This is a genomic window from Cognatishimia sp. F0-27 (assembly GCF_020667845.1).
Classification (GTDB): Bacteria; Pseudomonadota; Alphaproteobacteria; order Rhodobacterales; family Rhodobacteraceae; genus JAFMPQ01.
The window spans coordinates 1-57099 of record NZ_JAFMPQ010000025.1 but is presented as its reverse complement, the minus strand read 5'-3'; the positions used below and the strand labels follow the sequence as shown (position 1 = coordinate 57099).

56 protein-coding genes and 1 tRNA gene (1 of these 57 only partly in view) are annotated in these 57099 nt (G+C 63.0%); 41 read left to right on the top strand and 16 right to left on the bottom strand.

The genetic code is table 11. The features are described 5' to 3' along the window. Positions 1-17, top strand: partial view of an alkaline phosphatase D family protein gene (locus J1C49_RS14145; RefSeq protein WP_227446483.1) — the end only. The gene continues 1426 nt to the left of window position 1, outside the view; only the last 17 of its 1443 coding nucleotides appear in the window; its start codon lies off the left edge, out of view; it ends in the stop codon at positions 15-17. Between the two features lie 129 nt (positions 18-146). Further along, positions 147-1340 carry an MFS transporter gene (locus J1C49_RS14140; RefSeq protein ID WP_227446494.1) on the top strand — a complete coding sequence of 398 codons (1194 nt, stop codon included), beginning with the start codon at positions 147-149 and terminating at the stop codon, positions 1338-1340. A gap of 122 nt (positions 1341-1462) precedes the next feature. On the opposite strand, the gene J1C49_RS14135 is transcribed toward J1C49_RS14140, so the two are convergent. Beyond that, positions 1463-3082 (bottom strand): cyclic nucleotide-binding domain-containing thioredoxin-disulfide reductase, encoded by a 1620-nt coding sequence (locus J1C49_RS14135; RefSeq protein WP_227446482.1) that lies wholly within the window; start codon positions 3080-3082, stop codon positions 1463-1465. A 694-nt stretch (positions 3083-3776) separates the two neighbouring features. Between J1C49_RS14135 and J1C49_RS14130 the strand changes: the two genes are divergently transcribed. Together J1C49_RS14130 and J1C49_RS14125 are read left to right on the top strand one after the other, a co-directional pair. Beyond that, a complete protein-coding gene (locus J1C49_RS14130) occupies positions 3777-4412 on the top strand; it encodes a rhomboid family intramembrane serine protease (RefSeq protein WP_227446481.1) in 636 nt (211 codons plus the stop codon). A gap of 155 nt (positions 4413-4567) precedes the next feature. Next, complete coding sequence (locus J1C49_RS14125) at positions 4568-4966, top strand: DUF4149 domain-containing protein (protein ID WP_227446480.1); 399 nt, start codon at positions 4568-4570, stop codon at positions 4964-4966. A 268-nt stretch (positions 4967-5234) separates the two neighbouring features. On the opposite strand, the gene J1C49_RS14120 is transcribed toward J1C49_RS14125, so the two are convergent. The 4 genes from J1C49_RS14120 to J1C49_RS14105 form a co-directional block, all read right to left on the bottom strand. After that, positions 5235-5948, bottom strand: coding sequence for a ZIP family metal transporter (locus tag J1C49_RS14120; protein ID WP_227446479.1), 714 nt, complete (start codon positions 5946-5948; stop codon positions 5235-5237). 246 nt (positions 5949-6194) lie between these two features. Then, on the bottom strand, positions 6195-7409 hold the full coding sequence (locus J1C49_RS21970) for a VWA-like domain-containing protein (protein WP_227446478.1): 1215 nt from the start codon (positions 7407-7409) through the stop codon (positions 6195-6197). Positions 7410-7412: 3 nt separating this feature from the next. Then, on the bottom strand, positions 7413-8531 hold the full coding sequence (locus tag J1C49_RS14110; RefSeq protein WP_227446477.1) for an AAA family ATPase: 1119 nt from the start codon (positions 8529-8531) through the stop codon (positions 7413-7415). Further along, positions 8528-9244: a hypothetical protein gene (locus J1C49_RS14105; protein WP_227446476.1), complete on the bottom strand. Its 717-nt coding sequence runs from the start codon at positions 9242-9244 to the stop codon at positions 8528-8530. The genes J1C49_RS14110 and J1C49_RS14105 overlap by 4 nt, the downstream gene beginning before the upstream one ends. 753 nt (positions 9245-9997) lie before the next feature. Between J1C49_RS14105 and J1C49_RS14100 the strand changes: the two genes are divergently transcribed. Both J1C49_RS14100 and J1C49_RS14095 read left to right on the top strand, forming a co-directional pair. Beyond that, on the top strand, positions 9998-11008 hold the full coding sequence (locus J1C49_RS14100) for a L,D-transpeptidase family protein (RefSeq protein ID WP_227446475.1): 1011 nt from the start codon (positions 9998-10000) through the stop codon (positions 11006-11008). Next, positions 11005-11646, top strand: a complete 642-nt coding sequence (locus J1C49_RS14095; RefSeq protein WP_227446474.1) for an SH3 domain-containing protein — start codon at positions 11005-11007, stop codon at positions 11644-11646. Before J1C49_RS14100 ends, J1C49_RS14095 begins: the two co-directional genes overlap by 4 nt. Positions 11647-11901: 255 nt before the next feature. Here the strand turns inward: J1C49_RS14095 and J1C49_RS14090 are convergent, their stop codons facing one another. Beyond that, a complete protein-coding gene (locus J1C49_RS14090; protein WP_227446473.1) occupies positions 11902-12615 on the bottom strand; it encodes a FadR/GntR family transcriptional regulator in 714 nt (237 codons plus the stop codon). 140 nt (positions 12616-12755) lie between these two features. Here J1C49_RS14090 and J1C49_RS14085 point away from each other — a divergent pair, with 140 nt between their 5' ends. The 5 genes from J1C49_RS14085 (at position 12756) to J1C49_RS14065 (ending at position 17468) form a co-directional block, all read left to right on the top strand. After that, entirely contained in the window at positions 12756-13643 is an 888-nt protein-coding gene (locus tag J1C49_RS14085) for a fumarylacetoacetate hydrolase family protein (RefSeq protein ID WP_227446472.1), read from the top strand. Positions 13644-13704: 61 nt separating this feature from the next. After that, positions 13705-14733: an ABC transporter substrate-binding protein gene (locus tag J1C49_RS14080; RefSeq protein ID WP_227446471.1), complete on the top strand. Its 1029-nt coding sequence runs from the start codon at positions 13705-13707 to the stop codon at positions 14731-14733. Next, complete coding sequence (locus tag J1C49_RS14075) at positions 14730-15539, top strand: ABC transporter ATP-binding protein (protein WP_227446470.1); 810 nt, start codon at positions 14730-14732, stop codon at positions 15537-15539. The genes J1C49_RS14080 and J1C49_RS14075 overlap by 4 nt, the downstream gene beginning before the upstream one ends. Next, positions 15536-16402, top strand: a complete 867-nt coding sequence (locus J1C49_RS14070) for an ABC transporter permease (protein WP_227446469.1) — start codon at positions 15536-15538, stop codon at positions 16400-16402. Before J1C49_RS14075 ends, J1C49_RS14070 begins: the two co-directional genes overlap by 4 nt. Continuing rightward, positions 16395-17468 (top strand): Ldh family oxidoreductase, encoded by a 1074-nt coding sequence (locus J1C49_RS14065; RefSeq protein ID WP_227446468.1) that lies wholly within the window; start codon positions 16395-16397, stop codon positions 17466-17468. The genes J1C49_RS14070 and J1C49_RS14065 overlap by 8 nt, the downstream gene beginning before the upstream one ends. Before the next feature lie 498 nt (positions 17469-17966). On the opposite strand, the gene J1C49_RS14060 is transcribed toward J1C49_RS14065, so the two are convergent. Further along, a complete protein-coding gene (locus tag J1C49_RS14060) occupies positions 17967-18794 on the bottom strand; it encodes a sulfite exporter TauE/SafE family protein (RefSeq protein ID WP_227446467.1) in 828 nt (275 codons plus the stop codon). Between the two features lie 142 nt (positions 18795-18936). Further along, on the bottom strand, positions 18937-19623 hold the full coding sequence (locus J1C49_RS14055) for a fumarylacetoacetate hydrolase family protein (protein ID WP_227446466.1): 687 nt from the start codon (positions 19621-19623) through the stop codon (positions 18937-18939). 179 nt (positions 19624-19802) lie between these two features. Here J1C49_RS14055 and J1C49_RS14050 point away from each other — a divergent pair, with 179 nt between their 5' ends. From J1C49_RS14050 to J1C49_RS14000, 11 genes are all read left to right on the top strand, one after another. Next, a complete protein-coding gene (locus J1C49_RS14050; protein WP_227446465.1) occupies positions 19803-20492 on the top strand; it encodes a FadR/GntR family transcriptional regulator in 690 nt (229 codons plus the stop codon). Positions 20493-20686: 194 nt separating this feature from the next. Further along, complete coding sequence (locus J1C49_RS14045; protein ID WP_227446464.1) at positions 20687-21679, top strand: 4,5-dihydroxyphthalate decarboxylase; 993 nt, start codon at positions 20687-20689, stop codon at positions 21677-21679. Position 21680: 1 nt separating this feature from the next. Next, a complete protein-coding gene (locus J1C49_RS14040; protein ID WP_227446463.1) occupies positions 21681-22466 on the top strand; it encodes a sulfite exporter TauE/SafE family protein in 786 nt (261 codons plus the stop codon). Positions 22467-22549: 83 nt separating this feature from the next. Then, positions 22550-23545 carry a tripartite tricarboxylate transporter substrate-binding protein gene (locus J1C49_RS14035; protein WP_227446462.1) on the top strand — a complete coding sequence of 332 codons (996 nt, stop codon included), beginning with the start codon at positions 22550-22552 and terminating at the stop codon, positions 23543-23545. Positions 23546-23620: 75 nt separating this feature from the next. After that, positions 23621-24133: a tripartite tricarboxylate transporter TctB family protein gene (locus J1C49_RS14030; protein WP_227446461.1), complete on the top strand. Its 513-nt coding sequence runs from the start codon at positions 23621-23623 to the stop codon at positions 24131-24133. After that, positions 24126-25640 (top strand): tripartite tricarboxylate transporter permease, encoded by a 1515-nt coding sequence (locus J1C49_RS14025; RefSeq protein ID WP_227446460.1) that lies wholly within the window; start codon positions 24126-24128, stop codon positions 25638-25640. The genes J1C49_RS14030 and J1C49_RS14025 overlap by 8 nt, the downstream gene beginning before the upstream one ends. Further along, positions 25637-26896, top strand: coding sequence for an LVIVD repeat-containing protein (locus tag J1C49_RS14020; RefSeq protein WP_227446459.1), 1260 nt, complete (start codon positions 25637-25639; stop codon positions 26894-26896). Before J1C49_RS14025 ends, J1C49_RS14020 begins: the two co-directional genes overlap by 4 nt. Continuing rightward, positions 26893-27372, top strand: coding sequence for an OsmC family protein (locus J1C49_RS14015; protein ID WP_227446458.1), 480 nt, complete (start codon positions 26893-26895; stop codon positions 27370-27372). The genes J1C49_RS14020 and J1C49_RS14015 overlap by 4 nt, the downstream gene beginning before the upstream one ends. Further along, a complete protein-coding gene (locus J1C49_RS14010; RefSeq protein WP_227446457.1) occupies positions 27369-27824 on the top strand; it encodes a (2Fe-2S)-binding protein in 456 nt (151 codons plus the stop codon). The genes J1C49_RS14015 and J1C49_RS14010 overlap by 4 nt, the downstream gene beginning before the upstream one ends. Next, positions 27821-29929, top strand: a complete 2109-nt coding sequence (locus J1C49_RS14005; protein ID WP_227446456.1) for a molybdopterin cofactor-binding domain-containing protein — start codon at positions 27821-27823, stop codon at positions 29927-29929. The genes J1C49_RS14010 and J1C49_RS14005 overlap by 4 nt, the downstream gene beginning before the upstream one ends. 1120 nt (positions 29930-31049) lie before the next feature. Then, the gene (locus J1C49_RS14000; protein WP_227446455.1) at positions 31050-32231 is read left to right on the top strand and encodes a cation:proton antiporter; all 1182 of its coding nucleotides are present in this window, start codon (positions 31050-31052) and stop codon (positions 32229-32231) included. 159 nt (positions 32232-32390) lie between these two features. Here J1C49_RS14000 and J1C49_RS13995 read toward each other — a convergent pair whose 3' ends face one another. Continuing rightward, positions 32391-33572, bottom strand: coding sequence for a cytochrome c3 family protein (locus J1C49_RS13995; RefSeq protein WP_227446454.1), 1182 nt, complete (start codon positions 33570-33572; stop codon positions 32391-32393). A gap of 194 nt (positions 33573-33766) precedes the next feature. On the opposite strand from J1C49_RS13995, the gene J1C49_RS13990 reads away from it, so the two are divergent. Genes J1C49_RS13990 through J1C49_RS13950 form a run of 9 tightly spaced genes read left to right on the top strand, consistent with a single transcriptional unit; the run spans position 33767 to position 40571 of the window. Then, positions 33767-34957: a Na(+)-translocating NADH-quinone reductase subunit A gene (locus J1C49_RS13990; protein WP_227446453.1), complete on the top strand. Its 1191-nt coding sequence runs from the start codon at positions 33767-33769 to the stop codon at positions 34955-34957. Further along, entirely contained in the window at positions 34954-35736 is a 783-nt protein-coding gene (locus J1C49_RS13985; RefSeq protein ID WP_227446452.1) for an RnfABCDGE type electron transport complex subunit D, read from the top strand. Before J1C49_RS13990 ends, J1C49_RS13985 begins: the two co-directional genes overlap by 4 nt. Continuing rightward, complete coding sequence (locus tag J1C49_RS13980; protein WP_227446451.1) at positions 35723-36517, top strand: FMN-binding protein; 795 nt, start codon at positions 35723-35725, stop codon at positions 36515-36517. Before J1C49_RS13985 ends, J1C49_RS13980 begins: the two co-directional genes overlap by 14 nt. Positions 36518-36520: 3 nt before the next feature. After that, positions 36521-37186, top strand: a complete 666-nt coding sequence (locus J1C49_RS13975; protein ID WP_227446450.1) for an NADH:ubiquinone reductase (Na(+)-transporting) subunit D — start codon at positions 36521-36523, stop codon at positions 37184-37186. Then, positions 37183-37797, top strand: a complete 615-nt coding sequence (gene nqrE, locus J1C49_RS13970; RefSeq protein ID WP_227446449.1) for an NADH:ubiquinone reductase (Na(+)-transporting) subunit E — start codon at positions 37183-37185, stop codon at positions 37795-37797. Before J1C49_RS13975 ends, nqrE begins: the two co-directional genes overlap by 4 nt. Beyond that, complete coding sequence (nqrF, locus tag J1C49_RS13965; protein WP_227446448.1) at positions 37794-39017, top strand: NADH:ubiquinone reductase (Na(+)-transporting) subunit F; 1224 nt, start codon at positions 37794-37796, stop codon at positions 39015-39017. Before nqrE ends, nqrF begins: the two co-directional genes overlap by 4 nt. A gap of 3 nt (positions 39018-39020) precedes the next feature. Next, positions 39021-39989, top strand: coding sequence for an FAD:protein FMN transferase (locus J1C49_RS13960; RefSeq protein ID WP_227446447.1), 969 nt, complete (start codon positions 39021-39023; stop codon positions 39987-39989). A 13-nt stretch (positions 39990-40002) separates the two neighbouring features. Further along, positions 40003-40182, top strand: coding sequence for a hypothetical protein (locus tag J1C49_RS13955; RefSeq protein ID WP_227446446.1), 180 nt, complete (start codon positions 40003-40005; stop codon positions 40180-40182). Then, positions 40179-40571, top strand: a complete 393-nt coding sequence (locus J1C49_RS13950) for a CBS domain-containing protein (RefSeq protein ID WP_227446445.1) — start codon at positions 40179-40181, stop codon at positions 40569-40571. Before J1C49_RS13955 ends, J1C49_RS13950 begins: the two co-directional genes overlap by 4 nt. A 996-nt stretch (positions 40572-41567) precedes the next feature. Here the strand turns inward: J1C49_RS13950 and J1C49_RS13945 are convergent. The 3 genes from J1C49_RS13945 to J1C49_RS13935 form a co-directional block, all read right to left on the bottom strand. Then, the gene (locus J1C49_RS13945; protein ID WP_227446444.1) at positions 41568-43196 is read right to left on the bottom strand and encodes a methyl-accepting chemotaxis protein; all 1629 of its coding nucleotides are present in this window, start codon (positions 43194-43196) and stop codon (positions 41568-41570) included. After that, positions 43193-43522 (bottom strand): hypothetical protein, encoded by a 330-nt coding sequence (locus J1C49_RS13940; protein WP_227446443.1) that lies wholly within the window; start codon positions 43520-43522, stop codon positions 43193-43195. Before J1C49_RS13940 ends, J1C49_RS13945 begins: the two co-directional genes overlap by 4 nt. Positions 43523-43965: 443 nt before the next feature. Further along, entirely contained in the window at positions 43966-45810 is a 1845-nt protein-coding gene (locus J1C49_RS13935; RefSeq protein ID WP_227446442.1) for a calcium-binding protein, read from the bottom strand. Positions 45811-46102: 292 nt separating this feature from the next. On the opposite strand from J1C49_RS13935, the gene J1C49_RS13930 reads away from it, so the two are divergent. The 8 genes from J1C49_RS13930 (at position 46103) to J1C49_RS13895 (ending at position 52828) form a co-directional block, all read left to right on the top strand. Then, on the top strand, positions 46103-46273 hold the full coding sequence (locus J1C49_RS13930; RefSeq protein ID WP_227446441.1) for a hypothetical protein: 171 nt from the start codon (positions 46103-46105) through the stop codon (positions 46271-46273). A gap of 592 nt (positions 46274-46865) precedes the next feature. Continuing rightward, a complete protein-coding gene (locus tag J1C49_RS13925) occupies positions 46866-48062 on the top strand; it encodes a site-specific integrase (protein ID WP_227446440.1) in 1197 nt (398 codons plus the stop codon). Positions 48063-48298: 236 nt separating this feature from the next. Further along, positions 48299-48811, top strand: a complete 513-nt coding sequence (locus J1C49_RS13920; protein WP_227446439.1) for a hypothetical protein — start codon at positions 48299-48301, stop codon at positions 48809-48811. Positions 48812-48886: 75 nt separating this feature from the next. After that, on the top strand, positions 48887-49069 hold the full coding sequence (locus J1C49_RS13915) for an AlpA family transcriptional regulator (RefSeq protein WP_227446438.1): 183 nt from the start codon (positions 48887-48889) through the stop codon (positions 49067-49069). A gap of 1 nt (position 49070) precedes the next feature. Continuing rightward, the gene (locus J1C49_RS13910) at positions 49071-49475 is read left to right on the top strand and encodes a hypothetical protein (protein WP_227446437.1); all 405 of its coding nucleotides are present in this window, start codon (positions 49071-49073) and stop codon (positions 49473-49475) included. Between the two features lie 94 nt (positions 49476-49569). Beyond that, complete coding sequence (locus J1C49_RS13905) at positions 49570-50457, top strand: toprim domain-containing protein (RefSeq protein ID WP_227446436.1); 888 nt, start codon at positions 49570-49572, stop codon at positions 50455-50457. Further along, the gene (locus J1C49_RS13900; RefSeq protein ID WP_227446435.1) at positions 50454-51950 is read left to right on the top strand and encodes a YfjI family protein; all 1497 of its coding nucleotides are present in this window, start codon (positions 50454-50456) and stop codon (positions 51948-51950) included. The genes J1C49_RS13905 and J1C49_RS13900 overlap by 4 nt, the downstream gene beginning before the upstream one ends. A gap of 326 nt (positions 51951-52276) precedes the next feature. Beyond that, positions 52277-52828: a hypothetical protein gene (locus tag J1C49_RS13895; protein ID WP_227446434.1), complete on the top strand. Its 552-nt coding sequence runs from the start codon at positions 52277-52279 to the stop codon at positions 52826-52828. 662 nt (positions 52829-53490) lie between these two features. Here the strand turns inward: J1C49_RS13895 and J1C49_RS13890 are convergent. Further along, positions 53491-53576: transfer RNA gene (locus J1C49_RS13890), tRNA-Leu, on the bottom strand. Positions 53577-53725: 149 nt separating this feature from the next. Between J1C49_RS13890 and J1C49_RS13885 the strand changes: the two genes are divergently transcribed. Beyond that, a complete protein-coding gene (locus J1C49_RS13885; RefSeq protein ID WP_227446433.1) occupies positions 53726-54706 on the top strand; it encodes a complex I NDUFA9 subunit family protein in 981 nt (326 codons plus the stop codon). A gap of 243 nt (positions 54707-54949) precedes the next feature. On the opposite strand, the gene J1C49_RS13880 is transcribed toward J1C49_RS13885, so the two are convergent. The 3 genes from J1C49_RS13880 to J1C49_RS13870 form a co-directional block, all read right to left on the bottom strand. Next, positions 54950-55246: a DUF6455 family protein gene (locus J1C49_RS13880; protein WP_227446432.1), complete on the bottom strand. Its 297-nt coding sequence runs from the start codon at positions 55244-55246 to the stop codon at positions 54950-54952. After that, entirely contained in the window at positions 55239-55496 is a 258-nt protein-coding gene (locus J1C49_RS13875) for a DUF6455 family protein (RefSeq protein WP_227446431.1), read from the bottom strand. The genes J1C49_RS13880 and J1C49_RS13875 overlap by 8 nt, the downstream gene beginning before the upstream one ends. 93 nt (positions 55497-55589) lie before the next feature. Beyond that, complete coding sequence (locus J1C49_RS13870; RefSeq protein ID WP_227446430.1) at positions 55590-56321, bottom strand: M48 family metallopeptidase; 732 nt, start codon at positions 56319-56321, stop codon at positions 55590-55592. A 144-nt stretch (positions 56322-56465) separates the two neighbouring features. Here J1C49_RS13870 and J1C49_RS13865 point away from each other — a divergent pair, with 144 nt between their 5' ends. After that, the gene (locus tag J1C49_RS13865; protein ID WP_227446429.1) at positions 56466-56852 is read left to right on the top strand and encodes a thiol-disulfide oxidoreductase DCC family protein; all 387 of its coding nucleotides are present in this window, start codon (positions 56466-56468) and stop codon (positions 56850-56852) included. Positions 56853-57099: the final 247 nt, after the last annotated feature.

Sequence of the window (57099 nt, the reverse complement as noted above, 5' to 3'; positions counted from 1 at the left end):
AGCTTCTGCTCGTCTGATCCGTAGCCCCCCTCTGCGGGATTGCTGGGACACGCGAGCCTTTGGATCGGCACCGGCTCCGAGACGAAGAACCGGCTGTTCCAGCTTTGGCGCTTGTCAGGCCGGACAAACCCGTGTCGGGTACCGATATGAAACTCACCGGCCCTTTCCTGTTTATTCTTGCCACTCTCATGATCGACGCGATCGGGGTCGGTATCGTCTTTCCGATCATGCCGGATCTCATGGATCGCGTGGGCGCCACCAGCACCGCGGAAGGTGCGTTCTGGGGTGGTGTCATGATGTCGGCCTATGCCGCGGCAATGTTTCTGTTCGGTCCCGTGATTGGCAGTCTGTCGGACGCATATGGACGTCGGCCGGTGCTGATTGCGGCGCTTGTGACCTTGACGCTCGATTACGTCATCATGGCGCTGGCAGAGACCTATTGGCTGCTTCTGGTCGGACGCATTCTCGCGGGCATGGCGGGCGCGACCTATATCACCGCAACCGCCTATATCGCCGACATTGCAAAGCCAGAGGAGCGCGGCGCCGCCTTTGGCATGATCGGGGCCGCCTTTGGCATCGGCTTCGTGCTTGGCCCGGCGCTCGGCGGGCTGGCGTCCGGCTGGCATATTTCCGCGCCGTTCTGGATTGCCGCGGTGCTGTCGGCGATCAATGTGGCCTTCGGCCTGTTCATCCTGCCGGAGAGCCTGCGGCCGGAAAACCGCCGCCCGTTCGGCAAGCGCGATCTCAACCCGTTCGGCACGATCATCCGGGCCTTTGCGATACCGGGGCTTGCGGTGCCGCTGATCTGCATCTTCGTGTTCGAGTTCGCCAATATGGTCTACCCCACGCTGTGGGCGTTCTGGGGCCGTGAGGTGTTTGAATGGGACGGGTTCACGATCGGGCTGACCCTGTCCGCTTACGGCGTTCTGATCGCGGTGGTTCAAGCCGGAATTCTACCCCAGCTCACCCGGCGTTTCGGCGATTACCGCACCTTGTTCGTGGCGACACTGGCGGCAATCATCGGCATGATCGGCTTCGGCTTTGCGGGCGCGGTCTGGGCGGTGGTGGTGTTCCTGCCCATCGCAGCCCTGTCTGACATGGCCCCACCGCTGATGACGGCTTTTGCGGCGAACCGGGTCGGCGAGGACCAACAGGGGCTGGTGCAAGGGGTGATTGCCTCGTTGTCATCGGTCGCCGCGGTGCTCGCCCCCATCGGTCTGACCGAGGTGTTCCGCAGCTCTGTTGATCCGCTCGGCCCCTACCTGCCGGGCGCGCCGTTTCTGGCGGGGGCCGTGATGATCCTCGCGATCGTGCCGCTGATCCTGCGGCTGCGCGCATAAGCATGAGCATAAGCATGAGCCGGGTTGCGCGGCATCACCGTGTCCAAATCGTCGCTTGAACGCTGGATCACCGCGCATGCCGGCACGGGCGCGCCACGCCGCCACCGGATGCCGGCACATGGTCAGGCGCGCAGGTAGTCCCAAACCCGGCTGATCACCACGGACCCTTCGCCCACCGCGCTCGCGACCCGTTTGACGGATCCCGCGCGCACGTCACCCACCGCGAAAATCCCCGGATGCGAGGTCTCATAGGCCGAAGCCATCCCGGCGGCCTCTCCGGTCAGCACAAATCCCTTGCCATCCAGCGCCACATGACCCGACAGCCATCCGGTGTTCGGCGCGGCCCCTACCATGATGAATACGGCCCGCGTGTTGAGCCGCCAATCCTGTCCTGCCTGCTTGTCCCGGACGGTGATCGCGTCAAGCTGATCCGCGCCATGCAACGCGGTCATTTCCGTTCGGTAATGGATGGTGATGCGGGGATGCGCATCAAGCCGGGCACTCAAGTAAGAGGACATGGACGCCGCGAGGCTTGTGCCGCGCACAAGCACATGCACATGTCTTGCGGTCCGAGCAAGAAACATCGCCGCCTGCCCAGCCGAATTGCCGCCGCCGATGACCGCCACCTCATCGTCGCGGCAATAGCGCGCTTCCACATCGGTCGCGGCATAATACAGCCCGGCGCTCTCGAAATGCTCCAGCCGCTCGATCGGGAGCTTGCGGTATTGGACGCCGGTGGCGACGACGATGGCGCGGGCACAGATCTCTTGAGCGTCCTCGAGCGTGACGCAAAAGGCGCCATCGTCCCGGACGGCCAGATCAACGGCCCGGCGTGGCATGGCAAAACGGGTGCCGAATTTCATCGCCTGGATCTCGCCGCGCCAGCAAAGGTCCGCGCCCGAGATCCCCGTCGGAAAGCCCATGTAGTTCTCGATCCGGCTCGAGGTGCCAGCCTGGCCACCGATAGCCATGTCTTCAAGCACCAGCGCATCCATGCCCTCCGATCCCGCATAGACCGCCGCCGCAACCCCTGCCGGCCCACCACCGACGATCAGCAACTCGACCTCGGTTTCACCGCTGATCGCCAGATCGAGCCCGAGCCAGCGCGCGATGGCTTTGGGGGTCGGATTCTCGACCACATCGGTCTTGCCAAAAATGGCCGCAGGTTTTCCGGGTTCGATGGCGCATTGATGGGCCAGAACCTCTGCTGCATGCTCGTCAAGCGTCATGGCGTTGAACGGGATGCGGTTCCGCCCGGCGAAACCGGCAATGGCACGGATATTGCGGTCCACTTCGGCCCCGATCAGGGTCAGCGCCGCCTGATCGCTTTCGAGCAGAGCGCGCCGCCTTGCGGCCAGCACGGTGATGATGATGTCGGACATCTCGGGGTTGCGTGCCATGAGGTCGAGCATCACGCCACGCTCGACACACAAAAGCTGCGTGTCGGTCACGGCGCGCGCGCCCATCTGAAGCCGCGCGCCTGAAAGAAAGGAAATTTCGCCAAAAAATTGCGTTGGTCCGAGCGTCGCGCCATCTCCGTAGCGCCCGCCCGTGCGCGGATCGACGGCCTCCACCTCGCCCGAAAGGACGTAGCAAAAGCGGTCCATCACATCGCCGGGCTCGAACAGCACGGTGCCCGCAGCGAGGTTTTCAAGACGTCCAACCCGGTGCATGGCTGCAACATGCGCCGCGTCGAGCGGCGTGCGCACCATTGTCCTGAGATCGGCGGCAAGCGTTTCCATGGTCTGATCCTCACGGCGAAATGACAAAGCCGGGCGCATCGCCGCAAAGCGACAAAACTGACCGTAAGCGACCGGGCACCCCGAGCGTTCCCCACAAGCGGGCAAATGTCAAAACACATGCACCCGGTTTCGACGACGACACAGCCGTGACACGCCCATGGTCCCGGAATTGCGGCAAAAAGCCTCTCCGTTTTCAATGACCGCGGGTTTTGCCCCACCCTTCGCGTCGGTGTCGTGGCCGATGCATCACACAGAGCCTTGCCGCTGGGCTGAGAGACGGCGCGAACGCGCGTCACAGGGGGCGCGACAAAACGCAGCCTCTTGGCTGTTCGTCTCGACAGTCCGCTTTGAATGGCTGACATGCGCCCTATTTTTATGAAGGTATTGCGCCCCGCCCGGCACATCACCCGCAGCGACAACCGCCCAAAGAGAGCCACCCGGTCACCATGCCCCCCTGCGCCCACGGATATCTCGGAGCAACCGCCTCGGCCGCGCGCTTGCCGCAGGCAAGTGGCACCGGCCCCCTTGGAGCGATTGCGGATAGAGTTGAGACCAAGACGGGCCAAGGCACTCCGATCACGGGGGCAGATCGCCAAACGGGTTTCGACGAACGGCTGTCCGCATACACCCCGGACGCAGGCCGCGCGCCGCGCGCGCCATAGGCGCTGCACCCACCTTCGCAACGGAGCCCCGCATGCAAAAAGACTGGTCCAATCAGCCCATGGCAATCAGGCACTTTGTGCTTGTTTGCGTGGCTTTCGAGCTGCTGGCGCTGGCGGGTATGGGGTTTGGCTTTGGTGATGACATCCGTCGTCTGATGCTGGCCCTTGGCGGGTTCTGGCCGGATCTGCTCAGGGGGGCCATGCCGATCTATCCCGGCCAGCCTATTGCGATGTTTGCAACCAGCGCCTTTCTGCATGGCGGGTTGCTGCATCTGTTCATGAACATGGTAGGGCTGATGTGGATTGGCCCGATCGTGACGGAGCGTTTGGGTGAACGCGCCTTCTGGCCGCTGGCCGGCCTCTGTGCGCTCGGGTCCGGGTTTGGCTTTGTGATGCTGTCGCAGTCCAGTATGCCGATGGTGGGCGCGTCCGGTGTTCTGTTCGGGTTTCTCGGGATCGTAGCGGCGTGGAGCTTTCTTGACCGGTTGCGGAGGCGAGAGAGCCTGCGCCCCCTGATCGAACAAGCGCTGGTGTTTGCCGCGCTCAACATCGCGCTGGCGCTGCTCTCGGGCGTGATCGCGTGGCAGGCCCATCTTGGCGGCCTGCTCGCAGGCATGCTTTGCGGACTGCTGACTTGGAACGCCCGTGCCCCCTTGCGACGGGTGTAACACCCCGATCCGACGCAGTCCGGTTGTCTCCCGCAGAGATGGCTCGCTTCCGGCGCAATCCACGGCGCGCTCGCTCAAGAAATGGCGCGGAAACGCGCTTTGCCTTGCGGGGCCACGATCTACGTAGGTGGTGCCAGACCAAAGGAGATCGCACAATGTTTGAAATCGCGCTTTTGGCCACCGCATTGCTCTTTGGGGGCTCAGTTCTCTATTCCTTCGGCTTTGCGGCCTTCGTGTTCACGGCCTTGCCCGCCGAGACAGCCGGGCCGTTGATCCGGCGCGCGTTCCCGCATTTTTATCTTTTCGTGATCGCAAGTGCCGCGCTCGCTGCCGTCTTTGTGGCTGCTTATGACGGGCTGTCCGCCGCCATCCTCGCGGCGATTGCGCTCACCACTGTCCCGTCCCGCCAGATCCTGATGCCCGCCATCAACAACGCAACCGATCAAGGCGAGAAATCTCGGTTCAAGCGCCTGCACAGCCTGTCGGTCTTGATCACGTTGGCGCATATCGCGGGCGCGGCGGTGGTCTTGATCCGGCTTGCCAACAACGGCTGACCCCTGGCTTGGGTGAGGGACGGCGCGGGTGGTGGCGCGGCGCGCGGGCTTCGACGGCCGACGGGGTCGCTTGGGCACCCACCGTCCTCTCGCGCCCGTCTCCCAAACGCCGCGGCGGTTGTCCGCTTGGTCCCTGACCGGTCGACGGAGCAACGGCACGCCCGGTTGGCCGGAGGCAACCGATACACCGCCCCCCCACAAACCCTTGACCCGACACCAACCACAGCTTTCACATCGCGCAGCCGGGCGCGAGACCGCAAGGTCCGGATCAGCCCAGCGCCAGATGCCCGGCAAGGCCGAGCCCGAAACCGGCCACCGCACCGAGCGGCGGCACCCAGTCATCCGTGGTCCGGGCCTGCGGCGCGATATCCTGAAAAACCAGGTATAAAATGCCCCCCGCCGCCGCGAGCATGATCCCCCCGAGCACGGCCGGCATTTCCGAAAGATAGAGCACCCCGATGGCCGCCGCGCCCGGACCGACAAGGGCCAGCGCTGCAAAGAGCGCGACAATCCGCGCGGCGGGCTGTTTTCGCGCGGCGCTGATCTCGTTGAACGCGGAATACCCCTCGGGCAGGTTTTGCAGAAAGATCAGCCCCGCCAAAAGCAGCGAGGTCTCGAAATCCACGGCGAGAAACGCGCCAAGTGCGGCGGCTTCCGGCGCATAATCGAGCAGCATTGCCAGAAGCTGTGCCCCGGTGCCGCCATTGGTTTCCAACGCGCGATCAACCCCGAAGAACAGCACGCCCCCGCCAAGGAAACAAAGCACCGCCGCAACCCCGCCCACGGCGGCCGCGCCATCGGGAACCAGCACGAGTGCGACTGCCGAGATCAGCGCGCCACCACCGAATGCGGTGATGCCATGGCGCAGACGGGCGCTGATGATCGTATCGCGTTTGAGGGCCACAAAGGCACCGAGAGGCATGGCCAGCCCGGCAGCACCGGCCAGCAACAAGGCGAAGACAAAAGACGCGGTATCAGTCATGCAGGCGGTCCTGATCGTCGGTGGTTTACGCGGCTTGACCCCGCGCTGACCTGCGCGGGAGCAAGGGTGCAGGCCGTGCGCGTCGCAAGCGGTTTCTGCTTCCCTTGCCGCCGCGCCCCCTTGATTAGGGCCAATGACGGGCCAACGGCAAGCGCTGTTCCAAAGCTCGGGCGATGGCGCAGCACCCCGGATCGCCAGCCGGGGCGCCGCCCCTTCTGCAATCCGATGGACACCGTCAGGGCCCGCCTACCGCGCCAATGAAAGCACGCGCCCGAACGGAGGGGTGGGTGGGGCGGCCACGGGCGTCGCCCAAAGCACGTCAAAGGCAGGCGGCGGCCCGTAGGGGCCGTCTAGGTCGGAGAGAACCACGACGATCGAGGGGTCGAGCCGGCCGGCCTGCGCCATGACATCGACGAAGGATGTGCCGCCCTCGCGCCGCATGTCGAGCGCTGTCAGCGCGGTTGCCAGCCGCCCCGGTTCCACGACGCTCTGGGCATAGACCGTTTCGTCGAAACACATCAGGTGCACCTCCGCACCGGTGCGGCGCGCAATGCCCGCAACTTCGGCGCAAAAGAGTGCAAGCAGTGGATCGGCAACGGACCCGGAACTGTCGAGCCCGACCACGATCCGCGCGCGCTTGCGGTGCCGCGCGTTGCCCGGTTCAAACACGGGGGCCGGTCCGCCGGACAGGCGCGCAGCGGCCTCGGCAGCAATCCAGCCCGCACGCGGACGGCGATAGGACTGGCGCGGTCTGTGTGTGACGGCCTTGCCCAGCAATCGGCGCAGATGCCGTTCCCAGGGTGTATCGACCCACGGCAGATCGCGCATCCGCGCGAGCACCGTTCCGACACCGCGCCCTGCCGAGCCCGGTGCCGTCAGAGCCCGGGTCACATGGGCTTTCCATTCCGCAACGGTATCGGGAGCGTCTTCCTGCCCGGCTGACTCGAGGTCGGGGGCAAACCCCTTTTTGCGCTCATAGGCGTCGCGCCGTCCTGCGCCTGCCTCGTCCATGGCCCGCAGTGCCATGTAAAGCCTTTCGGCATCCCATGCTGCAAGCGCACGCGTCGTGTCCGCCTGCAACACCTCCGTCAGGAGCGTCGTCAACATGACCGCGGGGCGCGGAATGGCGTGGCCCGCCCGGTCAAGCACCTCGTTGACCAACGCATCGGCCGCAAGCGCAAAGACGGGCGCCGCGAAAGAGGGCCCCAGCCGCCGTCGCATGCGCTCCATCCGTGGCCCATGCCGCAGCGCCACGTGCAAGACGTGATGCGCGAGCGTTCCGACCTGTTCCCGCAGAGGCAGCGCTGCAAATGCGTCACCGATGAGGATGCGCTGCCCACGGGTGCAGGTTTCGCCGGGGGCATCGTGGATCTCGCACCAAAGCGCAAGCGAGGCCAGCGCCGGGTCGCTCTCGGCCAGAAACCCCATCGCCCGGGCCGCGCGCTGCGAGCGGGGCGGCACGGATCAGCTCAATCCGGCGGCTTGCCGGTCTGCCGCGTAGGCCGCATAGGCCGGTGATGCCGCGAAAGCCGCAACCAGATCCTGTTTCAGAGCCTTGGCCATGAGCATTTCGAAGCCAAAGGCGCAAAGCTCCGCAAGCGGCAAGGCAGCAAAGACTGGCTCGGGGCGCTTTTCCGCAAGGTGGCGCAAGGTTTCCATCACCTCGATCACCGCTGGCATCGTGTCTTTGTCCGCCGCGCCGACAAGACCGAACACAAGCGCGTTCAACCCGTGAAGGCTCTGCGGATACAGCGCCAGCCGCGCGGTTGCATCCGCCTCGATCATCTCACCCACATGCACCGATGCGGCAATGTCATCGGCAACCGCGGAAAATTCGGCGGCGGCGGCAACGCCCAGCGTGCCGGCAATCATGGCCTGCCGCGTTGACCGGTCGGAAATCGCCTGCATGATCTGGCTTGTGCGCTCCCATGCGCGCGGCGTGCAGGCAATCATCTGCCCCTGCTGCAACGCCTCTTCGGTGGTATCGAGAAGATCGGGCCGCCCGCGCAGGAAGGCCGCAACCGCCGGAGACAGCCCCTTGGGCACAGCGTAATTCTCGATCCAGTCATTGGCTTCTGCCACCATGTGCAAATGCACCAGCCTGTCCGACAGCGCGGTGCCCATCTCATAGGCAATCGCGCCGTCCTCAACTGTATTCCCCGCCGCCACGATAAAGACCGCGTCGGGCAGCACATGCCGCCCCACGCGCCGCTCCTGAAGCAGCCCATAAACGGTTGGTTGCAGATAGGGTGACGCGGCGGTCAGTTCATCGAGGAAGAGGATTGACGGGGTGGCGGGATCATCCGGCAGGTCTTCGGGACGATACCAGACAGTCCGGCGCGCTTCATGATCGTAATAGGGCAGCCCGCGCAGGTCCTGCGGCTCGATCGTGGTCAGCCGCAAATCAAAGAGCCGCGCGCCGATCCGGTCGGCCAGTTGCTGCACCACCTGGCTCTTGCCCACACCGGGGCGCCCATGCAGCATCCATGATGCGGTAAGCCCGCCCGCGCTCTGCGCCTGCCATCCCGCATAGAGGACATCAAGCACCGCGCCGGCTGGCATTGTGGCGGCGTTCAGGCTCATGACACCTCCTTGTGCAGGGCGTGCGCCTCGGTTGCTTGCGCATCGAGCAGGGCCGCCATTCTTGCATGGGCCGACAAGGTCGCCGCATCGACGGCGATGCTGCGCAGGGCCTGGTTTTGACGCAACGCGACCCGGTGCAGCCCGCGCTCGGTCACGTCCGCATCAAACAGCCCGCTGCGGATCATCTGTTGCTCTTGTTCGTCAAGAGCGAGCACCTCGGGCGTCGGTTCGGCCCTCTGGATGGAGACAAGGGTCAGCGGCGCGATGCGCGCCAGCTCTGACTGCTCGATGACAAGCAACAGCTCGCCACGGGTCAGACCGCGCCGGGCGGCAATCCGCGTGAGCACCCCGGTCGCGTTGAACCGCAGCGCATCGAGCGTGCGGGCCATCGCGTCATCATTGATCAACGCGGCGCGGTCCTCGCGTTTGACCGCAAGCATGCGCATCTCGACAAAGGCAATCGCCATCATCATGAGCACGGGCGCCTGCGCGATGGGCAGTGCGAGATGCGGCCAGACCAGCATTGCGACCACAAAAGGGACCAGCGGCAGCACATAGCGCAGAACCTGCACTTCGAAGATCAGCCGCAGCAAGGTCGCTCCTGTCACGCCCGATCTCGGCAGGATGGTGATGCGACCCAGCATGCGTTTCGGAACGGTCCGCGTCTCCAGGGCGCTGGGGTTCCAGAGTGTTGTGGGGCTGACGATGATCATGCGATGGATCTAGTGTGCGAGGGATCACCGGTCGAACAGGTTTTTCGCCATAGCCTGGTTTCGGGTCATCTTAGCGCGCGAACCAACCGTGAGCCGCACGCCTGGCGCGGGATACCGGGTGCGGCGCGACAGGCAAGACGCGGAGTTCTTTGGAAGATGCCACAGCCAGTCGCCGGTCTCCCCCTGCGCAGCCGGTTCGAGCGATGGGCTGGAAGGCGGCGCGGGACTGGGCACACCGTTCGATCCACGCGGCATGACCGCAGACCGCGCCGACCGGAGCGCGTAGCCGTGGTGGTGGGGACGTCGCCGGACGCATAGCCTGTCCGGCCCCGCCAGGGCGATCCTTGCCCCGGCAGGGCGGGTTTGACCCAAGGCGCGTGAAGCACGGGCCGATCTTCTGGTGAACAGTGCAACGGAGGTTGCCGTCATGTTCGGTGTGCCGGATACGGTCATCAGGTGGTTCGCCCTCAACCTGCGCGTGTCTTCACGGCGTTTCACGCCGCACGCCGCCGCATTGCCAATCCGGACTGACCTTGCAAGGCCAAGCACCGCGGACGAACAGGGGCATTTGCCGGTCTGTCAACTCAGTCCGATGGACCCCGGAGCAGTCGCGTGACATGGTTTTGTTGCACTGCTATGGGATGCGCCAAGAGACAGAACCGCGTGAGCAGCCAACCCGGTTGGCAGCAGCCAACCCGCTTGGCCCCTGGACAACCACTCAGCCGGCCAACCGGTCACCAAGAAGAAGACACGATGATCACACGCAGAGACTTGATCGCCTCCGGCGTCGCCATGCTCTCCGGAGCGGGTGCGTCATACGCCCAGGACGCGATGATGAATATCGACGACATGCTGCCGGGGGACTTCACCTGGCATCCCGAACGCGCGCCAAACGGCGCTGTTGCGGTGATTGCCTCGATCCCCGAACAACGGGTCCACGTTTACCGAAACGGGATTCGCATCGCGGTTTCGACCTGTTCAACCGGGCGGCGCGGTCACGAAACACCAACCGGCGTGTTCACCGTGCTGCAAAAGGACGCCGATCACCGCTCATCGACCTATGGCGGCGCGCCGATGCCCAATATGAACCGGCTCACCTGGGACGGTATCGCCCTGCATGCCGGGAATCTGCCCGGCTATCCCGCCTCGCATGGCTGTGTCCGGCTTCCGCTGGAGTTTTCACGGCTGCTTTTCACGGTCACCCATGTCGGCACGCCCGTGATCCTGTCCGGAGCGCATAACGATCCGTGGAACCTCGTCCATCCCGGGCTTGTCCTGAACGCTTTTGCCGACGACGAACTGGCAACCGCGGTGGCCGGGCTTGACGCGCGCAGCCACCCGTCCGACTGGGGCAATGAGCAACCCTATCCGATCACAACGGTGCTGGCGACGGCGGCGGACCGGCGGCTGATCGTGATGGAGGACGGGCGAGAGGTTCTCGAAGAGGAAATCGGTATCGAAGAGGACGGACCGCTGGGCGAACATGTTCTCGTTGTGCAGGAGCGGCAGGATACCGGCTTGGTTTGGATGGGTGTCACCCACCATTCCGATCCGCTCCACCCGCTCTTGCCGGAAGATCAGGTCCTGAACCGCATGCGCCTTTCCGACACCGTCAAACGCCATCTGGCAGAACGCATGCACCCCGGTCTGACCTTTGTGGTTTCCGATCTTGCGGCGACGCCCGACACACGGTCTGGCGATGATTTCGTGATCATGACAGGCGAAGGGCTGCAATCGCCCCGCCCTCCGATGGTGCGCCCATGAGAAGACTGCTCTGCGCTCTGTTGCTTGCCGCGGCGAGCCCCGTCGCTGCCCAGGATACAACTCTGCCCGCCGTTGAGGCGCCCGCGTTGCCCGACACGGATTTCGTCATTGTGCGGATCGACGGCTCGCTCAATCTCAGAACCGGACCAAGCGCCGACGCCCCCCGCCTGCGCCGAATGGCGCGCGACACGATCCTGCGGCGCATTGACTGCATCGCGGGCAGCGAAGAGGCTTGGTGCGAGGTCGAGACGCTTGATGGCGCGCTTGAGGGCTGGGCGGCAGCGCGCTTTCTTGTGCCGTGGCGAGGCGCTGATCCCGCGGCCCTCGACAGCCCGACAGTCGCCCCGACCGAACGGCTCGAGATCGAAGCGCCCGGCCGCTTTGCCGCCAGCGTCGAGGGCGGAGAGATCTTCGACCTGCTCCTCTCAGTGCCGCAGGATCAAACAATCGCGCTTGCGGTGGACGCACCAGACGGGATCGGCACGGCGATCTTTGCGCCGGATGGCCGACGCATCGAGACTGGCCAAGGCGCGGCCGCGTTCTCGGTCGTTCTGCTGTCCGGGGACGTGCTGCTTGTGCGCTTCGTCGATACGGACGGCCAAGGCGGCATGTGGCGCCTCGACGTTACCCTCGAATGAGCCACGCACAGCTATTGCACGCATGATGCGGTTCGGGCTCGGGACCTCAGAGGTCCGATGTGAACGGCAGGCGCAGGAAGCCCGGATGTAAACCACAATCGCCATGCCCGACGGTCCTTGAGACAAAGGGATTGGCCCGGACACCAACCGCCTGTCTCGCCGTATTCGCCAGCCGCGAGACCAATGCGACCCACGGGTCGCCCAATTGGTCACAGAAGGCCCGCGCATCTGGCAGGCTCTCAACACCGCGTCGGGTCAACCATTTCCCGAGTCGGTCGGCGTCGCTGGCCCCGACACGGGGGATGCCCCCTTCGGCAGGATGCGCGCATAGACCGATTGCAGATGCGTATGCATGGCCTCGGCCGCCCGCTCGGCGTCGCCAGCGCCGATGGCTGAGACGATGACATCGTGTTCGTGGAAGCTGCAATACTCATCGGGCGGTTTGCGCGTGATGCGTGGCTGGCCCCAGAGGATCGACCGCCGCACGGCATTCAGCGTTTCAAAGAAATAGAGGAAGAGCTGGTTCCGCGTGGAGCGGGCAATGGCATGGTGCAGGTTATTGTCCCACGCCTCATAGGAACGCCAGTCTTCCGCCTCCCGGCAGCGTTGCGCGCAAAGCCGCATTTGCTCGCGATCCGAACGGGTTGCCTGAAGCGCGGCCAGACGGCAGAGCTGCGGTTCGATGGTGAATCGAACGGCAACCACCTGTTCCGGTTTGATCTGATCGCCGAGATAGGTGACGTCCTGCAAATTCAGCACCGGGCGCGAACCGACAAACGTGCCCCGCCCCACATGCCGCCAGATACGCCCCTGCGCTTCGAGTTCGGCGAGGGCTTTGCGCAGTTGATTGCGCGTCGTGCCCAGCGCCTTGCACAATTCGCGTTCCGGCGGCACCCGGTCGTTGTGCCGGTATCCGGCCGAGTCGATCAGCTCCCGGAGCTTTTGCGCCAGGTCGGTATGCGAGGTCATATTCCGCCCAATTTGATGATTGGTTGATTGATTGAAACCCTAAGTCGGCGAAACATGGATGGAAAGGGGAGAGGTGTCAGTGAGTCGCGCATCGAGTCGCGCGACCCCCACGTGATACCAGCACGAGGGAGGATGGCCGAGTGCGATTGGCAACCATTTCCGTGGATGGGGAACCCGTCTGCGTTGCGTATCTGTCAGATGGCAGCATGTTGAACATGTCCGGGGCCGCTGGCTCTCTTCAGGGATTGATCGACGGCGGCAAACCCGCGCTCGACGCGGCCCGCAAGCTCGTGGCCGAGGCCGAGGACGGACAGCATCAGGACAAGGTGATCCGACAGAGCGCCGCCTTGATGGCACCGATCCCCAAGCCGGCGAAGAACGTGTTTTGCGTCGGTCGCAACTATGCCGAGCACATCGCCGAGGGCGACCGCGCGCAGAACCAGAAGGTCGGTGTGACTGAACACCCGGTGTTCTTCACCAAGCCGCCGACAGCACTCGTTGCGCCGGACGGCGACGTTCTGCTCTTTCCCGAAGTGTCGACATCCATCGACTACGAGGTCGAACTGACCGTGGTCATCGGCACGGCGGGCCGCAACATCTCAAAGGCCGATGCGATGGATCATGTCTTCGGATACACGATCCTGAACGACATAACCGCGCGCGACATCCAGCGCCGCCACGGCGGGCAGTATTTCAAGGGCAAGGGGCTCGATGGCTCCTGCCCCATCGGTCCGGTTATCGTGACAGCCGACGAAATCGACGACCCGCACGCCCTGTCCATCCGCCTTACGGTCAATGGCGAACAGCGTCAGGACGGGAATACGAAGGACATGATCTTCGACATTCCCACGCTGATCGCTTCCTTGTCCGAAGGGCTTACGCTCGAACCGGGCGATATGATCGCGACGGGCACGCCGTCAGGCGTCGGCTACGCGATGGACCCACCGCAGTTCCTCAAGGATGGCGATACTGTGGTTTGTGAAGTTTCCGGAATCGGCACGCTCAGCAACACCGTGCGCGCCGTATAAAAGGCCCCGCCGCACCGGAGAGCGGCCAAAAGGGTCAGACACGATTGGGAGGAGAACAATCATGATCAACAGAAGAACATTTACAGCCTCATTGCTCGCCGCTGTTCCAGCCACGAGCCTGATGGGCACATCGGCACTGGCACAAAGCCTGCGCGATATCACCTTCGTGCAGCCAAGCCCGTCGGCCATCAACTCGTTCCCAGTCTTCGTTGCTATTGGCGAGGGTTTCTTCGAGGAAGAAGGCCTGAACGTCACCGTCGAGGCGATCAACGGATCGGGCGCGGTGCTTCAGGCGCTGTCCGCAGGTCAGGCCCATTTCGGCCGTCCCGGCCCCGGCCCCATGATCGCGGCCAAGACGCGCGGCGTCGACGCCGTCCACATCTACAACGTGGCAGCGCGCAGCAACTTTGGGATCGCGGTGCAGCAGGACAGCGACATCCAGAGCGTCGAAGGTCTGCGCGGCAAAGTGATCGGCACCGGCACCGCCGATGGCGCGGAAGTGGGCTTTGCCCGCAACGTGATGACCGGCGCGGGCATGACCGAGGGCGAGGATTACGAATTCCTCACCGTGGGTGACGGCGGCCCGGCAACGGCCGCGTTCCTGAACGGCGAAATCGATGCCTATTCCGCATCGACGGCAGACACCGCCATCCTGAACCAGCGCGGCATGGCCGTGCGGGACATCACACCGGCCGAGTTCGGACGCTTCTTCGGCAACGGCATCGCGACGATGGCCGACACGATCGCCAATGACCGCGAGCTGGTCGAAGCATGGAGCCGCGCCTTTGCCAAGGGTCACGCCTTTGCGCTGGACGACGCCAACCGCGAAGCGGTGCTCAAGCATCTCGCCGACGGGAACCCGCAGGAAGGGGAAGACAAGGAATTCCAATCCGCGCTGTTCGATGCGGTGCGTTCCAAGACAATTCCGTCCGACGACGCCCCGCATCTGGGCTGGTATCCGGCCGAGGTCTGGCAGGAATGGGAAGACGCGCTGGTCGCAGGCGGAGAGATCGCGGCACCGCTCGACGATTTGAGCGCAGTCTGGACCAACGAGTTCGCTGCCATCGGCGCCGAGGCTGCAGGCGGATGAACACAGCTACCGCACATGACTACTCCGGCGCGCCTCTTGGCGCGCCGGTCTACGAACTGACACAGGTCAGCAAGACCTATGCGCGCAACAGTGTGGTCGCGCTCGAAAATGTCAGCCTTACCCTGCGCAAGGGCAGCTTTACCTCGGTCATCGGGTCCAGCGGCTGCGGAAAGTCGACGCTGCTCAAGATCATGGCCGGTCTCATCCCGCCCACCAAGGGCCGGGTGATCCTTCAGAACCAGCCCGTCAAGGGGCCCCGTCGGGACATCGGCATGATGTTCCAGCAGGCCACGCTCTTCCCGTGGAAGACCGCCGTGGAAAACATCGTGCTGCCGATCGAAATCCGCGATGGCAAGGCCGCCGCCAAGAAGGCGATGGACAAGGCCCACGAGCTGCTGGAAATCGTTGGCCTCAAGGGCTTTGAAAACGTCTATCCGAACGAGCTTTCGGGCGGCATGGCGCAACGCGCCTCGATTTGCCGGATGCTGATCACCGAACCGGCGGTCCTGCTTCTGGACGAACCGTTCAGCGCCCTCGACGAGCTTTCGCGCGACATGATGAACATGGAGCTTCAGCGGATCTGCCGCGAACAGGACGCGACGGCGTTCCTCGTGACCCACTCCATTCAGGAAGCCGTGATCCTGTCGGACGATATCGTCGTGATGAAACCGCGTCCCGGACGGATCGCGGAGGTGGTCACCGTCGATCTTCCGCGGCCGCGGACTCTCGACATGATGACAACGCCGAAATTCGGCGAAATCGTCGACCACATTCGGGGCATGCTGGACAAGGGAGAAGACATGTGACCGAGTATCAGACAAACGCGCCCACTGACGCTGACACCGCCCAGGACACGGTCTGGGAACAGGAAGTCGCGTTCATCGACGCGGTGCCGCGCTGGATCGCCATGACCTTTGTCTTTGTGGTGTTCATCGGAACGTGGCAACTGGTGACGAGCTTCGGTCTCGTTTCGCCGATTATCCTGCCGACACCGATGGAGACGCTCAAGGACATGATCTTCGTGGGGCAGAATCTGCTGACCGGCGGCTACATGCTGGTTTCGCTCTGGATCACGATCCAGGAGGTGATCTACGGCTTCGCCCTGGCCATCGCCATCGGTTTCTCGCTCGGCGTGCTCGTGGGCGAAACCGCGTTCGGGGAAAAGGCGGTCATGCCCTACCTCGTCGCGATCGACACCATGCCCAAGGTAGCTTTCGCGCCGCTCTTCGTGGCATGGCTGGGTTTCGGCATCGAATCCAAGGTGGCACTTGCCGCCTTCATCGCAACCTTCCCCATCGTCGTCGGCACGGCAGCTGGTCTGCACGCAGCCGATGAAAACGCGCGGATGCTGTTCAAGACCATGGGCGCAAGCCGCATGCAGACGCTCATCAAGATGAAGCTGCCCACCGGCTTGCCGCAGATTTTCACGGGGTTGAAAATTGGTGCCGTGGGCGTGATGGCCGGTGCGATTACGGGTGAATTCCTTGGCGGCGGCAAAGGCTTTGGCGAATTGATCCGCGTCGCAGCGTCCCAGCTCAACACGCCGCGGGTGTTCTCGCTGATCCTCTATCTGAGCGTCGTGGGTCTTGTGCTCTACCTCCTCGTGCAGTGGACGCAGCGCCGTGTCGTCTTCTGGCAGAAGGAATCCGTGGGATCCTACGATGGCTGACGGCCCTGCAATCGCGGTCGAGTCCCTACGCGACTTCGTCTCCCGCGCGCTCATGGCGCGCGGGGTTCCAGATGCCGACGCCGCCAAGGTCGCAGATCTCATGGTCGAGGCGGATATCTACGGCTACGGCACACACGGCGTGTTCCGCCTCCGTCAGTATCTTGCACGGCTTGCCGGTGGTGGGTGCAACCCGACGCCCAAAATCACCGTCGCCGAGGAAACCGTCGCGACAGCGGTGATCGATGGCGATGATGGTCTTGGGCACCTCGCGATGTCAGCGGCCCGCGATCTCGCCATGGAAAAGGCCCGTGCTGCCGGCATCGGATGGGTCGGGGTGCGACGGGGCAATCACGCGGGCCCCCTGGCCCTTTATGTGCGGCCGCAAGCCGACGCGGGCCTGCTCGGTATCGCGGCAGCCGTCGGCAGTGCAAACCATGTCCCCCCCTATGGCGGCTCGAACTTGCTGATCGGTACGAACCCCATCGCCTTCTCGGCTCCGGCCGATGGCCCGGACCCTTTCGTTTTCGACATGGCCACCACCGTTGCCGCCATGGGCAAGATCAAGACCATGTTGCAGCAGGGCCAATCCATGCCCGAGGGCTGGATGGTGGGGCGCGATGGAAAACCCCTGACAGATCCGGCACGCAAATCCGAAGGTTTCCTTTTACCGATCGGAGGCCCGAAAGGGTTTGGGCTTTCTGTTGCCATTGGCCTCTTGGCGGGGGCCCTGAACGGCGCAGCCTTCGGGTCTGACGTCGTCGATTTCACAAAGGACACCACCTCCTCGACCAATACGGGGCAGTTTGTGGCCGCGCTCGACCCGAAAGCCTTTGGCATGGGAGACGCGTTCCCGCAGGTCGCCGCGCGAATTTTTGCCGAGATGCGCGCGTCTGCGCCATTGCCGGGTCACGACCCAGTCCGATTGCCGGGCGACGGAAAGAGCGCTTTTGCCGAAGCGCGTCGCACGAACGGACTGGTGCTCAATCAGGCGTTGCGCGCTGACCTGAACGCCCTCGCCGCGGATTGCGGGATTGACCCGCCGTTCCCGGAAAGCACCCAGGCCTGAGATCGGCGGCGTCGGGTTGCCTGGCGCCCCATCGACGCGGGGCTTGCAGATTGGCGCTTCTCCGGCTTTGGCGCTCCTTTGACCGGTTGGCCGATGGCGCTGGCGTCCTTCAGACAAGACAGGATCGTGGCCGGTTGAAAGCGCGCTGGGCATCCCGATACCCGCAGCCTGTAGCCGGCCACCCGGTTTGCGAACCGGTCACCCTGAAACGGGAGCTCTCCCGCACAGCAGCGCGCGGATCACGACGTCTCAGTCAATTGGAGCATGACAGCCGGGCGGTCCCTGAAGCGAATTGCACGACATTCACGCCAAGTGCCTTGGTGGTTTCGTTTGTGCGGTCTCCGCTGAGACGCGGCGCGACACAGGGATCATTTGGCGCAGGCTCTGACTCCCAAAGATCGTCATGGAGACGCCGCAGCACCGAACAATCTCAGTGTCTTGAGCACGGCTGCGACCAGACGTGTCACGGAAGCCCGAGACAGGCCCCGCTGCGCGCATTCATCCGGAAAACATCACATAGACAAAACGCAGGCACACAATCGCGAGGAAGATGCCGAAGGCCAGTTCCAACGATCGGGCAGACAGGCCATGCGCCATCCGAACACCAAGGTTTGCTGTCAGAATAGTTGTAGGCACAAACAGGCACACCCCGATCAAGGAGACGAAGCCGACTGCATCCGGTGGCAGCCCGGGGTTGCCCCACCCCGCCAGAATATACCCAATCGCGCCCGGCACCGAGATCAGAACCCCGATCCCGGCCGAGGTGGCAACGGCCTGATGGATCGGACGGCCGTGCAGCGACATGATGATGTTCGAGATCTGTCCACCGCCGATCCCCATAAGCGAGGCGAGAAACCCGATCAGGCCCCCATAAATCCGAAGCAGCGGCCCGGTCGGCAAGTCAGGCGCAAGATCCCAGACCTTGGTGCCCGAGATCAGCTTGATCGCATTGATCCCGGCCACGAGGACAAAGACGATCTGGAAAACGAGTGCTGGCGCGTATCTCGCGATCAGGGCCCCCGCCAGCACGCCAAGCACGATTGGCACCGCCCAGGCCCGGAGCAACACATCATCCACCGCGCCGCGGGCCCGATGACTGAGCCAGGAGCGGACCGAGGTCGGGATGATGATGGCAAGAGACGTGCCGACGGCAAGGGCCATCCGTGTCTCGTCGGGCACGTCGAGTGCGCCAAAGACCTCGTACAGGACCGGCACGATCAACGCCCCACCCCCGACGCCAAAGAGCCCCGCGAGAATGCCAGTGAGCGCACCGGCCAAGAGAAGCGTCGCGGCGATAAGAAGAAAATCGGGAGAGAGAAGGTCCATCAGCGACGGCCATTCCTAAAGGAAAAACGCGCGCGACCAGCACGCAGGCGCGCAAGGCTCCACCGTGTCTGCGGCGCGATCCATATGTGCCTCCGGCCGCAAGGCCGGGGGCAGAGGTTGCTTCAAAGCGCGGCGGGTCGCGTCAGGTGACCGTGACGGTCAGGGTGCCCAGCCCGTCAATGCTCAGCTCCATGGTGTCGCCCTTGGACACGGGGCCGACACCGGAAGGGGTGCCCGACAGGATCACGTCGCCGGGGGCCAATTCGAAATATTCGGACAGGTAGGAAATCATTTCCGGAACCTTCCAGATCATCTGGTTCAGATCGCCTTCCTGGCGCACCTCTCCATTGACCTTGAACTCCAGATGACCCTCGCTCGGATGCCCAACCTCAGACACCGGATGGATCGGTCCACAGGGCGCGGAGCGTTCGAACGCCTTGCCGATCTCCCATGGGCGCCCGGCCTTCTTTGCGATGCCCTGAAGATCGCGCCGCGTCATATCGAGCGCGAGGCCATACCCGAACACGTGATCCAGCGCCTTTTCGACCGGAATGTTGGTGCCACCCGTCTTCAACGCCACCAGCATCTCGGCTTCGTGGTGCACATCCGAGGTATGCGGCGGATACGGAAAGCTGCCGGACGTGTCGAGATTGTTGGGGTTCTTCTGAAAAAAGAACGGGTCTTCGCGGTCCGGATCATGCCCCATCTCGATCGCATGCGCGGCGTAGTTCCGGCCGATGCAGTAGATGCGGCGCACCGGGAAGACCGCGTCCTGTCCGGCCACGGGAAGAGCCGTCACAGGCGGTGTTTCGATTGTGTATTGGGTCATGCGTCACTCCGGGTTCTTCGTCAGTTCCCCTGTGCTGTAGCCCAGTCAAATTGGTAAATCAATCGCGACCAACGCGGAAAATTTGACAGAATGGTTGATTGATCACCCAATCTGGGCATAATTACCTCATGTTTTGTGCCGTTCGGGCGCAAATTGGTATACCAATAAAAGGTTAGGCCATGTTGATGAATGCCGTATCGGTCGAAGCGGACGACGTCGTCGCCAAGCTACGGTCGTATATCGAGGACGGTGGCTACAAACCCGGCGACCGCCTTGAATCGGAACGCGAATTGATCGTGCGGCTTGACGTGACCCGGGCCCGGCTGCGCAAGGCCCTGGACGCCCTCGAACATGAAGGCGCGATCTGGCGGCACGTGGGCAAGGGCACGTTCATCGCGTCGCCTGATGCGGGATTCGGGCTTGGCAATCTGGCGAAGCTCAGCCAGAAAGTGACCCCCGTCCAGCTCATGCGGGCGCGTCAGGCGCTGGAGCCCGCAATCGCTCGCGAGGCGGCGCTGCATGCGACGATGGATGCGATACGCCAGCTGAAGCAGTGCCGCGATCGCGCCATCGACGCGCCCACCTGGGACGAATACGAGGCGCGGGACGACAGTTTCCACAGGACCTTGGCCGAAGCCACGGACAATATCCTGCTGCTGTCCCTGTTCGACCACCTGAACACCGTGCGCCGGGCCGTGGCCTGGAACACCGTGGTCCGGAGTTCCGACCGCCCTGCCCGCACGCATTCCAGCTTCGCGGAGCACGACGCCATCGTGGCCGCGATCGAAGCGCGCGATCCGACCGCGGCACATGCCGCGATGCGGACGCATTTGGGCTCTGTCGCCGCGCGACTGTTCGGGGAAGCGTAATCGCTGGTCCGGCGTGACCGGGGAAAGGGAGTGTAACGCACACATCAACAATGTCGTAACAAACGTGTCTCGGGGAGGAGGACGATGTTGACCAGAAGTGTATCGGTTCATGCCACGCCACGGCGATCAGAAATCTGGTCCCGGCAGGTCGGCCCGCGGGCATCCGCGACCGTGTCCGAAAGGGTGTGGCGCGCGTGAGCAATCCAAGTCTGACACTTGCGACATGGGACCATGACCGCGTCATGGCGCTGCATGATGGGCGCGTGACCGTGCCCGGCATCACCCTCGAAAGCCAGATCCACCCCACCTCCAAGCTCTTTCCATGGGCTGTGCAGGAGGCACGGTTCGATATCACCGAAATGTCGGTGTCCAGCTATGTGCTGCAACTGTCGCGCGGCGGGTCAGACTATACGGCGATCCCGGCCTTCGTCAGCCGCGCGTTCCGTCACAGCGGTTTCTTTGCCCGTGCCGGTTCCGGCATTGAAAGCCCCGCCGATTTCGCCGGTCGTCGGATCGGTGTTCCGGAATACCAGATGACCGCCGCCCTGTGGATGCGCGGCATCCTCGCCGACGAATACGGCGTGGTCTGCGATGATATCCACTGGCGCACGGGCGCCCTCGATGAAGGCGTGCGGCGCGAGCGGCTGGAACTGGCGCTGCCCGACGGCATGGTGGTCGAGCCGATCACCGAAGGGGACACGTTACAGGACATGCTGCTTCGGGGCGAAATCGACGGGTTGCTTGCGCCGAAACCCCCCAAGGCGTTCCTGGAAGGCAACCCCGATCTGGTGCGCCTGATCCCCGATTTCGAAGCGGCGGAACAGGCCTATCATTCCAAGACCGGGTTCTTTCCCATCATGCACCTCATCGGGATCCGCAAAACCATCGCAGATGAAAACCCCGATCTGCCGCGCGCGCTTTATGACGCGTTTGTGGAAGCCCGCGATATGGCGATGGCCCGGCTGCGCTCGGTCTGGCTCGGCAACGCGAACCGCATGACGCTCCCATGGCTCAACGCCGCGATGGAACGGACGCTCGCCAGCATGGGGCCGGATTACTGGAGTTACGGCTGCACCGCCAACATGGCCGAGATCGACGCGATCTGCCGCTATTCTCTGGACCAGCACTTGTCGGCAGCGCCGGTCGCCCCACACTCATTGTTTCACCCGTCGGTTCTGGACAGCTGACATGATGGAGATGTGGCATGCAGGATTGGGATGGCCGGTCGCAGCAACGCTGCTGGCGGTCAGCTTTGCCAGCTCCTTCATGACCATCGCCTTCGGCATCGGCGGCGGGGCGGTGATGCTTGCCGTGCTCGCCACGCTTCTGCCTGCCGCGGCGATCATTCCGGTGCACGGCCTCGTGCAACTCGGCTCCAATGCCGGGCGCGCCGCAATCATGACCCGCTACATGCGGTTTGACCTTCTTGGCCCCTTTGCCATCGGCGCAGTGATCGGGATCGTGCTGGGCGGATCGCTGGTGGTGCAACTCGAAGCGGGATGGATCCAGATCGGGGTCGGGGTGTTCATCTTGTGGTCCGTGGTGTCGAGGCCACCGGCCTTTCTTCGTCGCTCTGGCATGGTCACCGGCGTGTTTTCCAGCTTTCTGACGATGTTTTTCGGCGGCACCGGGCCGTTCGTGGCCACCTATGTGCGCGCGCAGGACCTTGACCGCCATGCACATGTGGCGACGCATGCGATGTTCATGACGCTACAGCATCTGCTCAAGACCGTGGTTTTCGGGATCCTTGGGTTTGCCTTCAGCGTCTGGACCGGGCTGATCGTTCTGCTCATCGCCGCCGGCGTGCTGGGCACGCTTGCGGGCAAGGTCATGCTCGCCCGGATCAACGACCGGCACTTTCAGACGGTGCTCAAGATCGTCCTCACTGTTCTGGCCCTGCGGCTCATCTACGCCGGGGCCACGGATATCTATTTCGCCAGCGCCACACCGGCACCGGATGGAGGAGGCCACTAACCGCACGGGGCGCGCGCGATCCCGGCGGACCAATGACAAATGCGCATATGACTGAAACCATGAAATGGGAGGAGACCATGTCCATGAAACCGATGATCACCCGCCGCACCCTGTTGGGAACCGGGGCCGCTGCAACGGCCCTGACCCTTGCGACACCGGGCATCCTGCGGGCCAATACATACCCTGAACGCAACATAAACGTCTATGTGCCGACCGCAGAAGGCGGCGGTGCGGATCGTAATTTCCGCGCCTTCTCGAGCGTGTGGAAAGAAAAGCTCGGCACCGATTTCGAGCCGGGTTTCTACCCCGGGGCATCGGGCCGTGTCGGCTACGAGATCTACATGGGCAAGGCAGAGCCCGACGCCTACAACCTGATCTTCGGCAATATGGGTCCGGAAGTGCTGAACTGGGCCATGCAGGCCCCCAGCTTCGACGTGAACGATTACTTCTACTTCGGTCAGGTCGACAAGGATCCGTGCTGTCTGTTTGTCGGCGCGGAAAGCCCGTTGCAAACAATGGACGACATCATTGCCGCGGCCAAGACGCGCCGCCTGAATGTCGGAACCAGCCGCATGGCGCACCCCGCCTCGATCGGTCTGCTGGCGCTCGGGGACAAGCTCGGCATCGACTTCAACCTGATCCCGCTCCAGGGCGGCAAGTCCACTGTGGCCGGCGCGGTCACGGGAGAGGTCGATTTCTCGGTCCTGACGTCTGGTTCCGTGATTGCGGCGGGCGACAGCGTCAAGACGCTGTTGGTGTTTGGCGACAACATCGTTGGCGAGGCGCTGGACAACGCGCCGAGCATCAACGACGCCTATGACATGGACCTGCCCGAGATGCTTTCGGCACGGGCGTTCGGCATCCACAAGAAAGCCGCCGACGACTATCCCGACCGGCTTGAGGTGCTGACCTCGACCTTCCGGGAGACCTTCGACGATCCGGCCTTGATGGAGGCCTATGTCGCGAACAAGGGCACCCCGGAATACCTGCAATATGCCGGGATCGAGGAATGCGAAGCGTTCAAGCAATCGATGCTGGAACTCGGCGCGCGCTACCGCTCTCTGCTCAGCGGCGCCTGACGCCTCCCGGCCGGCAGCGCAACGCGGCGCTGCCGGCCTTTCCGCATCGCATTTATCAGACAGGACGGCGCACCCATGGCTTCAGACCCTCACAAACCGCCACGGCAGATTGGCGGCGAGCTGGTGATCCCCATCTTCGCTGTGGGCTTCACCTTGTACTTCTTCTCGACCATCTGGAACTCGCCATGGACGGCACAGGTCAGTGCTTTCATGGTCGGTGGCTTCCTGCTTCTGGTCTGTGCGATCTTCTTCGTGCGCTGCATCCTGTGGCTGCGCCGGGGCCAAGGCACATTGGGTTTTGCCAATCTCTTCACGGTGGATGACCTCCGCACCGGCCGCATCGGGCTTCTGGCAACCACGGTGGGCTATGTGATGTTCATCGACCGGCTGGGCTTCACATTGATGACCTTCCTGTTTCTGGCGATCAGCATGCTGATCCTCGCCAAGGGGCGGAACGCGGGCTTCATCATCCTGATTTCGGGCGCGATGGCGCTGATCGGTTGGGCCGTGTTCATCTGGGCCTTTGACACGCGGTTCCCGCGCGGCTGGTTCGAAACCACAATGCAAGCAGTGATGAACAATGGATAGCAGCACAGCATCGATCCTGACCGAGGTGTTTTTCGAAACGCTCGGCTACTGGTACATCATCGTGCCCACGATCTTTCTGGGCCTGATCGTGGGTGGCATTCCGGGCTTCTCGGCGGCCAATACAATCATCATCCTGATGCCGCTGACACTGGCGCTCGACCTGCAATCGGGGCTGGTGTTCATGATCTCGCTCTATTGCGCCGCGCGCATGGGGGCGGGCATTCCGGCGATCCTTGTCAACATTCCCGGCACCGCCGGGGCCGCCGCGACACCGCTCGACGGCTACCCGATGTCGAAGCAGGGCAAGGGTCAGCAGGCGCTGGCGATTTCCTTTGTCGCCTCCTGTATCGGCGGGTTGCTGACCACCGTGATTGCTCTTGCGGCCATGCCGATCCTCGCACGCGTCGGGTTCTACATGCATTCGGTCGAGATGATCGTGGTCATGCTGTTCGGTATTTCCCTGATCGCCTCCATCGCGGCGCAGGACATGGTGAAGGGCCTGATCGCGGGTTTCCTGGGGCTCATGATCGGCTCTATCGGCACGGATGTGGTCTATGCCACGCCGCGCGGCACCTTCGGGTTTCTCGAACTCTATGACGGCGTGCCGCTGATCCCGGCGCTGGTGGGGCTCTTCGCCGTGTCCGAGGCCTTTGTCATCATTGAAAAACGCGTGATCGTGAACCATGACAATGAACCCAAGGCACCCAATTGGACCGACACGTTTGACGGGGTGCGCATCGCGCTAAAGCGGTGGGTGCATATCGTCTGGACATCGATCATCGGGCTGGTGATCGGTGTTATCCCGGGTGCCGGGGCATCCATCGCGAGCTTTGTCGCCTACCAGCAATCGCGCAGCTTCTCAAAGACGCCGGAGCGCTACGGCACAGGCCATCCCGAGGGGCTGATCGCGCCCGAGGCGGCCAATAACGGCGTGACTTCCGGCACGCTGGTGCCGCTTCTGGTGCTGGGCATTCCCGGCGGGGCCACGGCGGCCATCATGCTGGTGGTGATGCAGTTCCACGGCGTGAGCTTTGGCCCGTCGCTCTTTGAGAACCAGCCCAAGGTCGGCTACGGGATGTTCATGGCCATGGCGGTGAGCTACGTCATCATGTTCCTGACGATCCTGCCGCTCAGCCGCTACATGAGCCACGTCACCACGATCCCGACGATCTACCTCGCGCCGATGATCATCAGCTTCACGCTGGTCGGTGGCTTCGTGCCGCGCGAATACATGTTCGACATGTATCTCGCACTGGCCTTCGGGGTTCTGGGCTACATCGCCCGGCGCACCGGCTACCACGTCGCGGCGATCCTGATCGGGGTCATCCTCGGGCCGCTGCTGGAGAAATACTTCCTGTGGTCGCTCAAGAAATCCGACGGCGACATCATGGTGCTGTTCTCCTCAACGCTGGGCAACATCCTGTGGGTGGCCTTCGCCATGTCGATCATCCTGCCGCTCGTGTTCGGGATGCGGCGCAAACGCAAACTCGAGGTGCCTGCCGAATGAAACGTGAAGTCGAATACGAACTGGCGCGCAATATCCGCCAAGTGGCGCATCTGGATATCGAGGGCGGGGGCGAGGTCACCGTGCGCGATGGCTATGCCTATGTCGGCCACATGAAGCCGCCCAAGGGCACGTCGATCATCGACCTGTCGGACCCGGCCAACCCCAAGGTGGTGGCCCATGTCGCGCCGCCCGATGAATGGTCGCATACCCACAAGGTGAAGGTGGTCGGAAACATCATGATCACCAATGTCGAACAGGACCGGCGGCACTTCCTGCGCAAGGGCGACAAGATCGCCGGGCTGCGCGCGGAAGGGCTGTCGGACGCCGGGATCGCGGAGCGTCTGGGGGTCGACCTCTCGGACATTGCCGTGCTCGAAGAGGCGCTGGAGCGTGGCTATTCCAGCGGTGGTTTCCGGGTCTGGGATGTCTCGGACAAGACCGCGCCAAAACTCTTGTCCTACGTCAAGACACACGGCTTTGGCGTGCACCGCTTCGATATGGACGAAAATTACGCCTATATCTCGACCGAGATGGAGGGCTATGTCGGCAACATCCTCGTGATCTATGATCTGGCCGACCCCGGCAATCCGACGGAAGTCTCGCGCTGGCACATGCCGGGGCAGCACGTGGCCAAGGGCGAGACACCCACCGGCGTCGGCTACAGCCACCGCCTGCACCACGCGATGCGTTGCGGGGACGAGCTTTGGGCGGCGGTCTGGCACGCCGGCTTCCGGGTGCTGGACGCAAGCGACATCACCAACCCGACGCTCAAGGGCAGCTACCGCTTTCCCAAGGCGATCCCCGAGCCAACCCACACCGTGATGCCGCTTGAGCAGACCATCGACGGCAAACGCTTTGCCATCGCGATCGACGAAGAGCACGCCCATCTGCCCGGGCGTCTTCATGGGTTCATCTGGGTCATGGACGTGACCGACCTCGACAACATGGAACCCATCGCGGCCTGGGACCTTTCCGAACGGTTCTGCCCTTGGGTCGGCGAGGAAGGCGTGCGCTTTGGCGGGCACCAGTTCCGCGAAAAGCTCGACGGCACGCTGATCTACGCGACCTGGTTTGCGGGGGGGCTGCGCGTGCTCGACGTGGCCGACCCTTACCTGCCCGTCGAAGTGGCGCATTACATGGTGCCGGGACCGACCGGCGCACCGCCGCAATCGAACGACGTCGATGTAGATGACAAGGGCCTGATCTACGTGCTCGACCGAAACCGTGGCCTCGATATCCTGGAGATGACCCTGTGAGCGATACTGACCTCCTCCCCCCGAGCGTGGATCCGAACAAGAAAGCGCTTGGCATCCGCCGTGTGAGCGCTCGCAACGAAGCCTCGACCCGGTCGGTGATGATGGTGCGCGATCACATCGTCATCACCGACGAGAAGGAGTCGAACACCGGGCCGACGCCGCTCGAAATGACCCTGTCCTCATTGCTGGGGTGCGAAGGCGTCATCATCAATCGCTGCGCCGAGGCGATGAAATTTGAATACACCGCCGTTGATATGGATGCCGATGGCGAAGTGGACCAGCGCGGCAGCCGTGGCGTGCAAGGTGTGCGCCCCTATTTCAACTGGGTAAAGCTGCGCATTCGTGTCCACACCGAAGAAACGCAGGAACGGTTCGACCGTCTGACCCGCAACGTCGAATATCGCTGCCCGGTGATGAACCTGTTCAAATCGGCGGATGTGGACGTGCAGATCACCTGGGAGCGTGTCGCGCCGTGACCCTATCGCTGACGATCAACGGCACCCGCCACGATATTGCCTCCGACCCGGACACGCCGCTGGTCTACGTGCTGCGCGACGAGCTGAAGCTCAAGGGCACCAAGCTGGGCTGCGGGTTGGAGCAATGCGGGGCCTGCGCGGTGATGGTCGACGGCAAGGTCGTCTTGTCCTGTGTGAGCCCGGTCGAAGTGTTCGACGGTCAGGAAATCACCACAATCGAAGGCATCGCCGATACCGAGATCGGTCAGCGCGTGCAGCAGGCCTTCATAGAGGAGACGGCGGCGCAATGCGGGTATTGCACCTCCGGTCTGGTGGTGGCGGCAACGGCGCTTCTGTCGGACACCCCGGCACCGGACAGCGCCGCCACCAAAGAGGCCCTGACCCCGCATCTATGCCGCTGTGGATCGCATCCCCGCGTGCTCCGCGCTATCGAAAGGGCTTGCGCATCATGAGCCTTGACGCCTATCCGCTCGTCTCCGACTGGCTGACGCCGGAGCAAGACCGGTTGCTGATCCACACCGGCAAGGTCGATATCGGGCAGCGCATCTCGACCGCGCTGGTGCGGATCGTGCAGGAGGAACTGGCGCTGCCGCCGGGACAGCTGGGCATCGCCCCTGTCCGCACCGGCCACGCCCCGGATGAAGGCATCACCTCGGGCAGCAACTCCATCGAGCAATCCGGCCGCGCTGTCGCCGCCGCAGCAGCGACCCTGCGGGCGCGGGTTCTGGACATCGCTGTTGCCCAGCAAGGCGGCGAACCGGCCAATTGGGTGCTGGAGGACGGCTTTGTCCATCGCACCGGCACGAATATCCGGATCAGCCTGATCGACCTTGCCGGCGATCTGCCCCCGAATCTGCCCATTGATCCGGACCTCCCGCGACACAGCCCCGCGCAGTCGCCGAAACCGGACATGCGCGGCATCACGGAGATGGTAACCGGGACCTTCACCTTCCTGCATGACCTCGACCTGCCGGGCATGTGGCACGCCCGCCGCATCAGCCCCCCCCACGCCAAGGCAACGTTGCAGGAGATCGACGGGTCGGCGATCGACAAGGCCGAGGCAAAAGGCATACAGGTCATCCGCGACGGCAGTTTCCTTGCCGTTGCCGGCCCGCGCGAATGGGATGTGGTGAAGGCGGCAAGAAGCCTTGGGATCGCCTGCACATGGGATTTGGGCGGCGGCTTCCCCGAAACGGATGTCTTCGCGCATCTGGCCCCCGAAAACGCCGATCGCTTTCCCGTTGTGGACGGCACACCGCAAAAAGCCCCCGTCCCTGATGCGCTCGATGCGCCGGACCTGAGCGCCCGCTTCGAACGCCCATACCAGATGCACGGCGCGCTTGCACCGTCCGCAGCATTGGCCGAGTGGACGGGCACAGAGCTCGACATCAAAAGCCACAGCCAGGGCATCTATCCGCTGCGCGAGGCCATCGCGGACAGCCTTGAGCTTTCCACCGACAAGGTCGAGATCACCCATGTCCCCGGCTCCGGATGCTACGGCCATAACGGCGCGGACGACGCCGCGTTCGAGGCGGCGCTGATCGCCATTGCACTGCCAAACACACCAATCCTGCTGAAATGGAGCCGTGAGGATGAACACGCATGGGAGCCGTTCGCCCCTGCGATGGCGGTTCAGGTGGATGCAAAAATGACCGACGGGTGTGTCACTGCCTTCTCCGCCGAAGCCCATAGCGACACCCATCGCGGGCGTCCGCGTCCCGGACCGAACCGAGCGGGACCTGCGAAACTGCTCGCCAATCGGTTCCGCGCCGACGCGATGGCCCCCTACATCGCCCCCCCGAACATGGGCAAACATGCGGGAATGCACCGGAATCTCGACCCGATCTATGCCTTTCCGGAAAAGCGGCTGGTCAAGAACCTTGTGCAGAACTTGCCCCATCGCACGTCCGCCATGCGTTGCCTTGGCGCCGTCACCAATGTCTTTGCCATTGAATGCACCATGGACGATCTGGCGAGCCAAACTGGCATGGACCCCATCGCGTTCCGGCAGGCGCATCTGACAGATCCCCGCGCCTCTGCCGTGTTGCGGGAACTGGAACGCCGTCTCGACAACCGCGGACCAAGACCCGACGGCACCGGGCGCGGCATTGCCTATGCCCAGTACAAAAACGCCATGACCCGGGTCGGCATCGCCGTCGACGTGACCGTGACCGACGCGGCCGACGTGCGTTTGGATCATGCGATCATCGTCGCCGATTCAGGCCGCGTGATCGATCCCGATGGTCTCACCGCCCAGCTCGAAGGCGGTTTCATACAGGCGGCCAGCTGGGCCCTCTGTGAAGAAGTCACATGGGACCGGGATGGCATAACATCGCGCGACTGGGACAGCTATCCGGTGATCCGCTTCGACAATGTGCCTGATATCGAGGTTGTCCTGCTCGATACATTCGATAACCCGTCTGTCGGTGCCGGTGAGGCCTCCCCCGGCCCGACAGTTGCTGCCATTGCCAACGCGATACAGGATTGCACGGGCCTTCGAATGCGGCGCATGCCGTTTACGGCAGATGCGCTGAAACAAGCCGCACTCGCGCTCTGACGGGGAATACCGCGCTTGCCGGCCAAGCGGCGTAAAAACGCCACTGTGAGCCTGCATCCGTCCAGCGCGTTCCGGTCTTGCGGCGCCAACGCGCCCCTCGCTTGGCGCAGCCCGTTGGCCGCGGTGCAGGCCAACACCCTCCGCTTGGCTGAATTGAAGCCGGTCTCCTTCGGCATCTTGTCAGCGGTCCTGATCCGCTCTCCCCGAAAAGCGCCCTGGACGCGCTGACCACCGAAACACCTGCCCGCATCACCGGTCGCCGTCGATTTGGCTGTTTTGCGTCGGTGGGTCGGCCGCGCAAATCGCGCCCGCGCAATGCCGACGCACCCTTTCCCGCAGCCGCGCGAGAGGCGCGAGAGGCCTTCCCGCCATCGCCGTGCGGATGGATCAGGAATGGACCGACAAGCCCGGTTTCGGCCTCAGCACATCTCGGGATGGCGTCGTCATTTGCGTGGATAACGTCACCAGAGTTTCGAAGATCGCTTCGCCCCTTCCATCCACCGAAGTGGCGCCCAACGCGAAAAGACCGCTTTTGGCAAACGGCATCGGGGCGCTGGATTGATGGCAGGATTCTGTCGTCTCCAATGATGAGCGACACCGTCGACCGGCAACACCCCGCCGCGTCCGAGCCCGCCAAGCGCTCACAGCGCCATTGCGCAGAACGCACAGCGTTTTGACCGCGTTTCCAGCAGAACTCCGAAGGCGCCCATACAGCCGTTCCCCTTCAGGACGTGCTGTCATTCCGGGCACCGCATCGGGTCGCCCCGGCCACACCGTTTTCGCGCGCATTGCATGCCCTGACAGGCCTGCAAGTAAGCTGCCATGGCTGTCTCGTCGGAGTTGCCCCAGATCCGCAAGGGCAAGAATTCTCGAAGTCGGCCGTCGCGGTCTGCATCGCCCCAATCTGGAAGAAATCCGGCCTTCCAATTCCATTGATCTCCATCAATGCTGGCGAGAAAGATCCGGTCCAGTCTGGATGACGTTTGGACGGCCAGGGCGCAACGGGCAGGACAGGACGCCGCCGCTGGACGCCATTGGCGCCAACTTGCTTTACGCTTGCCCGGATGACCGCCCGCACGTTCGTCAAAGATAGCTCATATCTCCAAAAAGGATCAAACGCTTGGACCTCGGTCTTTTCTTTGCTGCCATCGGAGCCCTTTTCCTTGCGGGGCTGGTCGCGGATCAGCTTGGACATGCAACGCGATTGCCGCGCGTGACGATGCTGCTTCTTCTGGGGCTTCTGGTCGGACAATCCGGGTTTGACCTATTGCCAGAAACCGCGACGGATTGGTTCGAGCCATTGTCGTTCATCGCCCTGACGATGGTCGCGTTTCTGCTTGGCGGAGAGTTGACCCGCGAAAACCTGGTGAGTCACGGGCGGGCCATATTTGCGATCTCGCTCTGCGTGGTGGTGGGGACCACGGTCATCGTCTGGGGCGGCCTCACATTGCTTGGCCTCGATCCCGGTCTTGCGCTCCTGCTCGGGGCCATCGCTACCGCAACAGCGCCTGCGGCAATCGCGGATGTCATTCATCAGTCCGGCATTCGCAACGGGTTCTCCGAAACACTCAGCGGTATCGTCGCGATCGACGATGTCTGGGGGCTCATGGTCTTCAGTCTCTGCCTGGCGCTGGTGCACCCGTTCGACGGTTGGTCCGGGCCGCTGATGATCGTCGCCCTTGATATCGGTGGGGCAGTTCTGCTTGGCGCGGCCATCGGGTTTCCGGCGGCGTTTTTCACCGGGCGGCTCAAGCCGGGCGAACCGCTTCAAACCGAAGCCATCGGCCTTGTCTTTGTCACGGCAGGTGTTTCGATCTGGCTGGAGGTCTCCTTCCTCGTGGCCGGGATGACGGCCGGGGCCATCATCGCCAATGTCGCGCAGCATCACGAGCGCGCATTCAACGAGATCGAGCATATCGAATGGCCATTCATGCTGCTGTTTTTCCTGCTCGCGGGGGCGTCGCTTGAACTGGAAGCGCTGTGGTCGCTGGGTTGGCTGACGGCTGCCTATGTCGCGCTGCGCGTCGTTTCGCGGATCCTGGCCGGCGAGGTCGGTGCGCGCCTTGGGCGTGTGCCGGCCATCGAAAGGCACGTCTACGGACCCGCGCTTCTTCCGCAGGCCGGGGTCGCGGTGGGCATGGCCCTTGTCGCCGCCGAAGCGATCCCGCAATGGGGCGCAACGATCATGACCTTGACCGTCGCGGCCACCGTGATCTTTGAGGTCGTCGGGCCGCCCTTCACCTTGATGGCGCTTCGGCACGTTCAAGCCAGGGAAGCCGATAGGGAAGCACCCAAGGAGTGACCGGTCGCGTCGATCGCGGCCAAGATGTGTCGCGCGCAGTTGAAGCCACCGCACCCGGCGCGCGCGTCATGCTGCACAGGCGCCGCCGCGCCGGGTGCCATACCATGCCTGACCCTCTACGCCTGACCCTGGCGTGTCGCGACACGCCAGGGCACGATCCTACCGCAGCAGTTTCAACGTTTGCATATCCGTTCCCAGCGGGGCGCTCAGATCCTCGATTGAATCGTAGAGCAGCTCAAGCATGTAGGCGGGATTGTGAGCGTAATTGCCGGGATCCGCTGTGACGAGTTTCCAGTTATAGGCGGCGCGCAAGCTTCGCGGCGTCCAGGCATTGTAGGCAACCGGTCTTCCATCGCTTTGATCAGCCACACCATCGCCGTTGGCATCGGTGAAGAAATACGGATAGCGCGTCCCGTCATAGACGATTGGCGTGCTGGCCACCTCTGCCGCATAGCTTCTGATCATGTCCAGAAGCATCGCCGCATTGGTCTGGATATCGGACCGAATGCCTTTCTTGGTGTCGCCGCTGCCATCATAGCTTTGCCGAGCGATGCGGATTTCTTCGGGCGTGTCCGCCTGATGGCAGGTCAGGCAGGGCTCGAACGCCACTTCGAGCGTATGCGGCTCATGGCACGAGACACAGCTTGATACCGGACGCGCATGGAAGAAGCGCCCGGAATAATCCTTGCCATCGTAGTGGTAGCCCGATCCGCCATAGCCGCCCAGCCATGTTGCGGCGGCGGTGGCGTAGTGCGGATTGATGAACCGCAGGTCGGGATTGGGCGAATCGATGTCGAGGCCGGCGACCGCCTTGACCACCTTGCTGCCCGCCGAGCGTCCCTGATGGCAGGTCATGCAGGACGCTTCGACGCCCTGAACGGGGTGCATCAGACCGCTGGGAAAGGCGACTTCCGTGATCTCGGACAGGCCGGCGTTGTGACAGGTGCCGCAATCGACCACACCGCCCGTATTGATCGGGCCTTCGACGCTTCCCGCCGCGGTGCCGTCCAGCCCGTGGTAATCGCGAAACCCCTCACCAGAGTGGCATGTCGCGCAGACAGCGGTGATTTCCTCGTCTTCGTCCCAATGACGAAACGCCTCTGCCGCCGCATCAGCATGGGCCGAACGGAACCAGTCACTGATCGCCTGGTCATTCTTGATCTCGATATCGGCGGGATTGAACGGGCCGGATTTCGGCAAGGCGAACGGCACCGCCGCCTCGCCGTCTTCCGGGTTCGCGCTGTCGTCTTGGCCGAAGACACCATGCGTGCCGGCAAGGAAAATCGCAAGCGATGCGACGGCGATCAACGAGGAGGAGGTTTTCAGATATCTGGGCAACATGTCGACTCCGGTGTTGGTGGCAACGGGGAACTCGATTGTCAGAGTACCATGGTCGGCATGTCCGCGGATTGCGGCAGATCAAACGACCCTGCCCGGTCTCGTGCTAACCATGCCTCATGTTCCAGTTCGGTTCTCGTTCAGGCCTCACGCCATCCTTCCGGTCTCCGCCGCGCGCCGCGCCCGGCGGGGAGGAGGTGACCACGGAAGAAGCCGGGGTCCGGCCGCCACATGGCATGGCGCCGCGCGTGACGGTGCAGATCAAGGACGGCGCAGCGGTGGCGCAGGGCGCGCCTGTGGCCTGTCTTCGGAATGCCCCGGATGTCTGCTTTGTCTCACCGATGCCCGGCCGCGTCGCGCGGAGCGTGCTCTTGCGCGGACACAGGCTGTCCGAAATCGTGGTTTTCCGGGACCCCGGCGGTGATGTCGTGACCCACGCGACCGACGACGCCGAAACCGAACCGGGCTTGCGCCGGCTGATGCAGCGCGCCGGTTTCTGGCCCTGGATCCGGCGTCGGCCCTTCGGCGGGATGCCGGACGCCGATGAACGCCCCGCCGCCATTTTTGTCATGGCGACCGATACCCGACCGTTCGCGCCCGATCCGCGGGAGGCCCTTGCCGGGCGCGAGGAGGCATTCCTGCGCGGCCTCCGGGCCTTGTCGATGCTGACGGCCGGAACGGTTTTCGTGTGCCAGTTACCGGGCTCCCGATTTGTCGACGGGTCCGATGCAAAAGGACTTCGCGTCGTCCACAGCGGAAGCCGCCATCCGCAGGGGGCATCCGGGCTACGCATCCATGCGCTTTGTCCGGCGGGGCTCGACAGTCCGGTCTGGGACATCCATGCCGAGGACGTCGCATCGCTTGGCGCGCTGATCGAAACCGGCCGCTTGCCGATGACGCGGCTTGTCGCGGTCGAAGGGTCGGCCCTGCGCGAAAGCCGTCTGGTGCGCGCGCAAGTCGGGGCGGACCTCCGCGAATTGACCCATCGCATCGTCCGGCCGGGGCCGCACGCACTCCTGTCGGGGTCACCGCTGGACGGGCACTTTGCCCATTGGCTCGCCCCCCGCGATCGTCAGGTCACCGTCTTGCCGCGCGAGACCCCGCGCGCAGCCCCCCATTGGCTTGTCGCCGCGCTGACCCGCTCCGCCACGCCGAAGCCGGTGATCCCAAGCGCAGCGCTGGATCAGGCCTTCGGTGACATGATGCCGGCGGCGGCGTTCGTGCGGGCGCTGGGTGCGGGCGATGACGAGACCGCGATGAAAATGGGGGTCCTGTCGTTGCTGGAGGACGATGTCGCACTGGCCGATTACGTGCTGGGCGGGGACGCGCACCTCGCAGAGCTTTTGCGCGGCCTGCTGGACCGGATCAGGACGGAGTTTGCGGTATGACCCGGGGTCTTTGGACACGGGAGACCGTGGTGATCATGCTCCTTGCGGCGTATCTGCAGCTCGCGCTCTTTTGGCTGTGGTTCGGCGGCATCGAAGAGGTCCAGCGGTTTGCACTGGCGGCGCTGATCCTCGCGATCTGGCAACTTGTCTTCCTGCTGGCGCGCGCGCAGCCGGTATCGCTCTCAGCGGTGATCACGGCATTGGCCATTGCGATGCTGGCGCCCGAGGGGCTGGGGCCGGTCCGTCTGATCCTCGGCATCAGCTTCGGCGCCGTGATGGGCGAATTGGTTTTCGGTGGCTGGGGGCGCAACGTGGTCAACCCGGCAACCGTGGCGCTGTCCTTTCTGGGCTTCGGATTTCCCGGCTTTGCATGGCCCGAAATCCTGTTGCCCGTGGCCTGGGCCGCGATTCCGGCCGCCGCGATCGGCATCGCCACGGGGGTTTTGCCGGCAGGCATCATCGTTTCCGCGACGCTCGGAGCAAGCGGCGCCGTCGCATTGGGCGTGCTGCCCGCCTCGGCGTTGCCGGCGGCGGGGGTCGTGCTTGTCTTGCTGGTGGCTGATCCGGTGACAAGCGCGACAACGATGCTTGGCCGCTGGCTCAATGGTCTGCTTTATCTTGCGCTGGTGATCCTGTTCGCCACCGGCTGGCACGACGCGGCACCGGTTCAATTCGCGGTCGCCGCCGCCCTTCTCACATCGCTCGCAGCCCCCGTCCTCGACGAGTTGGCGCTGGCACTCTGGTACGCTCAAAGGCGCAGACGACATGGCCGATCCTGACCGCAACCCATGGCGGCGCTTCCTTGCGCTGCCAAATGAAAGCCGCACCAAGACATTGGTGATGGCCTTTCTTGTCTCCGCCGTCTGCGGGCTGATGGTCAGTGGCGCGACCGTCTTGCTGCGCCCGATCCAGACAGCCAACCGTGCCGCCGAAGAACAGGCCCGCATAGAGGCGCTGGTGCGGGGCATTCCCGGCATGGCCGCCCTGCTGGAGCAATCGGGCGGTGCGTTGTCGACGGTGGTGATCGACATCGAGGAGGGTCGTGCGGCGCAGGACGTGACCACCGCCACGCTGGAGGCCACCCTGGCCGATACCGGCAACTGGACGACGCTCGACGCCGGGGTGGATATCGCCGGTCTGGGTCAACGCCCCGATTACGCGCAGATCTTCCTGTTACGCACCGGCGACGCGATCTCGCTGGTCCTGCTGCCGCTGACCGGACAGGGCTATGGCGGCCGGATCGACGCGATCCTTGCCCTTGAGGGCGATCTGAACACCATCGCGGGCATTGCCATCACCGGCCATTCCGAAACCCCGGGACTTGGTGGCCGGATCGAAGACCCCTCGTGGCAAGCCAGCTTTCCCGGCACCGCGATCCGCGACGACACCGGCGATCTGCGCTTCAATGTGGCGCGGGCCGACGCGTCCGGGCCCTATCAGGTCGACGGCATCACCGGGGCCACGCGCACCGGGCGCGGCGTTTCAAACATGGTGCGTTTCTGGCTTGGTCCGGAAGGCTACGGCCCGCTGATCCGCGCCATCGAACGCGGGGAGTTCTGAGCGTTGGCCGCGCGTTTTGACATCTGGAGCACGCTGACCGAGCCGCTGGTCCGCCAAAACCCGGTGACGCTGCAAATTCTGGGCATCTGTTCGGCGTTGGCTGTGACAACCTCTCTGGCGACGGCGCTGACCATGTCGGTCTCGCTGACCGTTGTGCTGACGCTGTCGGCAATCCTCATCAGCCTGATCCGTCGCCATATCCCCGAGACGATCCGCCTGATCGTCCAGATCGTCATCGTGGCCTCTCTGGTGATCGTCATCGACCAGGTGCTGCAAGCCTATTTCGCGGGGATCAGCCGCGCGCTGTCGATCTATGTCGGCCTGATCACCACCAATTGCCTCGTCCTCGGGCGCACCGAAGCCTATGCGCGTCACAACGCGCCGTTCCCGGCGGCGGTGGACGCGTTCGGCAATGGGCTGGGATATTCACTGATCCTGCTTTTTATCGGCGGGTTGCGGGAACTCTTCGGACGCGGACAGCTCTTCGGCTGGCAGGTCTTGCCGCCTGCGGATGCGGGCGGATGGTTTACCCCGCTTGGCCTGATGCTGCTGGCGCCGTCGGCGTTCTTTCTGCTGGGCGGGTTGGTCTGGGCGATCCGGTCGTTCCAGCCGGCGCAGGTGGAGGCCCCTGAGCACACGCCGCCCGCAGATGCGAGGTCGGTCGAATGAGCGAGCTTTGGGCCCTGTTCCTGTCGGCGGCCTTTGTCGACAACATGCCGCTGACGCTTTTCCTCGGGCTGTGCACGTTTCTTGCGCTGTCCAAGCGCCCCGAAAGCGCTCTCGGCCTCGGCATCGCCATGACGGGCGTGCTCGGCGTAACGGTGCCGCTCAATTGGCTGATCTATGAGGGGCTTCTGGCTCCCGGAGCATGGGCCTGGGCCGGGATGCCCGAGCTCGATCTGTCATACCTCGCGCTGATCGCCTTTATCGGGGTGATCGCCGCAACCGTGCAGTTGCTCGAAATGCTGCTTGATCGGTTCTTTCCGGCAATCCATGCGGCATTTGGCGTTTTCCTGCCGCTCCTGACAGTGCAATGCGCCATCCTCGCCGGCAGCCTCTTCATGGTGGAGCGCTCCTATAGCCTGGCCGAATCCGCGGTCTTCGGGCTGGGCAGCGGACTGGGATTCGCTGTCGCCGTCGCGATCCTCGGGGCGCTCCGCACGCGGTTGGCCTATGCCGATTTGCCCGCCGGGCTGCGCGGGCTGGGCATCGCATTCGTTCTGACCGGGCTGATGTCGCTGGGCTTTGCCTCCTTCGCGCAGATGGCGGTGACACCATGACCGAGATCGCGTTGGGCAGCATTGTGATCATGGCGCTGATTGTCGCGCTGGCAACCGGGCTGCTGCTCTTGCGGCGGCGGTTGATCCCGGATGAGGCGTTCGACATCGCAGTGAATGGCGGGCGCCACATTCCCGCGCAGCGGGGGGACAAGCTGCTCGACGCGCTGCAAAACGCCCAGCTTCCGATCCCGGCGGCCTGCGGCGGCAAGGGAACCTGCGGGCTCTGTCGCGTGACCGTCACGGGCGATGGCGCAGGCACGCCGCAAGCGACGGAACGCGGTGTGCTGTCACCCAAGGAACGGCGCAACCACGTGCGCCTTGCCTGCCAGACCAGCCTGCGTGGCGATTGCGCGGTCGAGGTTCCGGAAGGTATCCTGAGCGCAGGCGGCGGTTTTGTCTGCACCGTCGCTTCCACCCGCATGCTGGCACCGCTCATTCGCGAAATCGTTCTGGATTTGCCGAAAGACCGGCCGACCGATTTTCATGCCGGCGATTTCATGCAGATCACCACGCCGCCCTATCGTCTGGATTTCGCGCGCCTCGATGTGCCCGACGCATTCCGCGATGCGTGGGAGGTTGCCGGTTGGTCCCAGATGCAGGTCGCGTCCGACACCGACGTCACGCGCGCCTATTCCCTCGCCAGCCGCCCGGAAGACGCAGGCACGGCCGTGTTCAACATCCGCTTGGCCGTGCCACCGGCCGGGCGCGAACAGGAGGTGCCGCCCGGCATTGTGTCGTCGTGGCTGTTCACGCTGCAGCCCGGCGATCCGGTCACCGTGTCGGGTCCGTTCGGGGATTTCCATGTCCAACCAACCGAACGCGAGATGGTCTACGTGGGTGGTGGGGTCGGCATGGCCCCGCTGCGGGCCATGATTCATCAGGAATTGGGGCGCGGCACGCCACGCCGCATCCGGTATTTCTATGGCGCGCGCTCCGCGTCCGACTTGTTTTATGCGCGGGAATTCGAAGCGCTTGCCCAAAGGCATGCGAATTTCAGCTGGACACCCGCGCTCTCCGACCCGGCTCCCGGCGACCGCTGGACCGGTGCAACCGGGTTCATCCACGATATCCTGCGCGCCGAAATGACGGACCATCCCGCGCCCGAGGACTGCGAATACTATCTCTGCGGACCGCCGGTGATGATCACGGCGGTGCTGGGAACACTGGAACGGTTGGGCGTGGAGCCCGATGCCATTTTCTACGACGATTTCGGAGCCTGAGACATGCACAGACACCTTGCTTCGCGCCGCACTGTTCTGGCCGGTCTTGCGGCGGCGCTCATCACCCCGTCATGGGCACAGGCGGCTCCGCTCGAAGAGCTGACCGGCAGAGCCTTCGGCACATCTTGGCGGATCACCGGTGCCGAGAACAACGGCCTTGCACGCCTCCGGCCCGCGCTGGACGCACTGTTTTCGGAGATCGACCAGGAGATGTCTCCATGGCGTGCGGACAGCACAATCAGTCGTTTCAACGCCAGCCCGCCGGGCGTGTCGGCCAGCGCCGAATTGATCCGCGTGGTGCAAGCGGCCCTTGCGCTGGCTCACGATAGCGGCGGCGCGTTCGATCCGACGGTCGGTCCTCTCGTGGCGCGCTGGGGATTCGGGCCGATCACGGGTGGCGCAGCGTCGGATTGGCGCGGCCTGATCCTGGACGCGGGGCGCTTGTCCAAGCGGCACACCGACCTCACCCTCGATCTTTGCGGCATCGCCAAAGGCCGCGCGCTTGACCGCGCCGTGAGCGTGGCCCGAGGATATGGAATGGACAACCTGCTGCTGGATCTCGGCGGTGAACTGCACGCGCTCGGCCCCCATCCGACAGGGCGCGACTGGCATGTGGCGGTCGCCCATCCATGGCCGGGCCATCCCCCGCATGCCATCCTGCATCTGCCGGCCGGCATGGCCGTGGCGACATCGGGCCTTGGCGTTCAAAGCTACACGCTCAACGGACGGCTTTGGGGCCATATCATGGATCCGGCGACTGCGCGCCCGGTTGATGGGCGTTTGCGGTCGGTCACGGTTCTGGCGGGCGATGCCATGACCGCCGATGGATGGGCCACGGCGCTTTTCGCGGCCGGCGATAAAGCCGGCCCGGCACTCGCACGCGAACGCGATATCGCGGCGCTTTTCCTGTTTGACGCCGGTGCCTCGGTGCGCGGTGTCGAGACCGGCGGCATCGGAGACGTGCTGACATGAGAAAGGCGGACCCATGGCAGAAGTGATGCTTGCCGTTGCAATCGTGGCGTTGGCCGCGGGCGGCCTTGGCCTTGGCCTGTTCCTCGGGCGCGGCCCCGCACTCACCTCCTGCAGCGCGGCGGCCAACCGTCCCGAGGGGCGATGCGCCGATTGCCCGTTGCGAAAGCGCGGAGAAGACGGGATGCCACAATGACGATGGCCCGGATTGCCGCAGTCATGCGCAGGGAATTCCCCGTGCTGACCCCGGAGACCCCGATCCGGGGTGCGGCGGCTCTCTTGGTCGAGACGCGCAATGCTGCGGCCCCAGTGGTGGGGGACGACAACCGCCTCGCCGGTTTTCTCACCCAGAAGGATTGTTTTCGTTCGGCGCTGCATGCGAGCTATTACCGCGAATGGACGGGTCGCGTGGCCGACCATATGAGTCGCGAGGTTATTGCCGTGGCGCCGGACGATGATCTGATCAAGGTGGCCGGGATGTTTCTGTCCCATCCACACCGAGTCTTTCCGGTGTGCGACGCAGGACAGGCGGTCGGTCTGGTTCACCGCTCCGACGTTCTTGCCGAACTGATCCGGCTCGGGTGAGCTTCACGTCACGGGACGGTGCGTCCAGTGTCCATTGTCCAGTGTCGACTGCCCAGTGTCCACTGCCCGGTGTTCAGGGCACATGGAACGTCCCTACATCAGTTGGCGAAGACCCTGCACAGGTCCTGTTTGGAGCCGTTCGACAGTTGCGACAGCCCGTCGTCTCTGGCGCGCAGCCAAGCGTCGTCAATCACGGCAAACTGCGGGGGACGGCCAGTGCGAAAGACCGCACCCTAGCGCGGCCAGCGAAAAGACGCGCCTGCGTGGTCAAATGGCGGCTGGAACCGATGCCGCAGTCTCCTGTCGCACCCTGCGCCGCCTGTCGGGACCCCGCGCTGCAAACAGGGTCATGGTCGTTGGCTTCGAAACGAAGGGGCGCACCATCAACGCAGTATGTCAGGGGTGAACGGCACCACTGCGGCCTCACGACTGGTAGGCAGGTTGAATGATTCTATATCGTCCGAAAACGCTCCGATACCCGTAGCCTACTCACCCAGCCGTCTTCCCCTACTGGCCCTTGACGTCAGAGAAGGGCGCGCCACGACGTTCAGAGCGGCTCTCACGGAGTGTCTGAGGCGAGGAACCTTCAGTCTATCAGGGTCCCTCCTCAACAAAATGTTGAAAACCTTTGCGGCCTGACCGATGCGACACGGGCCGTCCCTTATGCTCTGAGGAGAAAGCCATTCTCCGGCTGGCATCTCCATCAATTTCACCGAAGCCAGCTTGGCAGACCGGACAAAAGAAAAGACCCGCGTGGCATTGCTGGTCTTCGGCCTTCTGGCGGTCTTGGGATGGATCGGGATCAGACCTTTTACGTCAACCTCCGCCACACTCAGGCCAACCGTCTCAACCAACCGGCATCCTGTCTTGCACCCCTTGGGCTTCACGACGGCGCGGCCATTGGTCGAACCAACCGTCATGCAGGGTGCACCGCAGGTCCGGAGACAGTCCGATGCGCAAGATGGCTGCATGGTCGGATCGAGCCCAAGCGTCCTCTTAGTGACCCGCGCTTGCATTCGCAGGTTTGGGCAAGCCGTCCACCATCCTTGGTTCGTCCGGGAATGCCACGACCGTGCTGCCGGGGTCGGAACGGGAATGAGGCGCGCGCGCCCCAACTGCCAATTCGAAGCGCTGCATCGAAAGGCGGAGCTCTCGGGTATGACCACCGAAGGAATGAACGGCGGCAGTGCATTGCTCGACCATTGCTGCGTTCTGCTGGGTGACACGGTCGAGGCTGACCACGCCAGCGTTGATCTCATTGAGCCCCTGTGCTTGCTCCGCGGTGGTGCGTGCAATCTCGGATACGTAAGTCGAAATCTCATCCACGCGTTCGATAATGTCCGTCAGGGCGGTGCCAACCCGGCTGACCATCTCGACCCCTTCATCGACTTTCTCGCTCGATCCCGAGATTTTTTTCTTGATGTCAGTGGCGGCTTCTGAAGACCGCTGCGCCAATGTGCGCACTTCGGTGGCAACGACAGCAAAGCCTTTCCCGGCTTCACCGGCGCGCGCCGCCTCAACACCCGCGTTGAGCGACAACAGGTTGGTCTGGAAGGCGATGTCGTCTATCACGCTCAGGATATTCTGGATCTCGTCCGATTGCTTTTCAATGCTGGACATGGCCGAAACAGCCGCACTCACCAGATCACCAGATGCCCGGGCCTTGCCCTTGGTTTCCGTGACGTATTCTTCGACCTTGGAAGCTCCATTCGCGGCCAATTTTACCGAGGAGGTGATTTCATCGAGAGCAGCGGCGGTTTCCTCAAGCGTCGCGGCCTGGGTCTCCGTGCGTCTGGACAGGTCATTGGTCGCCTCGGTGATTTCGTTTGCGCCTTCTGCCAAGTCCACAGCGCGCGCGGTAACCTCTGCAATCGTTTCCGACAACTGCGTGATCGCCGTATTGAAATCCGTTCGAAGTTGGTCGTATTCACCGGGAAATTCCTGCTCGATGACCCCGGACAGATCGCGATCTGCGAGCTTTGCCAAAGTGCCGCGCAAAGCGGTCACCACCTCCGCTTGACCGGCCTGCGCCTCATCCGCCAAGGCCTTCGATTTCTGCGCTTCCGCCAGCGCCTGTGTGACGCGCGCCTGGTCGGCATCGGCCTGCGCGACCTGCTTTTGTCTCAGCAAGACGGTATAGACGAGCGCCACCGCTTCCGCGACGAGAACAACGCCATGAAACGCCGCGCGCTGAAGGTTGGTGACAAGATCCGCGGCAGGGTAAATCAGGGATGGGACCGCAACGCTGAAAGCGACATGCTGAACCGCCACCAACCCTGCTCCGAGAAGGAGGGCGCGGATGTCCACGAGAACGACAATGCCTGCAAGGGCCGCGAAGTAGAGCATATGGCTGTCCAGCTGCCAAGGGTGGCCTCTGAGCGATGCCGTGATGAGCATCACGGTGCCCATGAGTGCCGTGGTCACTGCAAGCCTAGCGACCTGCCCGCCTCCCCGTGAAGCGGCAATGGCAAGAACGATCAGACCGAGGCTGGTCGCCGCATAGGGCAGCATCGGCATGCTGCGCAAAAGTGCCACCAAGGGCGGTATTGCGGCGAGCAACACCGCTGCGCAGAGGACGATCTTTTGCCCCTTGGAACGGGCCCCCTCAATCACACCTGCAGTCATAACTCTTTTCCTTCAGAATATTCGGTCGTTTGAAGACCGCACAGACGGGCCAGCACCGTGCCGTCGACGATCGCCCATGCGCCAATCTCCCGCAGACGACGATCAAACGCAGCACCATCCGCCGCAAAGGCGAGTATGCCCATCGGGGCTTGCTCCGGTCCAACGGGGCTCCCACCCGCTTTCTCGACCAGCGCGGCGCCATCTTCCCAAGGCGGAAAGAGAACCAGGCGCGGCGCGCCGGTTGGGGGGCTCATGCCAGCCAAACCCAAGATCGGCGGCGCACATAAGGTGAGCCCAATGAGAATCGCGAATGCGGTCTTCGACATGGAAGGCCTTGTACCCAATGCAGGTTTATACTTTGCCCATGAAAAACATTTGTTCAGAACAATTTAACGCAATCTCTCTCACAACGGCATTGCGTGACGCCGCATGCCGTCCGCATCGGGACAGAAGTCGTTGCGATAACGAAACACGACAGGATCGGAACAGGAAGGCGACCGCCGATCAGTCGGCGCAATGCCCCAGCGATTGCAGCCCGAAACGAAGCGCCGTTATCGGCCCATTTTGCGGGCCAGTCATCCGGCGATCCCTATGTCGAGGCGCCACATGCACACCGCCAACAGCGTGTTCTCACTGCGCACCGTCTGATCGCATACCCGCCGCTTTCCCAAAAAACCGGCCCACCTGTCCTGGAGCATGCTCACGCCCGCAATCCGGGAGATCTGGCACTGATCAGTGGTGCATTATTCCGCTCGGATGCCGGCTGGGATCATAGCAGGAAATCCCCCACGCCGGCGCCTCCGACGATGTAGATCTGCCCATCGGCAATCGCGTCGCCATCGACGTCCAGCGACGCGATGGTCACGTCGACGCCGCTCAGGACGTAGTCGTTCAGGATCAGCTCGCCCGCGTTGCCGCCAAAGCTTGTGCCGGCAAAGCTGAACGCCTGATTGCCGGCTGCAAGCACGTTGGCGTCGATCAGGAACAGGTTCACGATATCGCCTTCGCCCGCATCGAAATCGCGGATCTCATCGCGCAAAAAACGACCCACACCGGTATGGTCGATCGCGCGAAAGACGAAATTATCCGCACCCGGCCCGCCGGTCAGAAAATCCTTGCCCGCGCCGCCTTCGATATAGTCGTTGCCGTTGCCGCCCAGCAGCCGGTCCACGTCATCCCCGCCCAACAGCCGGTCATTGCTGTCGCCGCCCAGGATCGTGTCACGCCCGTCCAGCCCATAGATCGTGTCGTTGCCATTGCTGCCCTCAAGACGGTTGCCATGCAGGTGGGTGCCGTAGATCGTGTCGTTTGAGGCCGACCCGAAAACATGCTCGACCCGGACAATCGTGTCCGTGCCCGCACCACCCGTCGCGGTGCCCGCTTCAAGGTTCACCGCGACAGGCGCGAAGATCCCCGTGTAGAGCACGGTATCGAAATTGCTGCCGCCGTCGATCGTGTCGTCTCCGGCACCGCCGATCAGACGGTCTGCAAAACTGCCACCACGCAGCAGGTCATTGCCGGTTTCCCCTTCGAGCCGGTCTTCGCCCGCGTCGCCGTTCAACGTGTCTGCGTCGGCGCCGCCCAAAAGCGTGTCATTGTCATCCCCGCCGTTCAACATATCGTTGCCGCCATTGCCAACGATCGTGTCTTCGCCCGCCCCGCCAAAGAGATTATCATTGCCGCCATAGGCGACAGCGCCTTCATCCACCCTTTCAAAATCGCCGTAAATCTCGTCGTCCCCGACGTTGCCAAAGACCGTGTCGTCGCCGCCGTAAACCACTCCATCGGTACTAACCCTGTTCACATCGCCAAAGAGCGTGCCACCAACGATGCCACCGCGGATAAGATCGTTCCCGCCGATCACAAGCGACGCGCCCGACACATCAAACCCCTCTCCGGCGATATTGGAACGTCTTGTTCCAAGCGAAACATCGATGATGTCGTCCCCGCCAATCACCGTGCTATCCGTGATGATTTGAACATCTCCCACGATCTGCGTGAAACTGTCCCTGTTGAAGACAGTGGTCATTGTGAACGTGTCGTCACCGCCCAAAACAGTTCCGTTCTCAACGCGTCCGGCATCGCCAAGTCCAACGTGAATGGCGCCCGAGATCGTATCATCCCCTCCGATCATCGTGCCGCCGGTCACCGTTTGAACATCGCCATTTGCGGTCTGGAACGCCACATTTTCTGAAACAAAGGCGTCATCGCCCGCCTCCAGCAAGCCAGACGACCAGGTTCTTGTGTCGCCGAATATCGCGTAGTTTTCTGTTGGCGACGTGGTATTGGTTGTGGGGCCCTGAAGCACCGCGTTCCACAACAGGTCATTGGCCTCCTGACCGACGGCGAAATTCAGAACCGAGATGGGAAAACTCACCCCGGTGATCACCACGTCCGGATTGAACGGGTCGTTGTTGCCCAGATCGATCTGGACTTCGGTTATCTGGCCGATGGGCTGGAAAATAGCCGTTCCGATCAAGCTGATCCGATGCCCACCGCTGCTGAGATAGGAATAGAAATTCACACCCGAACTGACAAAAGACGCAAAATCTGCCGTCTCACTCAATGACATGTAAAACGACTGGGTCAGGTTGCTAAGGTCGATGGTCGCCATGGCGCACTCCAATCGATTGAAAAGGATCGGCAAGGATATCGTTAAGCAAAGTGAATGGCCGAAAGCTTAGGCGCGCTCGCCCCGCCCGGTCAAGTTTGCCCCCGGTGCCCGGGTGCGCGGAGGACCTCGGCGGGCCCGAAAAAGGAGGTGGCTTCGGCCCAGGCTCGCCGATCATGCGCGGCCTCGCGCTTGCCAGCTCGATCTATTAACGACGAGATGGCTGTCCACCGGGTCAAGCTGCAAAGAGCGTCATTGCACCGCGTGGATCACTGTGCGCAAACCGAGCGGTGACATGAGCAATCGTTCCGGTCAGCTTACGTCCTTTGGTCCTGTCGAAGGCTTCCTCCCCGACGATGGGGCTGGAACCTTTGAAGGCCGCCCCATCGGCTGGGCGTTCCTGCGTTCTTCGGGTGGTGGGCCTGTTTGCCCTGCCCTGCTTTTTCCGCGCAATCTGCCGCTTTAAGTCGGTCTGTCCACTGTCTTTGCCGTGCTGCGCGCGCATCCCGGAGACCTTGCGGGATGCGCAGTTTACCGCAGATCAAACCGCTGACCATCTGGTGCGCCTCGCCGCCGGGTTTCCCGCCACGTTATCCGCCTGTTGTTGAGGGTCCCGGCACAAGAGGTGCCTGCCAGGGATATCCGCAGCCCGAAACACCAAGTGAAACCGGCACGCGTCCAACCGATCAAAAGCGCGTCTGGCTCCCGCCTCGGCGATCCGGGCGGATTTTCGCGCGAAGCGAAAAGGCGATGCGTGGCGGGGTGTTTTTGCTCAGGGGGAATGCGACAACTGGAACGGAAGACACCAGATTTCACGAAGGTAACATGATCACCGACACGCCCTACAGCTCCTCGCAACTGCGAAACGCTGGAGCGAAAAGAATACCATTCTGGGAGTAGTGGTGCCCAGGAGAGGCAGCAACATACTGTTTTGTCTTGTTTTTCTTTGTTTTTCCTTGGGTGTATCCCCCTTAAAATATGACTGATCTTGTCCTGTCATGTCTTGTCGTGTCCATCCTTATCCACTAGCCTAGGGTGGATATTTAGGGGGATACGAAATGCGTGCACAGAACAGGCTTTCGGCCCAATTCGTTAAATCCGCTCCAGTGGGCAAACACTGCGACGGCGCAGGGCTTTGGCTGGTGAAGCGCGAGGATGGCGGGGCGCAGTGGGTGCAGCGTGTGACCGTTTATGGCAGGCGCAAGGAAATGGGCTTGGGTGGTTTTCCAACCGTGTCTTTGGCCGAAGCCCGCAAACAGGGCGAACGCTGGCGCAAGGTCGCGGCGGCGGGACGCAACCCCATCAAGGAACGTGAAGCCGAAGAACGGGCCGCGCGGCGCGAGGATATATCGCTTGCCATCATCACGGCGGATGCGTTCGAAGCCCGCAAGGCTGAACTCAAAGGCGATGGCACGGCGGGACGTTGGCTGTCGCCTCTGAACCTTCACGTCTTACCGAAGCTGGGCAAAGTGCCGGTGACAGAACTAGACCAGCGCGACATTCGCGATACGCTGGCCCCCATCTGGCATACGAAGGCCGACACGGCGCGCAAGGCCATGAACCGCCTTTCAATCGTGATGAAGCACGCGGCGGCGCTGGGCTTGGATGTGGATCTGCAAGCGACCGACAAGGCCAAGGCGTTACTGGGCAAAACGCGGCATGTGCCAAAGCATATACCGGCGATGGACTGGCGCGATGTGCCAAACTTCTATGCAAGCCTCGAAGAACCGACGCTGACCCATTTGGCTCTGCGCTTGCTCATCCTGACCGGCGTGCGCTCGGGGCCGTTGCGCAATCTGCGACTGGACCAAATCGAAGGCGACGTGTGGACCGTGCCAGCCGAGGCGATGAAGGGCCGTAAAGGCGCAACCTCTGATTTTCGGGTGCCCCTGTCGGCAGAAGCCCAGCGTGTGATCGACCTAGCGCGCCCGCACGCCCGGAACGGTTATCTGTTTCCGAATACACGGGGCGGTGTGATTAGCGACATGACACTTTCACGGCACATGGAGCGACGAGGTTTGGAAGCGCGCCCGCATGGTTTTCGCACCAGCCTGCGCACGTGGCTGGCCGAAGCAACCGACGCCCCGCACGAGGTTGCCGAGGCGATGCTGGCGCATGTGGTGGATGGGGGCGTCGTGCGGGCCTATCGGCGCACGGATTACCTCGAACAGCGCGCGAAGCTGACGCAGCGCTGGGCTAACCATGTGACGGGTGGTGTGGGGCATGTCGTAGCGTTAGTGGGGGCAAGTAAATGAATGAATGGGGCATTCCTGATTGGCGAGACGAAACTCAATATCATAGTCTTAAGCGGGGCGTGTCTTTCAACCGTTGGCGATGGGAGTTTAATAGACGCCGGCCAGAAATCCGAGAGGCTTTTCTAGATATTGAAGAAAACGATAGGCGATTTTTTGGAGAGGATGACTTCCGGTATAGAGACCGTGCGCCGCGGGGAACGCCCGGCCACTACGTATACGTTAGCTGCAGTCCAGACGTGCATGAGTTTCTCGGATATCATTGGAGACTGCCGGATCCATCCGTATCAAATCACCCCGAAGAACTCTTAGAACCTTTTCCCATAAACTATTCTCAAATCTATTCCTCCCCAATGGACTTTACATCTACACTCGACGCTCTTGAGCCATACCTGAGGAAGTTAGACGAAGAGGAAGTTGAGCATCTAGAGCGCCGTTATCGGCACACGGTTCCAATGGAGGTGGGGCAGTATCGTGCAGTTATCAGTTTTGACCTTAAAAAATCAGTTTCAGAGCTTCTTCGCGAGGCCGAACACTTCTTAAAATTTGTTCAAAAATATGAAGTTGGGGAAACTCCCCCCACCAAGCGAAAACAGCCAATGAAATGGCTTGCCTATCTCAGAACACTTGACGCCCGAGAGGTTGGTGCCTCTTGGTCTGAAATTGCTGCGATCCATCCGAACACGGCGCAAACACCGCAGACGGCTCGAGATATATGGAAAGCTGCAAATGCCTTGCGAAATAATTTCTAGAATTATTCCGCAATATCACACTCGTTCAGAACTGGTCATTTTTGCACTGCACCTTATTCGAAAGGACAGTGCGAAATGGAAAAATACCTCACCCTGACCGAATTGCGCGCCAAACTGGGCAACCGTTCCCGGAGCGCGATTTATGGCGACCTCGCCGCTGGACGCTTGCCGCAACCGATAAAGCTCGGTGGCCGGATCTACTGGGCCGAAACCGAGCTTGACGACCATCTGCGCGGCCTGCGCGATGAGGTTGCGTAATATGAGCGGCGAAACGAAAATGGCCCGGACCCTGTTGGAGCAGGACCCGGGCCGGGCAGAAAGCCATGCTAACGCGGCTCATCCCCAAACCGTAACACAGCCCAAAGCCACAGGCCACAAACGCGGTGTGCCCTATCGCGTAAAAACCGGCACCGGCGAGACTTTCACAATCGCTGTCCAAGGCCGGGACCGCTGGGCGCTCGAAGAACTGCGCAAGGCCGGGACAAACGGCTGCACGCCTATCGACAACCCGGCCCCGCGTTGGAGCGCTTATGTGTTCAACCTGCGCGAACTCGGGCTTGAGATTGAGACCGTTACCGAACCGCATGAGGGCGACTTTCCGGGCTATCACGGGCGCTATGTGCTGCGCTGCGATGTGGTCCTTGACCGGAAAGGGGGTGCATAGTGAACCGCTTGCAAATCCTCTACTTGCGTCGCCTGCATGGTCTGACCGAAGCGCAGGCAAATGCGCTGGCGGCTCTTATTTGGGGCACAGGCACATGAGCGAAGCCCGTGACCTGACCCAAACACTGGGCGGCAAGTGGTATCACAGATACGGGGTGGCATCCTGCCCCGTATGCCAGCCCCAGCGCGACAAGGACCAGACCGCTTTGACCTTGGCCGATGGCCGCAACGGGCGGCTGGTGCTCAATTGCAAGAAAAGCGCGTGCGCCTTTCTCGACATTCTGGCGGCGGCGGGACTGCGCCCAGGGGATTACTGCCCCCCGGACGCGGCGACGCTTGCCAAGCGGGACGCAGAACAGCGGGCCGAGGCTGCAAAGCGTGCGGCGCAGGCCAAGCGGGCTTGGGACGACGCCGTGCCCGTCAATGGCACGCCAGCGGAAACCTATCTCCGCAAGGCTCGGGGCATCACCTGCCCCCTGCCGGATACGCTGCGCTTTCATCCTGCCTGCTGGCATGGACCCACTGCCAAGCGGCATCCGGCAATGGTGGCTCTGGTGGAAGGCGGCGACGGCATGGCCGTGCATCGCACCTACCTGCGCGCCGATGGCTCGGGCAAGGCCGAGGTTGATCCGGCTAAGATGATGCTGGGCACCACGGCTGGAGGCGCTGTGCGCATCACTGATGCACCGGGGCCTCTAGCAGTGGCAGAGGGCGTAGAGACCGCGCTGAGCCTCGCCTCTGGCCTGCTACGCGGCCCTGCGAGCGCTTGGGCCGCGCTCTCTACATCCGGCATCCGTGCGCTACGCCTGCCCGACCCGCCGGGGCGACTGATCCTCGCCCCGGATGGCGACAAGGCAGGCCGCGACGCCGCAAACGTTTTGGCCATGCGGGCACATGCGCTGGGCTGGACCGTCTCGCTTTTGCCTGCCCCGGATGGCCGCGACTGGAACGACATTTTGACAATGAAACGGGAAACGACATGAACGCGCCCCAACCCATCCCATACACACCTGAAGGCCCGCAACCCTTGGTGCGCGAAATCGCCCCCGGTGCCGCCTATCCCATTCACGCGCTCGGGCCACTGCGCGATGCTGTCGAAGCGGTGCAAGGAATCACCCTGGCCCCGGTCGCCATCCCCGCACAATCCGCGCTGGCGGTGGCCTCGCTGGCAGTGCAGGGCTTTGCCGATGTGCAGACATTGGGCGGGCCGCGCGCGTTGTCGCTCTATGCGCTGACCATTGCACGCAGCGGCGAACGCAAATCGGCTTGCGATGCCCCGTTTATTGCTGCGCTGCGCGAGCATGAGCGGGAACAGGCGCAAATCCAGCGCGAGGCCATGCAAAGCTGGGCCAATGAACACGCGCTCTGGAAAGGGGCGCGCGACCGCATCCTTGCCGACGCCAAAAAAGGCAAAGGCGAAAAGCGCACAGCGGCACAGGCCGACCTCGAAGCGCTGGGCGCGGAGCCTGCCGCGCCGCCATCGGCTGACCGCACCGTGTCCGAACCGACATTCGAAGGGCTGACCAAGCTCTTTGCCACAGGCCAGCCAAGCCTTGGACTGTTCTCGGATGAGGGCGGGCAATTTCTCGGCGGACACGCCATGAACTCGGACAACCGGCAAAAGACGCTGGCCGCGCTCAATGACCTTTGGCAAGGCAATCCCATCCGGCGCACGCGCGCGGGCGACGGGCACGCGACGCTCTACGGAAGACGGCTGGCGGTGCATCTAATGGTGCAACCGACCGTGGCCCGGGGCTTCATGGCTGACCCGCTGGCGGCGGATACGGGCTTTCTGCCGCGCTTCTTGATGTGCGAACCGCCCAGCGCCATCGGCACGCGGATGCAGGCGAACGCGCGACGGGATGACGCCGCCTTGAGGGCTTTTGAAGACCGGTTGCGCGCCATTTTGGATACGCCTCTACCAATGGATTCGGACACCCGCGAACTGCGCCCGCGCATCCTTGGGCTTGCTCCTGACGCGAACAGATTGTTGGCGCAGTTTGCGGACACCATCGAAACCGAACAAGCCTCCGACGGCGACCTTGCGCATATCACCGGCACCGCGTCCAAGGCGGCGGAACAGGCCGCGCGCATCGCCGGTGTGCTGACGCTCTGGGCGGATTTGCAAGCGCAGACCGTGCAAGCTGAAGTTATGGCCGATGCTATCACCTTGGCGCAATTCTATCTCTCTGAGGCTTCTCGGCTCGCAAGCGCTGCAACCATCTCAGCGGAAATCGACAAGGCCGAAGCCTTGCGGAAATGGCTTTTGGAAAGTTGGCCGCATCCCGATGTGATGGCGCGCGATGTGGTCAGACTGGGACCAAACCCGCTGCGCGAAAGCCCGAAGGCGCGCGCGGCGCTCGCTATCCTAGAAACACACGGATGGCTTGCGCGGCTGGATGCAGGCGCAATGGTGCGCGGCGCGGCTCGGGCCGAAGCGTGGCGCATTGTGAAGGATGGCGGTAATGTGGTTTGATGCAACTGCCGCGCTGGCGGAACTTGAGGGCGAACAGAAAACAGACACACAGCCCCTTGCGACATTTGCGACAACCGCGACACAGGCCAAGCGTTCCGCCCCAAATGTCGCAAAAGTCGCAAGTGTCGCAACGCCCCAAGTCACAAATCACGAACCCGACATGTTCCGCCATGGCGTATCAGTCGCGGGCCGACCACGCACATGGACGGGCCGCATCGTGTCTTTGACGGAATGGCGCAAGCTGAACGCGTGGGAAAAGCACGGACCGGACGGGCGTAATTGGTGCGGCCTCACCCAAACTTGGAAGTAGTCAAAAGGGAAGTGACATGGAAAACGTCAGCGCGCCAATCGCGCCGGAAAGCTCAGACCCGACAGAGCGCACCCCGCCGAGCCTCACGGTCTTTGAAGATGACACCAAGACGCTGCGAATTGAGGTCAAGGGCGACTACACGCGCTTGTCTAACAAACGCACTGGCAAGGCGGTCGCGGTAGAATTGATTGGGCAAATTGCGTCTGTTGGATCTCATGGGAAGCGTGTTGACGAAGGCGCGGCCAACTTTGCGTTAGGCTTCGTGGACGCCATGGAGCCACGCGACTCCGCCGAAGCCCTGTTGCTCACACAAATGGCGGCAACACACCAAGCCATGATGATGATGGCACGCCGCCTGAACCATGTAACAACCATCCCGCAACAAGATGCCGCCGAACGGGCCGTAAACAAGCTGGCGCGCAGCTATGCGGCGCAGATGGACACGCTCAAGCGCTACCGCTCGAAGGGGCAACAGACCGTGCGCGTCGAACGCGTGACCGTTGAAAGCGGCGGGCAAGCTGTCGTTGGCAATGTGGAATCCGGGGGGTGGGGCCGCGAAGAAAAGTGACGCTAACCCCATGCAAAAGAGATTTTAGTGGCAATATGCCGTTCCAGACAAACTGTGAACATAAACTTCATCTCCATCCAATTCGCCCCATCCCTCACCAGAAATCTCACAATACTGCCCACTGTGAGCGTCAATTTGTATTGGCTTCAACGCCAGCGTCCAGACACCCACGACAAGCGCTATAATTAGAATCCGGTCAATCATGAAACTCTCCAAGTTAAGTAAGCAAATGGAAGCGGCCCATTCCTCTCTGCGTTGCTCTGCGAAATCTAAACGAACAGGCAAGCCGTGTCGCGCCCCTGCGGTTCGTGGATGGAATGTGTGCCGGATGCACGGCGCACACGGCGGTGCAAAGGCGGGCAAAGCCCATCCAAACTGGAAGCACGGCGGGCGAAGCACCGAGACAACACGTTTGCGCGTTCTTGTCTCAACGCTGGTGCGCGCAGGTCGGAAAAAGGCCACTTCTCTGAGCGAACATTAGGGGGTGGACCAGTCCTGACCATCAATGCCCCGGAAACCGCCCGTCAAACATGCGTTCAACGCTAATACAGCAATCCCCCGCGCGCGCGAGGCATCACCGGCCATTAGGGGGATATTTAGGGGGATAGAAATCAATCCCCGTAGAAAATAATTTTTTATTTCAAGACCTTGAGGGGATTTTATGGTGCCCAGGAGAGGACTCGAACCTCCACGTCCATACGGACACTAGCACCTGAAGCTAGCGCGTCTACCATTCCGCCACCTGGGCCGGTGTCGTGAGGTGGGCGTTTAAGCTGGTAAGAAGGGGCTGTCAACGGGATTTTCATCCTTCTCGCAGACGCGGCAATCGCACATCTTGCGGGCGTTGCCCCGCGCCGTTATCCCTGCCCCCTGAAGGCGCGATCAGGGAGAGACCCGATGTCCAAGCTTGTTACGATTTTTGGCGGCTCCGGCTTTGTCGGGCGCTACATCGCCCGCCGCATGGCCAAGAAGGGCTGGCGTGTCCGCGTTGCAGTGCGCCGCCCCAACGAAGCCATTTTCGTACGCCCCTATGGCGCTGTGGGACAGGTCGAGCCGATCTTCTGCAACATTCGCGATGATGACAGCGTGCGTGCCGCCACCCATGGTGCCGATGCGGTGGTCAATTGCGTCGGCACGTTCGACAAATCCGGCAAGAACAATTTTGATGCCGTCCAGAACGAGGGTGCTGCGCGAATCGCCCGTATCGCGACCGAAGAAGGCGTCTCCCGCATGGTGCATCTTTCCGCCATCGGCGCAGATGCCGAGTCCGAAAGCCTCTACGCGCAATCCAAGGCCGCCGGAGAGGCGGGCGTGCTCGACGCGTTCCCCTCGGCGATGATCCTGCGCCCTTCGGTGATCTTCGGACCCGAAGACCAGTTCTTCAATCGCTTTGCCTCCATGACGCGCCTGACCCCGGCGCTGCCGGTTGTCGGGGCCAATACGAAATTCCAGAGCGTCTATGTGGATGATGTGGCTCAAGCGGCCGTCATGGGCGTGACCGGCGCAGCCGAGCCGGGCATCTACGAGCTGGGCGGACCGGATGTGAACAGTTTCCGTGAGCTGATGCAGATCATGCTCAAGGAGATCCGCCGCCGGCGTCTGATCCTCAACATTCCGTTTTTCGCTGCGGCGGTCATCGGATCCGTAAGTGATTTTGTCCAAAGCCTCTCTGGCGGGCTGATCCCCGCCCAGATCACCGCCGATCAGGTCAAAAGCCTGCGCCGTGATAACGTGGTGGCAGAGGACGCCAAGGGATTCGCGGAGCTGGGAATCGAGCCTACTTCGATGGAGGCCGTCCTGCCGGAATATCTCTGGCGTTTCCGCCCCTCGGGCCAGTATGCGGAAATCAAGGATTCCGCCAAGAACCTGCGCGCCTGATCGCACAGACACGGATACGGATACAGTTACGGACAGGAGCACCAACCCTGTCCACCATGCAAAAAAGGGCCGTCCGCTACGGCCCTTTTCTCGTTTTCCGTGAAAAACACTGCTGACAATCGTTCCGAGCCGTGTTCACGACCCGTCGACCTCAAGATCGGACAGTCCGGCTGATCCCGAAAACGAGGAACGGACGCCGGAAGCCAGCCTCCTCCGGCGCCCTCCCCCACTCCTTGCGCGTCGTCAGGCGGGGTCTTCCGCCCGTAGGCGCGCAAGCGCGTCCCGGTTCAGACAGGCCTCCGGCGCATGATCGGCCTTTTCGGTCCGGTCCAGCCACGTGGCGCAACCATCCACCCACTGACACCCGCGGCAGCGGGTGACCATCCGGGCCCAATCGTCAACGGAGAGCGCCCCGGCCTGCAAGGCGGCAGACAGGTCCACCGAATTGGCCTTCGCCATGCGCTTGACCTTCCAGACATGCGGCATGACCGGCCCAAGCCGGATCGGGCGGCCCTGATGCAATCCGCTTTGCTCAGTCACCAGACAGCTCCGCAAACAGATCCCGGTTCCGGCAATAGCTCGGCGCGGAGTCGATTGGCGCCTGCACCGTGTCCAGAAACCGCTCGCAGGCGCAGGGCTTGGAACAGCCGGTGCACCGCAACACAGCGTCCTCCAGATCCGGGATCGACATCTTGCCGCGCAACATCTCCTCCTCGAGGTCGATGCCCTGCGCCGTTGCCATCCTGTCGACCAATCCCGCATGCCGCTTCAGCGTCGCCTGGCTTTGCATGTCTCGCTCCTTCGCCCTGTGTGTCGGCTTCGACTTTAGGCTGTCCCGGGGCGCAGGGCTTTGATTCAGGTCATGTTGCAGCTGCGCCGGGGTCTAGAGCCCGGCGGCGGTGCGGCGCACGATCTCCATGCGCTGCGCATTGGGTGGATGCGTGCCCAGAAAACGGTTGCCCGGATCCGGGATGCGCGTAAAAAATTCCGCGCCGCGAACCGGATTGTACCCCGCGCGCGCCGTGATCACCGTGCCAAGCTGGTCGGCTTCAAGCTCGAACACCTTGGAATAGCTGCGCGCGCCCACCGCGGCCCCTTGCCGCTCGGCATAGCGCACGGCCTCGGCGCTCGCCCCGGTGATCGCGGCGATGCCCGAGGCAATCACCGCCCCGGCGGCGGCATTCTGGCGGGTGCGCTCAAGATGGCCAAGAACGTGATGCGCCGCCTCATGACCCATGATGAAGGCCAGCTCATCGGCATTGCGCACGGAAGCAATCAACCCGAGATTGAACGCAAGAATTGGGCGTCCAAAACGATCCTCGGTCTGAAACGCGTTGGGCGGCTGACCGGGGGTGTCATCCACAACGATCAGAAAATCGCAATTGGTCCCGCGTGTCAGGCGTCGGCATTCACGCTCGGCCACGGGTTCGACGGTTTCGACCACCGACAGGAATTGCCGTGCGGCGCGCGCCGCTTCGGCCGAAATGCCCGGCGGAAAAGGCCGCTCTGCCTGCGCATCGGGGGCATCCGGCCGATCCGGCGTTCCGGTTGCCACGACCACGGGCTCGCAGGCCGCAAGCATCAGGGCACCAACAATCAGAGCTAGGATGCGCATCGTTTGAACCTCTGGATCGCTTTGGTTTGTTTCACTTTTCTGAATATGGCCCGTGGCAGGCGATCCGACCACCCCCGATCGCGCCGCCGCAGGTCGCAGTTTCGTGAACTAGGAGCCGGAGCCTGTCGCCCTACATGCACGGTTATGGATGAAAAACTGACAGTAATCTACAATGACACATGCCCGATCTGCGCGCGTGAGGTGGCGTCCTACAAGCGCGCGACCGGACGGCTTGGGCTGGATATCGCCTATGCGGGGCTGTCTCAAAGCGCGCTGTCGCGGTTTGGCCTGACACAGGACGAGGCCGCACGCCGTTTTCATGTGCTCAAGGACGGGACGCTTGTCTCCGGCGTTGACGCCTTCGCGTTGCTCTGGGACGAAATGCCAAGGCTGCGCTGGCTGGCGCGCTTCGTGCGCCTGCCGATCATCGCGCCGCTGGCGCGCGTCGTTTATGACCGAGCGCTCGCGCCACTTCTGTTTGCGTTTCACAAACGCAGGGAGCGGAAGGGCCGGCTGCGTCATATCGGCTGACAAAGCGGCCAAGGGCGGCTCGTCGCCCCTCCGGCGCGTCTCGCACGGGCCCGGCGGGGCCGACCGCCGCAAGGGCTTTCACCGACATCCACGGGGAAAGCGCTGCCGTGATGACAGCGGCCCACTTTTCGGAATGCGCTCTGCCCACACCGCGCGCATTTCATCCCGAAAACCGGTTCCCACTTTTCGGAATGCGCTCTGCCCACACCTCGCGCATTTCATCCCGAAAACCGGTTCCCACTTTTCG

Excerpts from the sequence above, each read along its gene's own strand:
- J1C49_RS14140 (WP_227446494.1), top strand. The coding sequence starts at position 147 with ATGAAACTCACCGGCCCTTTCCTGTTTATTCTTGCCACTCTCATGATC.
- J1C49_RS14135 (WP_227446482.1), bottom strand. The coding sequence starts at position 3,082 with ATGGAAACGCTTGCCGCCGATCTCAGGACAATGGTGCGCACGCCGCTC.
- J1C49_RS14130 (WP_227446481.1), top strand. The coding sequence starts at position 3,777 with ATGCAAAAAGACTGGTCCAATCAGCCCATGGCAATCAGGCACTTTGTG.
- J1C49_RS14125 (WP_227446480.1), top strand. The coding sequence starts at position 4,568 with ATGTTTGAAATCGCGCTTTTGGCCACCGCATTGCTCTTTGGGGGCTCA.
- J1C49_RS14120 (WP_227446479.1), bottom strand. The coding sequence starts at position 5,948 with ATGACTGATACCGCGTCTTTTGTCTTCGCCTTGTTGCTGGCCGGTGCT.
- J1C49_RS14110 (WP_227446477.1), bottom strand. The coding sequence starts at position 8,531 with ATGAGCCTGAACGCCGCCACAATGCCAGCCGGCGCGGTGCTTGATGTC.
- J1C49_RS14105 (WP_227446476.1), bottom strand. The coding sequence starts at position 9,244 with ATGATCATCGTCAGCCCCACAACACTCTGGAACCCCAGCGCCCTGGAG.
- J1C49_RS14100 (WP_227446475.1), top strand. The coding sequence starts at position 9,998 with ATGATCACACGCAGAGACTTGATCGCCTCCGGCGTCGCCATGCTCTCC.
- J1C49_RS14095 (WP_227446474.1), top strand. The coding sequence starts at position 11,005 with ATGAGAAGACTGCTCTGCGCTCTGTTGCTTGCCGCGGCGAGCCCCGTC.
- J1C49_RS14090 (WP_227446473.1), bottom strand. The coding sequence starts at position 12,615 with ATGACCTCGCATACCGACCTGGCGCAAAAGCTCCGGGAGCTGATCGAC.
- J1C49_RS14080 (WP_227446471.1), top strand. The coding sequence starts at position 13,705 with ATGATCAACAGAAGAACATTTACAGCCTCATTGCTCGCCGCTGTTCCA.
- J1C49_RS14075 (WP_227446470.1), top strand. The coding sequence starts at position 14,730 with ATGAACACAGCTACCGCACATGACTACTCCGGCGCGCCTCTTGGCGCG.
- J1C49_RS14065 (WP_227446468.1), top strand. The coding sequence starts at position 16,395 with ATGGCTGACGGCCCTGCAATCGCGGTCGAGTCCCTACGCGACTTCGTC.
- J1C49_RS14060 (WP_227446467.1), bottom strand. The coding sequence starts at position 18,794 with ATGGACCTTCTCTCTCCCGATTTTCTTCTTATCGCCGCGACGCTTCTC.
- J1C49_RS14055 (WP_227446466.1), bottom strand. The coding sequence starts at position 19,623 with ATGACCCAATACACAATCGAAACACCGCCTGTGACGGCTCTTCCCGTG.
- J1C49_RS14050 (WP_227446465.1), top strand. The coding sequence starts at position 19,803 with ATGTTGATGAATGCCGTATCGGTCGAAGCGGACGACGTCGTCGCCAAG.
- J1C49_RS14040 (WP_227446463.1), top strand. The coding sequence starts at position 21,681 with ATGATGGAGATGTGGCATGCAGGATTGGGATGGCCGGTCGCAGCAACG.
- J1C49_RS14035 (WP_227446462.1), top strand. The coding sequence starts at position 22,550 with ATGAAACCGATGATCACCCGCCGCACCCTGTTGGGAACCGGGGCCGCT.
- J1C49_RS14030 (WP_227446461.1), top strand. The coding sequence starts at position 23,621 with ATGGCTTCAGACCCTCACAAACCGCCACGGCAGATTGGCGGCGAGCTG.
- J1C49_RS14025 (WP_227446460.1), top strand. The coding sequence starts at position 24,126 with ATGGATAGCAGCACAGCATCGATCCTGACCGAGGTGTTTTTCGAAACG.
- J1C49_RS14020 (WP_227446459.1), top strand. The coding sequence starts at position 25,637 with ATGAAACGTGAAGTCGAATACGAACTGGCGCGCAATATCCGCCAAGTG.
- J1C49_RS14005 (WP_227446456.1), top strand. The coding sequence starts at position 27,821 with ATGAGCCTTGACGCCTATCCGCTCGTCTCCGACTGGCTGACGCCGGAG.
- J1C49_RS13995 (WP_227446454.1), bottom strand. The coding sequence starts at position 33,572 with ATGTTGCCCAGATATCTGAAAACCTCCTCCTCGTTGATCGCCGTCGCA.
- J1C49_RS13985 (WP_227446452.1), top strand. The coding sequence starts at position 34,954 with ATGACCCGGGGTCTTTGGACACGGGAGACCGTGGTGATCATGCTCCTT.
- J1C49_RS13980 (WP_227446451.1), top strand. The coding sequence starts at position 35,723 with ATGGCCGATCCTGACCGCAACCCATGGCGGCGCTTCCTTGCGCTGCCA.
- nqrE (WP_227446449.1), top strand. The coding sequence starts at position 37,183 with ATGAGCGAGCTTTGGGCCCTGTTCCTGTCGGCGGCCTTTGTCGACAAC.
- nqrF (WP_227446448.1), top strand. The coding sequence starts at position 37,794 with ATGACCGAGATCGCGTTGGGCAGCATTGTGATCATGGCGCTGATTGTC.
- J1C49_RS13960 (WP_227446447.1), top strand. The coding sequence starts at position 39,021 with ATGCACAGACACCTTGCTTCGCGCCGCACTGTTCTGGCCGGTCTTGCG.
- J1C49_RS13955 (WP_227446446.1), top strand. The coding sequence starts at position 40,003 with ATGGCAGAAGTGATGCTTGCCGTTGCAATCGTGGCGTTGGCCGCGGGC.
- J1C49_RS13950 (WP_227446445.1), top strand. The coding sequence starts at position 40,179 with ATGACGATGGCCCGGATTGCCGCAGTCATGCGCAGGGAATTCCCCGTG.
- J1C49_RS13945 (WP_227446444.1), bottom strand. The coding sequence starts at position 43,196 with ATGACTGCAGGTGTGATTGAGGGGGCCCGTTCCAAGGGGCAAAAGATC.
- J1C49_RS13940 (WP_227446443.1), bottom strand. The coding sequence starts at position 43,522 with ATGTCGAAGACCGCATTCGCGATTCTCATTGGGCTCACCTTATGTGCG.
- J1C49_RS13935 (WP_227446442.1), bottom strand. The coding sequence starts at position 45,810 with ATGGCGACCATCGACCTTAGCAACCTGACCCAGTCGTTTTACATGTCA.
- J1C49_RS13930 (WP_227446441.1), top strand. The coding sequence starts at position 46,103 with ATGAGCAATCGTTCCGGTCAGCTTACGTCCTTTGGTCCTGTCGAAGGC.
- J1C49_RS13925 (WP_227446440.1), top strand. The coding sequence starts at position 46,866 with ATGCGTGCACAGAACAGGCTTTCGGCCCAATTCGTTAAATCCGCTCCA.
- J1C49_RS13915 (WP_227446438.1), top strand. The coding sequence starts at position 48,887 with ATGGAAAAATACCTCACCCTGACCGAATTGCGCGCCAAACTGGGCAAC.
- J1C49_RS13910 (WP_227446437.1), top strand. The coding sequence starts at position 49,071 with ATGAGCGGCGAAACGAAAATGGCCCGGACCCTGTTGGAGCAGGACCCG.
- J1C49_RS13905 (WP_227446436.1), top strand. The coding sequence starts at position 49,570 with ATGAGCGAAGCCCGTGACCTGACCCAAACACTGGGCGGCAAGTGGTAT.
- J1C49_RS13900 (WP_227446435.1), top strand. The coding sequence starts at position 50,454 with ATGAACGCGCCCCAACCCATCCCATACACACCTGAAGGCCCGCAACCC.
- J1C49_RS13895 (WP_227446434.1), top strand. The coding sequence starts at position 52,277 with ATGGAAAACGTCAGCGCGCCAATCGCGCCGGAAAGCTCAGACCCGACA.
- J1C49_RS13885 (WP_227446433.1), top strand. The coding sequence starts at position 53,726 with ATGTCCAAGCTTGTTACGATTTTTGGCGGCTCCGGCTTTGTCGGGCGC.
- J1C49_RS13875 (WP_227446431.1), bottom strand. The coding sequence starts at position 55,496 with ATGCAAAGCCAGGCGACGCTGAAGCGGCATGCGGGATTGGTCGACAGG.
- J1C49_RS13870 (WP_227446430.1), bottom strand. The coding sequence starts at position 56,321 with ATGCGCATCCTAGCTCTGATTGTTGGTGCCCTGATGCTTGCGGCCTGC.
- J1C49_RS13865 (WP_227446429.1), top strand. The coding sequence starts at position 56,466 with ATGGATGAAAAACTGACAGTAATCTACAATGACACATGCCCGATCTGC.